This is a genomic window from Mesorhizobium sp. 2RAF45 (assembly GCF_052115225.1).
In the GTDB taxonomy this organism is placed as follows: Bacteria; Pseudomonadota; Alphaproteobacteria; order Rhizobiales; family Rhizobiaceae; genus Mesorhizobium; species Mesorhizobium jarvisii.
Window position 1 is genome coordinate 112,137 of the sequence record NZ_JBFRGG010000011.1, and the last position, 53,049, is coordinate 165,185.

Below are 53,049 nucleotides of genomic sequence, written 5' to 3' on the forward strand. Positions count from 1 at the left end.
GAGCTACAAGGGCAAGCAGCAGCGGATCTGCTATAGTCACCGCGTCAGGGGCGGGACCATTGAGCAGCGCAAGGATCCGGACGGGGACTGGTACAGTTTCAAACGAACCCCCGAGGACCTTTCCGATGAATACCGGAAATTCGAAGTGGGCGACACCAAGGGCGCGCAGTTCGAACAGACCCGCAAGCTGATCGATTCCAAGAATTAGGTCATGTTTCAGCCATACTGAGCCGGTGATGCCTTGCGGCGTGGCCGGAATGAAAGTTTGTCGCGGCCGGCGATTTTCGCGATCCTGCTCCGTCCCATTGTGGCAGGTTGGGCAGACCGTCAAACCGGTCTCTGGTTCGACGGCAGGCTGCCTGGTGGGAGCCTGTCCGGGAACTTACGAATCACTTATCGTGAAGGGTGAGGGTGGGGTCCGACCGGAGTTGCTGGCGCACTCTTCGATGAATTGCATTCAATCCTATAAAACGGCGAGAGGTTGCGCCCAATCGCACGGTTTGTTTAATAAGCATTGTCTAATATTCGGCGTGATTCCTAAGTGGCAGGTGGCTACTCAGCGTCGTGAAGGCAACGAGAGCATAGAGTGCCGCACCTCGCCCTTGGCTTGATAAGAGGGGATACGTGATGAGCAATTCCACAATGGGCGCATTTCGTCCAGGCATATATAGTCTACGCATTGTTGCGGCCGTGGCGATGATCTCGGGTTGCCAGGCCCTGGATGCGACAAAAACCGATGCGGTCGCTTTCAAGCCTGTGGCCCATCCGGTCCGCAGCAAACCCGCGGTCCTGCCGCTCTACGCCATGACCGCGGTTCATTCGCTTAGAGTCGAGCCTGAGCTTCTGATGACGAGCACGACAGGGTCGACCGAAATTGACTACGCTTTCGTATCACCACAGCCGATCAAAATCGGCACGCCGGGACCCGCGAAGATCGCTTACAACCCTGTCATTGGTGGGTCGTTTCCGGGCAATTCGCCCTATATCTGCAGCCCCAGCGGATTTGGTCAGCGCGCCAGTTGCCACCCGCGCTATCTCTGATCTAGCCAGCAGCGAGGGATGCTGCCGCCTTGCTTGGCGGCAGGTCCGCCGGTTTTGTCCGCAATCCGAAGAACGGGGCCGCCGTCCTGACGATCGTGTCGATGTCGGAAAGCTGCGGCACAAAGCCAAGATGCGCGCGCGCCTTGCCCGGATCGGCATAGAGCTCTGCCGGATCTCCCGGGCGCCGGTTTTTGAAGACGGCCGGAACCGGTCTTGAGGTTATCCGGCCGACCGCCTGTATAATCTCCCTGATGGATACGCCGCGCCCTGTGCCAAGGTTGACCGCCAGGCTTTGTCCGCCGCCCTCGAGGTGCTGGAGCGCTTTCAGATGGGCACTGGCCAGGTCGCTGACGTGGATATAGTCGCGCACGCAGGTTCCGTCCGGTGTGTCATAGTCCGTGCCGAAGACCTCGATCTCGTCGATGATGCCGGACGCCGCCATCAGCACCCTGGGAACCAGATGCGTTTCGGGTGAATGCCACTCGCCGAGCTCGCCGTCGGGATCGGCGCCGCAGGCGTTGAAATAGCGCAGGATCGCGAATTTCATCCCATAGGCGGACGCATAGTCGCCGATGATCTGCTCTCCCATCAGCTTGGTGCGCCCGTAAGGGCTGATTGGATTTTGCAAGGAGGTCTCGCGAACGGGCAGCGCCTCCGGCACACCGTAGGTAGCGCAACTGCTGGAGAAGATGATGTTGTCGATGGCGTGCGCGCGTGCCGCGTCGAGCACGGCGATGGTTCCGGTCACGTTGGTCGAATAATAGTCGGCCGGCTCTTGAACGGATTCCCCGACATAGGCCAGCGCCGCGAAGTGGATGACCGATGTCGGCCTGTACGTCCCGATCGCCGCCCGCAACGCATCCCGATCCCGGATATCGCCGACGACAAGCGGACCCCAGGCGACGGATGTCCGGTTGCCGCGGCAAAGGTTGTCGAAAGCCACGGGCAGATAGCCGGCGGCGGCCAGGAGCTTGCAGGTGTGACTGCCGATGAAGCCCGCCCCACCTGTCACCAGGATCGCCCGTCGGCTCATGAAGCCGCGGCCCCGGTGATCATCCGGCTGCCGTAGAGCAGGGTGTCGAAATAGTCGACGGTATGGGCGAGCCCCTGGGCCAGGTTGATCCTCGGCTCCCAACCGAGATTGTCCCTGGCGAAGGAAATATCCGGTTTGCGCTGCCTTGGATCGTCGATCGGCAGCGGTCGGTGCACGATCTTCGATCTGGAGTTGGTGTAGCCGACGACCAGCGTCGCGAGTTCCATGATGGTGAATTCACCGGGGTTGCCGAGATTGACCGGATGGGCGGGCGCATGCGGCGCATTCATCAGCCGGATGAAACCCTCGATGAGATCGTCGGCGTAGCAGAAGGAGCGGGTTTGCAGGCCGCTGCCATAGACCGTCAGGTCTTCGCCGCGCAACGCCTGGACGATGAAGTTCGAGACCACGCGCCCGTCATCGGGCTGCATGCGGCGGCCGTAAGTGTTGAAAATGCGGGCAACGCGGATGTCGAGCCCATATGTCCTCGAATAGTCGAAGAACAGGGTTTCGGCCGAACGCTTGCCTTCATCATAGCAGGACCGTGGTCCATGCGTGTTGACGTTGCCGAAATAGCTCTCGGGCTGTGGGTGCACGAACGGGTCGCCATATACCTCCGAAGTCGAGGCCTGGAATATCTTGGCATTGCTCCGGCGCGCGAGTTCCAGAAGGTTCAGAGAACCGAGCACGCTTGTCTTGAACGTATGGATCGGATCAGCCTGGTAGTGCGGCGGAGAGGCCGGGCAGGCGAGATTGTAGATCTCGTCGACCTCAAGGCCGGCCGGCAGCGGATCGACGATGTCGTGCTCGATGCAGGTGAATCTGGGATCGCGCAGAAGGGTGTTGAGATTGTATCTCTTGCCGGTGTGGAAATTATCCAGCGCGACGACGTCATATTCGTCCCGCAACAGGCGTTCACACAGATGCGACCCCAGGAAGCCCGCGCCCCCGGCAACCAGGGCGCGACGTCGTTTTTGGTGCGGCTCCCTTTGACCGATCCCGGATCCCAGCTTCAGAACCTTGAAGACCTTGCTCATGCTTTTCCCCTACGCAACCCGCACGCTATCGCCGCGCCGGGGCGACAGCCCGGCGACGCCTTCAGAACGTGACAAACCCTCCGCATCAGCGGATTCGCTGTTCATTGATGTGCGCTAATTGTCCTCTGGGCTCGCCAAGTCGGCGCCGCACGCTTTAAGTGCTGCCGCTCACCCGTCTCCACGCCCCAAAATCGCGATCACACGTACAGTGCCATCATCGTCGATTGCTCGCCCAAATTGCACATCCCAACGCATCAAAAATATACCTGCGGAGACCATAGTCAACTAAATTAGTATTTTCTTAACTATAACATTTTGCGGATGGTTAACCCTCAGCTGGGCTCGGCTTCGCAACGTCGGACCGTAAGCGCTCAGGGAGATACTCGTTGCAAGTCAATGGTTTGGATTGGCGGCTGATACAATGCCGGGGCTGAGAATGCCGACGCCGCCACTCCATCGCGCGTATCGGTCTGCGTCCGAGGAAATATACTCATGAAGAACAGACCTGGGCGATCCCCGCAGATGTCAAATTTTCAGTTCACAATGAGACTGCTGGCCAAAGCCGCTTGGGCTACAAACATAAACGTCGGGATGTGAATACTTTGCCAGTATTTCTCTACGAAAATCGGAGGCATCGCAGCCATTTATAGCCAAGAGAAAGCCGAGAGCCAAAAACTGAATGGAAAACCGCTGCATCACGGCGGATTTGGACCGCGATTTTGTTCCATAGAACTGCTCAAAGGCTTTGTGCATAAGGCCTCTCATTCGCATGGCGGGGATCAACGGTCATTTTGGTCGGGAAAGGCGCCAGCGTCCATTCGATGCCGAAACATCGATGATTTCCACAATGGCATTGAGCGCATAGGTAGAGAGCGCCGTCCATTGCGCGATCGCGTATGCAAGCAGCGGCACCTCGGCAAAACCGGTCGTAAAATGCCTGAGCCAGGGGATGGTCCGCATCCGCGGGCCATCCCCTGGCGGGGCACGACAAAACGGTCGCATTGTCCTTTTGTCGGTTGGGCATGGATCGACCTGGAAGCGGTCGACCGCTTCCAGGCCGAATAGCCTACTGCCCGCCCATCTCCTTCTTGAATGTGTCGAAATCGACCTGCATGCCGTTGAAGATGGTGCTCCAATGGCGGGTCAGCGCGGCCATCGCCACGGCTTCCTGAATCTCCTCGTCGGTGGCGCCGGCGCGCTTGGCGTCCTGCGTATCCGACCAGATGCAATAGTTGCACGGAATCTGCGCCGCCACTGCAAGCGAGATCAGCGACTTGACCTTTGGCGGCAGTGCCGTCTTGTCGCTGAGCTCGATGGCCTTGACCTCGGCCCAGGCGCCGGGCAGACCGGCCTTCGGAAACTGCTTCACAAAACTCGGTACGCCGCCCATGGTCGACTGGATATCCTTTAGCGTTGCATCATAGTCGTCGGCATAGGCAGGTGCCGCGACCAGGGCCAGCGCACAGCCGGTGGCGGCGAGCAGGCAACCGTGGTGTATCGACGAAAGCACGGATGAAAGAATGCGATAATTAGACATGACATTCTCCTCTGGTCTTTGTTAGCCTTACGATGTAAGGTGATGTGGAAAATGAACCTTACAGTGTAAGTTGTCAAGCGGCGCAATGGACACATCAATCAAAAAAAAGCGAATGCGCGGGCGCCTGTCGCGCGAAATGATCGAGGACGCGGCCTTCGAGGTGATCGAGAAGGAGGGACTCGCCGGCTTTTCGATGCGCAAGCTGGCGGCGGCGCTCGGCTGCGAGGCGATGAGCATCTACCACCATTTTCCTTCGGTGGCGCATTTGCACGAAGCGCTGGTCGACCGGCTGGTCGGTGCTCTTGAAATGCCCGACGCCGGCCTTCCGTGGCGGCAAAGAATGCGCATCGCCATCGAGGATTTTCGCCGTATCGGCCGCGACCATCCCGCCTATGCCACCTTCTTTGTCACCTACCGGATGAACTCGCCGATCTGCCTTGCCTGGCTGAACGGCATTCTGAGCCTGTTCAGGGATGGCGGTTTCGACACCGAACTCAGCGCGCGGCTGTTTCGCGCCGTCGGCTACTATCTGATGGGTGCCGTGCTGGATGAGAATGCGGGCTATGCCAAAGGTCCGTCGGCGGTAAACACGGTCAGCGACGAGCAACTGGCCCGGGATTTTCCCAACGTCATGGCCGCCGGGCGCTTTTTCGGTACCGCCGAATTCGACAAGACATTCGAGCTTGGCCTCGACATGCTGCTGGACGAGATGGAACGCCTGCGCGACGGTGTCGGCGCCGGCCAGGTGTCCGGCAAGGTGTGAATACGAGGTGAGTGTCTGAATGCGCTTTCTGTTTGTCCTGATCCTGCTTGCCGGCACCGGCATCGGCTTCATCTATCCCTGGGCGATGACCAATTTTTCCGGCCGCGAGATCGGCACCTGGCGGGTCTATGAGCAAGGCCGCTTCAAGCCGTTGACCGTGTCGCTCTCAAGCCGCGACGCCCCGGTCCGCGTCCTGGTCGACCTCACCGCGAGGGCCGAACGCATCGTCTCGCAGCAGCGCACTGTGTTGACGCTGACCGCCGCCACCAATGGCCGCACGGTGCTTGCCTCGACTTTGCAGTTCAACCATGTCGACAATCCGCGCCAGGCCAGCCCGCAGCTGCCCGACAAGATCTTTCGCGACGACGCAGGCGTCATCGCAAGTGTCAATTCCGGTCCCTATGTCTTCACTGTCGGTCCGGGCGACGCCGAGGACATCCCGATGCGAGCGGTCGATCTCATCTTGCGCTCCGGTGTCGGCGAAACCGACGGGCGTGCGCGGCCGATCGGCTTCGCCCTGATGGCGGTCGGCTTGATCGGTTTCCTGCTGTCCCGGCGTTCGGGTGGAGGCCGGCCGGACAATCCGAACTCGCAGCCGCCGCCACCGCGCTGGGGCAGGGGTTGACGCATGTCGCCCAAAAATGTGCAGCGGTTTTGGGGCAACGACATGCGTAACGGCAGCAGATCATGAATTACCGCCACGCGTACCACGCCGGAAATTTCGCCGATGTCGTCAAGCACGTCGTGCTGACGCTTCTGCTTGAATATCTCAAGCAGAAGGACAAGGCATTTCGCGTCGTCGACACCCATGCCGGCATTGGCCGCTACGATCTGTCCTCGGTCGAGGCACAGAAGACCGGCGAGTGGCTGGGCGGCATCGGCAGGCTGATCGATGCGTCGTTCGATACCAGGGCGGGCGCGCTGCTGGCGCCCTATCTGGACGCGGTGCGGTCGCTCAATCCCGGGGACGGCGTGAAGAAATATCCGGGCTCGCCGCTGCTCGCGCGCCATCTCCTGCGCAAGCAGGACCGGTTGTCGGCGATCGAACTGCACCCGAAAGACGCCGCCAAGCTGAAGGCGGAATTCGCCGGCGACTTCCAGGTGCGGGTGATGGAACTCGATGGCTGGCTGGCGCTCGGAGCGCATCTGCCGCCGAAGGAGAAGCGCGGCCTGGTGCTCATCGATCCGCCCTTCGAGGAGGAGGGCGAGTTCGGCCGCCTCGTCGACGGCCTCATAAGGGCACATAAGCGCTGGCCCGGCGGCATCTATGCGCTGTGGTATCCGATCAAGGACCGCAAGGCGGTCATCGCCTTCAGGAAGGCACTGAAGCAATCCGGCATCCCGAAAATCCTCGACATAGAATTCGAGATCAGGCCGGCCTCTTTGGAACCCAGCCTCGATGGCAGCGGCATGGTGGTGGTCAACCCGCCCTTCACGCTGGAAGGCGAATTGCGAACCGTGCTGCCGACCCTGCACAAACTGCTCGCCGTGGAAAAGCCGGCGCACTGGTCGCTGGAATGGCTGGCGGGAGAGTAGGCGGCCTCGGCTTCGGCCTCGTCGGGCGGCGCTGCTATCGTCTCGAAGAGGCGTCTGCGAGCGCAGATGGCGTGACGCCGGACAATCGCCTGCTCTCGCGTATCAGATGAGCCTGATCCGAATAGCCGGCTTCGACCGCCAGCACCGCGGTTGAAGCGTCGCCTGACGTTTGCTTCAAGCGCCGGTAGCGATGAAAGCGCAGGATGCGGTCGAGCGTCTTTGGGCCGTAGCCGAAACTCTCTTCGAAACGGCGACGCAGCGTCCGCTCGCTCATATGCAAGGTGCGCAGCAGGAACGGCACCAGCGGCTTGTCGGCTGGCAGACCCCGGTCGATGACGTCAAAGGCAAAGCCCATGACCGTATCGGGCGCATGCTGGTTTTGCGTGTACGCGCCGATTGCCTTCTCCAATTGTCCCACCATGCTCGCGAGATCGGGCGTGGCGCGGACGTTGCCTGCCAGATGGCGCGCCCGCACACCCCAGAGGTCACCGAGGTCGAGGCGCTCTCCCAAGATCCGGTTGGCCGGCACGCCTAGCCAGCCGGCGGCCGCCCCTGGCCGGAATCTCAATCCGACAATCGTCGCTCCTGACGGCAGTGTCTCGATCTGCGGCTCCCGGTCCGGTCCCGCGATCCGGAACCGGCCGTCGATCCACTGCAGGTCGATCGTGGCGTCCGGCGTTATCAAGACAGGTGGAGCGTCCCGGTCCCGCATGCGGTGAACCCAGACGGACGCGAAAGTGGCAGCCAGCCGCCTGTCTGCGGGGCGTTCCTGGAAAAAGCCGGTGGTCTGCGCCAGTACAGCTTCCATCCCTTAAGCTTTCGTCAGTCTGCTCGGCCCTTGGTCTTCTCGTTCGCTCGCCATTCGGGTCCGGGGCCATTTTGGCCGAAATCTTCAATGCGGGCCGCTCTCGCCATGGCAAACCTGCACGAAGCTTTTCGGTGTCATCGCGGCCACATCGGCGCCGAGGTCACCGATACCATTCAAGCCCAGAATATAGAAAGGAGAAACCAAAATGAAAGCTCGCATCAGTGTCATCACGCTTGGTGTCGATAATCTGGAGGCGTCGCTCGAATTCTACCGAAACGGACTGGGGTTTCCGACCGAAGGCATCATCGGCAAGGAGTTCGAGCACGGCGCTGTCGCCTTCTTCGATCTGCGGAACGGCTTGAAGTTCGCGATCTTCGAACGCCCCAACATCGCCCATGACGCCGGCGTCGCTCAAACCGGCCGCAGCCCGACCGAATTCACCATCGGTCACAATGTCACGAGCAAGGCCGAGGTCGATGCCGTGATGGCGCAGGCCATCAGCGCCGGCGCGCGCGCCGTCAAGCCCGCCCAGGACACGTTCTGGGGTGGCTATGCCGGCTATTTTCAGGATCCGGATGACCATCTCTGGGAAGTCGTCTTCAACCCTGCCTTTCTTCCCGAGGACTGAACCCTGGCAGGCATCTGGCAGGAGGTTGGCATGTTCGCTCAAACGGTTCAGGCGCTGGGCGCGCTTCTGATCGGCGGCGTGTTTGTATGGGCCGGCGTCGAACATTTCGTGAAGTTCAAGGCAATGACCGAGTATCTGGCCGGCCGGCACTTTCCGGCCCCGGCCTTCCTGCTCGCCGCGGGTTCGGCGTTGGAGATCGTCGCCGGCTCCTTGCTTGCCATGGGCATTGCGGTGCCTTTCGCCGCCGGCGCACTGGTCGTGTTTACGCTGGCGGCGAACATGCTCCTGCTGCGGTTCTGGGCCTGTGAGGGCCTGGAACGGCAAACGTCGCGATCCGCCTTTCTGGTCAATTTCGCCGTTATTGGCGGATTGCTGCTTGCGGCAACCGTCTAGTCTTGTTCTGGAAACCATTGTTTCGGCAACCGCTTGACCGCCGCCGAGCGAATCCGCACAGTGCGCGCAATCGACCTTGAGAGGCTGCCATGACTCGCTTCGCCAAATCCGCACTTGCCGCCCTGATTTCGCTCTGCACCCCGCTTGCCGCGCCTCTCGGTATCACCCAGGCGGCGCAGGCGGCCGACCTTGCCGTCTATTCCGATGACGATGGCGGCGTCTGCGGCCAGCCCTGGGTGCTGAGCAAGATCACCAGCCGCTTCTCCCATCAGGTGCATCACGTGCCGCATCTGCCTGATGTGCAGATCACCGATTTCCGGCGCATCCACCAGCATCGCTATCTGCCGGCCAACGACACCTGGCCGATCGGCCGCCGCTATTGCGGCGCCACCGTCAGTCTCTCCGACGGACGCGACCGCACCATCTGGTACCTGATCGAGGAAGGCCAGGGCTTCGCCTCGATCGGCGACAATGTCGAGTTCTGCGTCTCGGGCTTCGACCGCTGGATGGTCTATAACGGCCGCTGCCGCGTCCTGCGCTAGACGCAGCCTTCCATTCCCGACTGCTTTGGCGCCTGCGGCTCGATCAGCCGCAGGCGTTTTTTGTGCCGTGTTGACAGAAAGTGAGATTCGTCACATGAGTATGAGACAGACCTGTCTCATCACATGGTGCGCATCATGACACCGTCGCCTGTCTCCGACAAACGCCAGCAAGTTGTCGAAACCGCCTATGCGCTGTTCAAGCGCGCCGGCTTCCATGCCACCGGCATCGACCGGATCATCGCCGAGGCCGACGTGGCCAAGATGACGATGTACCGGCATTTCCCCAGCAAGGACGAGCTGATCGTCGCCGTGCTCGACTATCGCGCCAGGCGTTTTGACGATCAGCTCAACCAGCTTGCCCAGAAGAGCATCACGCCGGAGCAGAAGATCGCAGAGATATTCGACTGGCATGGGCGCTGGTTCCGCAGCCCGGATTTCCACGGCTGTCTGTTCGCGCATGCGCTGGCCGAGTTCGGCGATCCCGGTCACCCGGTGTTCGAGGCTGTCGCCAGGCAGAAGAATGGCTTGAGGCAGCGCATGCGGTCGATCCTGTCGGAGGTGATGCCGCGCGGCCGGGCCGAGAACGTGGCAGCGACGCTTTTGATGCTGATCGAAGGCGCCACCCTGATGGCGCAGATGGGGCAGGCGGACACCGCCTTGCGTGAAGCCCGCAAGACCGCCCTGGACGTCGTCGCCGCCTCGCGCAAGCCGCAATGAGCCCGCTGGTCATCGGGCTCGCGCTCTTCGCGGCGATCCTGCACGCGAGCTGGAACGCTTTCCTGCGAACCGGCGCCGACAGGTTGTGGACCGTCACCGTCATGAGCTTCTCCAGCACGGCGCTGGCCGTTCCGCTGGCCATCTTCAACGGTTTTCCAGCCACATCGGCCTGGCTCTATGTCGCCCTCTCGGCCTGCCTGCAGGTCGGCTACAGTGTGTTCCTGGTGGCTGCCTACAGATATGGCGAATTGGGACAGGTCTATCCGATTGTTCGCGGCAGCGTGCCTCTGCTCGTCACCCTTGGCGGCTTCCTGCTCGCCGGCCAGCAGCTTACCGTTCTGGAGACCGTCGGCGTTGGCCTGGTCGGTGGCGGCATCGTTGGTTTGTCGCTTTTGGACGCGGAAGGGCCGCCACGACATCGATCCTCTACGCGCTGGCAACAGGAGCAATCATCGCCGCCTATGCGACGGTCGATGCGATCGGCGTCCGTGCGGCGGGCAATGTCGGCGCCTACACGGCTTGGGTGCTGCTGGCCTATGGTGCGTTGCTGCCGGCGACCTTCGTTGCTTGCCGCGGCCGGCTTGCTGTCGACCCGCGGGCGCCGGAAACCTGGAAGGCACTGGGCGGCGGCCTGTTCGCGCTTCTCGCCTATGGCGTCGTGGTGGCGGCCTTCGCGCTCGGGCCGGCCGGCCCGATCACCGCGATTCGCGAGACCAGCGTCGTCTTCGCGGCCTTCATCGGCCGGCTGTTTCTTGGCGAGACGCTGACGCCCCGCCGTGTCGGCGCCTGCGCCGTAGTCGCGCTCGGCGCCATCTGCCTCGCTTATCAATCGTAACGACAATCAAATCGCCTGCCGGCACGCGCGACGATGATTCTCGGCGGTGCCTGCGGCTCAGGTCTCGCAGGACTTGCCTATGCGGTGTGGGGCTGGAGCGGCACCTGCCTGTTCGGCGCGGCATCCGCCGCGGCCGCGCTGCTGGCGTCACGAAGGCCTTGAACTTTCGGGCTGTCGCCGGCAGGCAAATCGGCTAACCTGAACACCCGAGAGCAACACGTCACTTTCGGGAACCGTCATGGACCTTGCCACCATCATTGCCTTTGCTGGAGCCTTCTTCGTGTTCGCCGCCAGCCCTGGCCCCGACAACATGACCATCGTCGCCCGCACGATCTCCAGCGGCGCCGCGTCGGGCATCGCGTATGGCGCCGGCACGGTGGTCGGCATCCTTATCTTCCTGATGCTCGCAGCCTTCGGCCTGTCGATCATTGCCGCCAAGATGGCAATCGTCATGACGGTGCTTCGCTACGGCGGAGCGGCCTATCTGATCTGGATGGGCATCAAGCTGTGGACGGCCGTGCCCGTCGTGCCGGAGTTGCAGCCCGTCTCAGGGCGGCGCGGGCTGCTGACGATCTTCGCCACGGGTGTCGCGCTCAATCTCGGCAATCCGAAAATGCCGCTGTTCTACGTGGCGCTGTTGCCCAACGTCGTCGGGGCCTCGCTCACATCAGCGCATCTCGGCATCCTGATCGCGGTGATCCTGGCTGTCGAGATTGTGGTGATCGGCGGGCATGTCCTCCTCGCCGGCCGTGCCCGCAGTCTGTTGCGCACGCCCAGGATCGTGCGCCGGGTCAACCGCGCGGCAGGCGGCGTCATGATCGGCGCCGGCGTTGCCGTGGTCGCCACGCGCTAAAGCAATTCCTGGAAAAGTGTGAAACGGTTTTCCCCGGGAAAAGCGCATAGCGCTTTCCCCTTGGCAATTGCGTCAACGCATAGAGTTGGAGATCGCTCGGTCGCAGCGCTTATTTGCTGCGTTGCGTCGCTTCGGCCTGATCGATGATCTTGCGAAGAAAAGCAATGTGGCCGCGAAAGGCTCGCCGCCCAATCGTCGTTGCCTTGACCCGGGTCTGCGGCCGTCGCCCGACGAAAAGCTTCTCGACATCGACATAGCCCGCTCTGGCCAGCGTATCGATGTGCGCTCCGAGATTTCCGTCGGTCGTTTCGATCATGGCCTTCAACTGGGTGAACTCCAGCGCCTCGCGCCTTTCCAACGTGTTCAGGATGGCCATGATCCTGAGCCGTATGCTTTGATGGATGATGTCGTCGGCGCTCACCGATAGGCTCTACTGCGGCAAAGCCCAGGACCGTCGCAACGTGGCTCGGCGATTACGGGCTGCGGTCCTGTCTGTTGCCTTTGTGTGATCGAAATCAAATCGCCAGCTCCTGACTTTACGCAGAATACTCTGCCTTGCAGAGTTATCTGTCAATCAGCCGATGGCGATGGAACTACGCTTGACAAGGTGATCTTCAGATCGGTCGTCGCATCGCGCTCGTGATCCGCATGGATCGCTCGCTCGTAGAAGATGATTGCTTCGATGAGGTGGCAGGTCGTGATATTCGCGGCCAAAGATCATGCGTGAAGCTGCTCGCTAATCTTCGCGGCTTCATGGTCGGTTCGCATCGAGAATGCCGGAGTGAAATTGCTGGCGGTATCGGAAGATCAGCAGCGGATTTTTGCGATGACGAGTGCGATCGTGTGTCGATCTCAACCAAAATTTAAGCTGAGAAAATCATACCATTGCTTCGCTGGCTAGCGAGCCGCGAGTCAGATATGCATTGCGCGCCGGGGTCATTCACGGCCAACGGCATAACGTGAAGGGGCATGACATGGCTAAGCAGTCATCTAAAGCGCCGGCATCCAAGGCACCGGCAAAGAAAGCACCCGCAAAAGCAGTCGCGGCGAAGGCCGCAACAGCAGTGAAGAAAGCAGCGCCTGCGAAGGCGGCGGCAAAGCCTGCGGCGAAGGCAGCACCGGCCAAGAAGCCGGCGGCGGCCAAGGCTGTGGCAAAGCCGGCAGTGAAGAAGGCAGCGCCCGCCAAGGCAGTGGCAAAGCCGGCAGCGAAGGCAGCACCGGCGAAGAAGCCGGCGGCCAAGGCAGCGGCGAAGCCCGCGGCCAAGCCCGCAGCCAAGAAGGCAGCGCCCGCCAAGGCAGCGGCAAAGCCCGCCGCGAAGGCGGCGGCAAAGCCGGCCGCGAAAGCAGCGGCGGCCGCGACAAAGCCCGCGGTGAAGAAAGCCGCCGCGCCGAAGGCCAAGGCAGCGCCTGCGAAGGCGAAGGCTCCGGCCAAGAAGTAGACCAGTCGTTGGGGCGTCGCGTATCCCTTCGGGGTTCGCAAGGACGCTCTGACGCTCTGGATCGAAGCTGTCCGGCAGCGGGGTTCAGCCTTGAGGGCTGAACATCGGGATGGGATCGAGGGGCAAGCAAAGCGAGGCGCCGGTTGGCTGCCTCGCTCGCTCTTTGGATCGTCTCCTTGCCGCGGTCGGCGAAGGCCCGGGTGCGATGCTTCGGGTTCGGGGGATGAATGCAGGTTTGAATCCCGTCAACCTGCCGTCATCGTTTGCGCGTGTTTCGGCGTACCAGTCCGTGATGTCTGGAGCGGAAACCGCCATGGGTTTCTGGCTGCTGTTTTTTCGCGCTCTGGCGGTTGATCGCAAGTGCCTGTCCAGTCAACACTGGGCGCCTGCAAACAGGAAACCGATCATGCCGAAGCTGCTCTATGCGTCCACCTCTCCTTACAGCTCCAAGGTAAGGATGGCCGCGGCCTATGCCGGGGTCGCGATCGATCTGGTGCCGGTCAAGACCGAGGACAAACCAGCCGAACTGATCGGCGCCAATCCGCTCGGCAAGATCCCGGCGCTCGTGCTCGACGATGGCCGTTCTGTTCACGACAGCCGCGCCATCATCCAGCACCTCAACCGGATTTCGAAGAACGCTTTGTTTCCGCGCAATCCCGACAAGCGGCTGGAGGCGGAGGTGCTGGAGGCGCTGGCCGACGGCATCTGCGATTGCGCGCTGTCGATGGTCTATGAGCGCCGCACCCGGCCCGAAGAGATGGTCTATCAGCCCTGGCTCGACAGGCAGTGGACGAAGATCACCGCCGCGCTCGATCTGCTCAATGCCAATCCGCCGAAACTGCCGAAGAAGATCACTGCCGGCCAGATGGCGTTGCGTGCCTGCCTCGGCTATCTCGCGCTGCGTTTCGCCGGCAAATGGGAAAAAGGCCGTGGCCGGTTGACCCGCTGGGCAGCGCGTTTCGACGAAAAATTTCCGGAGCTGAAGACGGCGGTTCCGGCCTGAGCACCGGCAATAAAAAAGCCGGGCGCGAGGCCCGGCTTTTTCGTGTCGTGGCTTGAACGACTTAGAACTTCATACCGAGGCCGAAAGTGACGCGGTTGTCGGTCGCCTTGACCTTGCCGATACCATCGAAGCTCTTCGAGCCGAAGTCCGTGTAGCGGTACTCGACACGGCCGAAGACGTTGTCGGTCAGCTTGATGTCGGTGCCGACGCCGGCGGTCCAGCCGATCATCGTGGCGGTATCGCTGGCCGGAATGACCGAGTCTTCCACCTTCAGGCTCCTGCCGGCGAGACCGCCGGTGCCATAGAGCAGGATTTCCGGGGTCACGGCGTAGCCGAGACGGGCACGCAGCGAGCCTTCGAAGCCGCCCTTCGAGTTGATGCCGTTGTCGTCACCCTTGACGCCGTTGTAGCCGAGTTCGGCTTCACCGCCGTACACGAAGTTCTCCTGCTGCCACTGATAGCCGCCGAAGACGCTACCGACGAAACCCTTTGTGCCGGTCGAAACGTCGAAATCCTTCTCCTTGGTACGGCCGCTGAAGCCGTAGCCAACGTTAAGACCAGCATACGGGCCAGCCCAGGATGCGACAGGCAGTTCGGCAACCGGAGCGGGTGCCGGGGGCTCTTCCTGGACGACGTCTGCGGCAAAGGCAGTACCACCGAGGGCGAAGAGCCCGAGCGCGACGGCCAGCGGCCGTGCGAATTTGAGATTGGCTTGCATTGTTCTTTACTCCTTAAGCCACAGGACACAGGCTTGTTTCTCACGATCGCCATCAACCCGTCCGGGGGGTGAAACGGATCTGGCGTTCGTCGGTTCCAAATGTCGTGTCAAAATGCGGCTGAAGCGAACCTGAACTTGGGTCATTACCCGGCGCGAATGAGGCGGAACCTTGACGTTGCATCTTCGCAACAGCGAAATGTCAGCAGCGATTTCATGCTGCGCTGCACACCGCTTGGTGCAAGGAGTCCAGCATCCTATATTGCGTTCCGGCGGTTCCGACTCCAAGACGAGTCGGCATGCCGAACCGGGCGTTTCGCCACAATGCTGCCCCAAGTGCGAATGCCGTTTAACGCATGCCGGGCCATATTTCGTCGGCGTCGTGTTTTCGGCCCGAAATCGAGGATTGACAGCAGATGAGCAAAGCCACTCCCGCGGCCCTGGTGACGGGCGGGGCGAAACGGATCGGCAAGGCAATTGTCGAAGACCTCGCCGGCCATGGCTTTGCCGTCGCCATCCACGCCAATCGCTCGCACGACGAGGCGGATGCCTTGGCCGCGGGGATCAATCAGTCCGGCGGCCGCGCCACCGTGGTTGGGGCGGATCTGACCGACATGAGCGCCGTCGGCGGCCTCGTCGGCAAGGCGGAGGCCGCGCTGGGTCCAATCTCTCTGCTGGTCAACAATGCTTCGCTTTTCGTCGACGATTCCATTGAGGGCTTCGATTGGCAGGCCTGGGACCGCCACTTTGCGATCCACGTGAAAACGCCGGCGTTGTTGGCGCAGAATTTCGCCCGCGCCTTGCCTGAAGGGCGCGAGGGGCTGATCGTCAATATCATCGATCAGCGCGTCTGGAGGCCGACGCCACGCTACTTCTCCTACGCGTTGTCGAAGTCGGCTTTGTGGACCCAGACCCAGATGCTGGCGCAGGCGCTCGGCCCGCGCATTCGCGTCAACGCGATCGGGCCTGGCCCGACACTGAAGAATGTGCGCCAGGACGATACCGATTTTGGCGCACAGCTCGCTGGCCTGATCCTGAAGCGCGGCCCGGAATTGCCGGAATTCGGCGCCACCATCCGCTATCTCTGGGATGCGCGCTCGGTCACCGGTCAGATGATCGCGCTCGATGGCGGCCAGCATCTTGCATGGCAGACGCCCGATGTGACAGGCATGACGGAATGAGTCCTTTGGATCACAAAAACAAGGCGCGTGGCGGCGCCGATGACCTGCCTCCCGAAATCGACCTCGAGGACGAGGCGCTCGAGGAGATCGTCGAACCGACAGGCCCGGATGTCGCCTTCACCGCCATCGACTGGACGCCGCATGCCGGCGATGCCGAAGGCATGGTCGGCGCCGAGGTGATCCAGACCTTGGTCAAACGGCTGCCCAACGCACCCGGCGTCTACCGCATGATGAACGCCGCAGGCGACGTGCTCTATGTCGGCAAGGCGCGCAGCCTGAAGAAGCGCGTCACCAACTACGCGCAAGGCCGGTTCCACACCAACCGCATCGGCCGCATGGTGCGCGAGACGTCGACGATGGAATTCGTCGTCACCCGCACCGAGATCGAGGCGCTGCTGCTCGAAGCCAATCTTATCAAGCGCTTGCGGCCGCGATTCAACGTGCTGATGCGCGACGACAAGTCGTTTCCCTATATCCTTTTGACCGGCGACCATGTCTCGCCCGGCATCTACAAGCATCGTGGCGCGCGGTCGCGGAAAGGCGACTATTTCGGCCCCTTTGCTTCGGCCGGCGCCGTCGGCCGCACCATCAATTCGCTGCAGCGCGCCTTCCTGCTGCGCAGTTGCACCAACTCGTTCTACGAGAACCGCACGCGGCCGTGCCTGCTGTATCAGATCAAGCGCTGCGCCGGCCCCTGCACCGGCGAAATCTCGCATGACGGCTATGCCGAACTGGTCGCCGAGGCGAAGGATTTTCTGTCCGGCCGCAGCCAGAAGGTGAAGACCGAGATTTCGGCCGCCATGCAGCAGGCATCTGAAGACCTCGATTTCGAACGGGCCGCCATCTATCGCGACCGGCTGGCCGCCCTGTCGCATGTGCAGAGCCATCAGGGCATCAACCCGGCGACCGTCGACGAGGCCGATGTCTTCGCCATCCATCAGGAAGGCGGGCAGGTCTGCATCCAGGTGTTCTTCTTCCGCACCGGCCAGAACTGGGGCAACCGCGCCTATTTCCCGAAGGCCGATCCTGCCCTGGAAGCGGCCGAGGTATTGGGCTCGTTCCTGGCGCAGTTCTACGACGACAAGCCGACGCCGCGCGCAATCCTTCTGTCGCACGGCGTCGAGGACCAGGAATTGCTGGCCGAGGCGCTCTCGACCCGCGCCGGCCGCAAGGTTGCGATCTCTGTGCCGCAGCGCGGAGAGAAGAAGGACCTGACCGACAACGCCCTGCAGAATGCGCGGGAGGCGTTGGGCCGCAGGCTGGCCGAAACCTCGACGCAAGGACGGTTGCTTGCCGGTTTCGCCGAGACCTTCGGCCTGGCCAAGCCGCCGGTGCGCATCGAGGTATACGACAACTCGCACATCATGGGCACCAATGCCGTCGGCGCCATGGTTGTCGCGGGACCGGAAGGGTTCGTGAAAAACCAGTACCGGAAATTCAACATCCGCTCGACCGAGATCACTCCGGGCGACGATTTCGGCATGATGCGCGAGGTGATGGAGCGGCGCTTTTCGCGACTGCTCAAGGAGCATGGCGATGTCGCGCCCGACGACGCCGCTTCGGTGGAAGCGGGCGATGATGTCGAAGACGACATCTCCGGCAGCTTCCCGGCCTGGCCCGACGTCATCCTGATCGATGGCGGCCAGGGCCAGATGACGGCCGTGCGCAAGATTCTCGCCGATCTCGGCATCGAGGACCGCGTCGTGGCGATCGGCATCGCCAAGGGGCAGGACCGCGATGCCGGCCGCGAGCGCTTTTTCGTCAAGGGCAGGGATTCTTTTTCGCTGCCGGTGCGCGACCCCGTGCTCTATTTCGTCCAGCGGCTGCGCGACGAGGTCCATCGCTTCGCCATCGGCTCGCACCGGGCGCGGCGCAAGAAGGAGATGGTCAAAAGCCCGCTCGACGAGATCGCCGGCATCGGCCCCGGCCGCAAGCGCGCGCTGCTGCTGGCATTCGGCACCGCCAAGGCCGTCAGCCGTGCCGCGATCGAGGATCTGAGGAAAGTCGACGGTATTTCCGAACAGGTCGCCAAACTGGTCTACAATCATTTTCACGAAAGTTGAAAAATTCGGCACTTTCAGCTGGCCAGTCGAATCTGACCTGTTGACCCCCTACATTCGCTTCTGATTTGAGTACGCAGGCAGAAAGAGTCCACCAGATATGGCCCAGCGCGCGTTCAACCTGCCCAACATGCTGACCTACGCCCGCATCATCGCGGTGCCGCTGGTGGTGCTGTGCTTTTTTCTCGAAGGCCATCTGAAATCGAGCGACTTCGCCCGCTGGTCGGCGCTGGTCATTTTTCTGCTGGCATCCGTCACCGATTATTTCGACGGCTATTTTGCGCGCGCCTGGCAGCAGACCTCCAATATCGGCAAGATGCTCGACCCGATCGCCGACAAGCTGCTGGTCGCGACCTGCCTTTTGCTGCTGGCGGCCGACACCGATCGCCATGCCGGCATCGCCGGCTGGTCGCTGTGGGCGGCCATCATCATCCTGTGCCGCGAAATCCTGGTTTCCGGCCTGCGCGAATATCTGGCGGCACTCAAGGTCTCGGTGCCGGTGACGCAGCTTGCCAAGTGGAAGACCACCATCCAGATGGTCGCCATCGCCTTCCTGCTGGCAGGACCGGCCGGTGACAAGATCTTCCCGCTGACGACGCAGACCGGCCTTGTGCTGCTGTGGATCGCCGCACTCGTCACGCTCTACACCGGCTACGACTATTTCCGCGCCGGCCTCAAGCACATCATGGACGAGTGAGATGACGACCCGCCTTATCTATTTTGCATGGGTGCGCGAACGGATCGGCATGCCTCAAGAGGATGTCGAATTGCCCGCCGGCATCGAGACGGTCGCCGACCTTTTGCGCTGGCTGCAATCGCGCGGCGAGGGCTACGAACACGCGCTGCAATATCCCGACGTGATCCGCGTTGCCATCAACCAGGAACATGTCGACCACCGCGAAAAGATATCGGGCGCGCGCGAGATCGCGCTGTTCCCGCCGATGACCGGAGGTTGACACCCATGTCGGCCGTCCTGGCGCCGACCGTGCGCATCCAGCGCGAGGATTTCGACGTCGCCGCCGAGATCGCCGGACTGACGCAAGGCCGCAGCGACATTGGCGCGGTGGTTTCTTTCTCCGGCCTCTGCCGCGATGAGCAGGGCGCGCTCTCAGCACTGGAGCTCGAACATTATCCCGGCATGGCGGAGGCCGAGATCGGCCTTATCGCCACCGAGGCGGTTGAGCGCTGGCCGCTGCAGGGCCTCACCGTCATCCACCGCCATGGCAAGGTTCGTCCGGGCGAGAATATCGTGCTGGTGGTGGCCGCCTCCGGCCATCGCCACGCCGCGTTCGAAGCGGCGAACTTTCTCATGGATTACCTCAAATCGCGCGCGCCCTTCTGGAAGAAGGAGCATCGCGCCGATGGTTCCGAAGGTGGCTGGGTCGAGGCCAAGGAAACCGACGCCCAGGCGGCAAAGCGCTGGAAGTCACCGTCCGAATAAATCCAGTCGCAGCCATGTATTGACCGCAATCCTTTGGCCAATTGCGTGAGGTTGATCAGCCCCGGGGATTGGCAGTCCGGGCAAGGGAGGTGGTCATGCTGGACAGGCTCGCGGAGTTCTTCGTCTTCGGTTTCGTGCCTCTGGTCGTCGGCATCCTGGCGGTACCGGAACTGTCCGTGGCCGCCGAAAAGGCGGTGAGGGGCGAGGTGATCTATCGCGAACGCATCGCCCTGCCGCCCAGCGCCGTGCTTTCCGTCCAGCTTGCCGATGTTTCACTGGCCGATGCACCGGGCAAGATCATCGGCGAGCAGACGGTCAAGCCGGCCGGCCAGGTGCCGATCAGCTTCGAGATCAAGTTCGATCCTTCGGTGATCCGGTCGCAGATGACCTATGCGCTGCAGGCGCGGATCACCGTTGACGGCAAGTTGATGTTCATTTCCGATGTGCGCCATCAGCTGGACCCGCTGACTGACGCGCCGCAGACCATCATGCTGAAAATGGTGGCGTCAGGCGCCGAGCCGGCGGCTTCCGTCTTTGGCCAGCTCTGGGTGCTCGACTACGTCGATGGCATTGGCGCCATCACCGCGCCGCAGGCGACGCTCAGGGTCAGCGAGGCTGGCAAGGCGGGCGGCAGCGGCCCCTGCAACACCTATTTCGCCACCGCCAAGGTCGATGGCCAGGCGATCGCCATCAGCGACATCGGCTCGACCTACAAGGCCTGCGCGCCGGAGGTGATGGCCGAGGAAAAGGCGTTGTTCGATGCCTTGGCCAAGGCGGCGTCCTACAAGGTCGATGCCGGCAAGCTCGCCATATCGGACAAGGACGGCCGCGAAATCCTGCGCTTCAGCGCCGCGAGCTGATCGCCAAATGAAAAGGCCGGCGAAGCGCCGGCCTTTTGCATGAGATTTTGCAGTATCGGCTCAGCCGACGATCTCGGTGTCCGAGAACCAGTACTTGATCTCCTGCGCGGCGGTTTCCGGCGCGTCGGAGCCGTGCACCGAATTCTCGCCGATCGACAGCGCGTGGACCTTGCGGATGGTGCCTTCGGCGGCGTTGGCCGGGTTGGTGGCGCCCATCACTTCGCGGTTCCTGGCAATGGCATTCTCGCCTTCCAGCACCTGGACGATCGTCGGAGCCGACGACATGAACTCGACCAGTTCGCCGAAGAAGGGACGGTCCTTGTGGACGGCGTAGAAACCTTCCGCCTCGCGGCGGCTCATCCAGACGCGGCGCGATGCGATGACGCGCAGGCCGGCGTCTTCGAGCATCTGGGTGATGGCGCCGGTGAGGTTGCGCCGGGTCGCGTCCGGCTTGATCATGGAAAAGGTGCGTTCGAGCGCCATGGGGTTTCCTTGTCTGAGAAATGGAATTGAGAGTGGCGGGCTCTATACAAGCCGCCCGGCCCATTGCCAAGGGGTGAGGAGCGGTCCGCGAAGCGGACGGAAAGCCGATTGCCTGGCTTTCAGAATGACGAGTGCCCAAAGCGGGGATTGAAGGGCCGCAACGCTACGCACATCTATGTCAGGCCGGCAAGCCGTCAGGCGACATCAGACGGCTGCACAGCAACGCTTTGCTTGCTATAGTCGCGCGTCGGCGCCGCGCTGAAGTCGGCCCGAATGGAGACAACATGACCATGGCAGACGATCGTCAGGAGCGCATTCGCAACCGCGCACATCAGATCTGGCAGGAAGAGGGGCAACCGGCCGGTCACCACGAACGCCATTGGCACCAGGCGGCAGCCGATATCGATCGGGAAGATGCGGGCAAGCCGTCGGCAGCCAAGAAGCCGGCCAAGAAGGCATCTGGCGCCAGCAAGGCCAAAGCCGCTCCAAAGGAAGAGAAAGCTGTCGCGAAAGCCAGCAAGCCGAAGACCAGCAAGCCAAAGAAGGCTGCCAAGTAGGCCCGCTGTCCTGCCGCTGATTCTCGCCACGGATAGACGGCGCGTCCAATCTGCCTTGCGGGCAGGGCAAGCGCTTGCGGCCGTCAGGCCGCTGCCGCAACCTTTCGTCCCAGCCCGCCATGCAGGTCGAGGCAACGCGCGAACCATTGCGCCACGGCATCGCTGTCTTCAAGCAGCTGGTAGGGCGTGGCGATGCGCGCCCATTGCAGCGCGCCGAAGACGATGTAATCCGCAAACAGCGGTGAGGCGCCGCCGATGAAAGGCTGGTAGCCCAGCATCGAGCGCAGCGGTTCGAGCGAAGTCCGAAACGCCGCCAGGCCGGCATCGCGCGCCGCGACGACATCTTCCAGCTGCCTGCCGAAGCGCTGCTCCCGGCTCTGCCGGAAATACACGGCGTTTTCTTCGTCCTGCATGGCATGGAGGTCGACGAGCGCCGCAGTGGTGACGTAGGGATGGATGGTCAATTGCGACCAGCGCTCGATGAAGCGCGCCATCGCCTTGCCACCGTCGCCGCCAACAGCGTCGGCCGGTCCGGATAGGCTTCCTCGAGATAGAGCGCGATGTCGAAGGAATCGATGACGACCTTGTCGCCGTCGCGGATCACCGGAACGGTTTTCGAGGCGCCGCCCTCGATGGCGGGCACCTCGAGAAAACGCGTCGGCGCGGTCGAGATATCGAGCCCCTTGTGGGCCAGCGCCATTGTCGCCTTCCAGCAATGCGGACTGAACGGACGGCTCTCGTCACGCCCGACGAGCTCATAAAGCAGAATGGTCATTGGCGCGGGTCTCTTTGCGGTCTAGGTATCGCTCGCGACACCCCGAAACGGGGCGGCGGGAGAAAAGATGAAACAGCACTTCATGATGTTTGCGGCGTATAATCAATGGGCCAATGGCCGCATCTATGATGCCGCCGCGGACCTTGATGAAGAGGAATTCAATCGCGACGTCGGCGCCTTCTTCGGCTCGCTGATGGGCACCCTCAACCATCTGCTCGCCGCCGATCGCATCTGGATGAAGCGCTTCACCGGCGAGGGCGACGCGCCGACGGCGCTGGATGCCATACTGCATCGGGCCTTGCCCAAGCTGAGGACGGCGCGCGAGGCCGAGGACCGGCGGATCATCGACTGGCTCTCCGGCTTGAGCGACAAGGCGCTGTCGGGCCGCTTCACCTATATGACCCTGTCGGACATGCGCACCGTGTCGCAGCGTCTTGCGCCCGCGCTGGCGCATGTCTTCAACCACCAGACCCATCATCGCGGCCAGGCGCATATGATCCTGACTGTCCTCGGCCGTCCTTCCGTGCCGCTCGATCTGGCGCATTTCCAGCGTACCGAAGAGGGCAGGGCTTTCGCCTGATCCGGGCGAACGGCCTGCGCCGACTACCGCCGCATCTTCTGCAGAAGCATGGCCTTCACGTCAGGCCATTCGGAATCGATGATGCTGAACCGCACGGAATTGCGTTTCCTGCCGTCTGGCATGATCCGCTCGTTGCGAACGATCCCTTCCTGCTTTGCCCCTATCCGCAGAATGGCCGCTCTCGATGCGTCATTGAGTTCATCGGTGGTGAACTGCACTCGCACACACGCCATGACCTCGAAGGCATGGGCCAGGAGAAGGTACTTTGCCTCGGTATTGACCCCTGATCGCTTAACCGAAGCGCTGAGCCACGTGTGCCCAATCTCCAATTTTCTGTTCATGCGATCGATCTTCCAGAACCGCGTACTCCCGCAGATCGCTCCCGTGCCGCGCAGCACGATTGTATAAGGCATGACGGTCCCGGCCCGTCGTCCAGCCAGGGCGCAGGCTACATAGTCATCGATCGTGGCTGGCCCGGGAACCACGGTGGCCGCGAGGTTCCACAGCTCACCGTCCGCGGCCGCACACAGAAGGCCCTGCGAATGCCCCGGCTGAAGCGGCTTAAGTTCCACAATCTTGCCGGCCAGGACAGGTTGCATGGATTGGACGTCCATTAACCGATAGTCCTCAATTTTCTGACCGGCGGTCATCGGGGGACAATTGGGCGCTGATACGAATTTCAGACAGCTTCGGTAGCCAGGTCGCGGATTTCACTGTCCAATTGGCGTTGCGTCGAAGCCGCTTCCGCCATGACCCATTGTTTGAACAGCAGCACCTTACGTGCGGCAAAGCACTTCTGGGGGGAGACGAAATACCAGCCGGCGGAATTCGGATGGTGGACGGCAAAGGGAGCGACCAGCCTTTCGGCGCGGATGTCGCTGGCCATATAGGCACGGTTGGCCACGGCAAAGCCCATTCCGGCATTGGCGGCCTCATAGGACATCATGCACGAGTCGAAATAGATGCTTTTGGTCTCGCTGAGCACGAAGCTGGCACCGGCAAAGCCAAGCCAGGACTGCCAGTTCTGGGTGCAGGTGTCGGAATGCAGAAGTGTGAAGTGCCTGAGATCGTCCGGCTCCACCTTGGACACCGGCTTGTCGCCGAGAACCTCATGGAACAGTTTGCGGCTGCACACCGGTGTCAGGTCCTCCCGAAACAGCAGATCGGATGGCAGCCCGTTGAAATGGCCGTCGCCATAGCGGATTTCGAGATCGAAATCCGAGGTCGAGAACTCATGCGTCGCGTAGGAGGTCGAAACCCGCATCACGATATCGGGATGTCGCCGCTGGAACTCCGGCAGGCGCGGAAACAGCCAGCGTGCTGCGAAGGTCGGCAGCACGGATATCTTCAGCACATGTTCCTGCGATTGCCCGGTCGCTTCCATGCTGGCGGCGACGATCCGCTCCAGCGCCTCGCGAACGCGCGAGACATAGGTCTCGCCTTCCGGCGTCAGCGACACCGCATTGCCACCGCGCTGGAAAATCTTGAAGCGCAGCTGATCCTCCAAGCTCTTGACGCGCTGGCTGACCGCTGACGCAGTGATGAACTGCTCCTCTCCGGCTCGCGTGAAATTCCCGTGGCGCGCAGCACTCTCCACGATTTTCAGCGAATTGAGGTTGACCTGACTGAGCAAACGCACCGGCTTCGACCTTAAGCTGGGCTTACACTAGCACCAGCATTCCTAATTTTACAGGGGGTGCTAATTTAATCGACTGTTAACCAAGTGTTTGCCCCTCACTTGGAGAAGTACAATGAACGCACATACCATACCCGATCTGCGCTATGCGATGAGCCGCGAGGCCATTATCGGCCACGAAACCGCCTGGAAAGTGTCGAGTTTCGGCGTTGCACAGTATCTGCATGGCTATGACCCGGCGCTGCTCGCGGCAATCGAGGAGGCCGCCTTGAAGCTCAAGGACAGCCACGCCGTGCACAAGCACCTCGACCTGACCTTCATCACCGGCGCCGACCGTTTCATTCCCGAAATCAAGGAGTTGCTGCACGACAAGCTGCGCCTCGAGCGGCTGTCCGACATGATGGGCACGAAACTTGAGCCCTATCCGCTGTCGATCGTCGGTTCGACCGTCACCTTCATGAATCCCAGGGATGGCGCCGTCGAATGGCATTGCGACGGCGTTCCGGTTACCGAACTCATTCCGCTGTCGATCAGCGATCCGCTCGTCGGCGGCCATCTCGAAATCTATTGCGACGATTCCGAGACCGGCCGCGCCATCCTCGAATCCGGCCGCGAGATCCCGCGCAACCGCATCATGCGCATCGATCACAAGATGAACTACGCGACGCTCGGGCAGTTCCTTGGCGTCCTGCATCGCACCGCCCCGATCCAGTATGGCGAGCGCGTCACCCTTGTGCTCAACCAGCGTTCTGTGGCCAAGCCCTATGTCGACGACAACCGCATGTTCTATCTCGCCGCCGACAATGATCACGACCGTGAATGGGTCAACGAACTGGCTGAAGACGTCTGGACCAACCAGTTGCCGGCCTATCGCCGGTTCGAGGCGGAACATCCGACGCCCACCCCGGCCGCCGAAGCACAGGTTTCGGGCGGAGCCAGGGAATCATGGTAATCAACCATAATCCCGAAAAGTGGGAGCCGGTCTTCGGACGAGATCATGGTCCAACACAGGGATAGAGCCCCAGGCCGATTGTTTTGGCATGGATCAGGCTCGATATCGGCGCTGGTCTTTGCTGCCGGCGCGGTGGCTTTGTGGTCGACCAATGCTTTGGTCGGCAAATCCCTGCTGGCAACCCATCCGGTATCGCAAGTGCAGTTCCTGCAATTTGCGGGAGCTGCATTGGTCTTCGCCTTGATCCGGTTCATGAGCCGCGAGGAAGCGCCGCCAATGGCGCCAAGGGCGGCACTCGCACCTCTCGCGGTCGGATTCATCGGTCTGGTCGGCACCATGGTGCTGCAATACATCGCCTTCGCCTCGATGCCGGTGATCGAAGCCAATCTCGTGGCCTACACCTGGCCCTTGATGGTCGCCGCGGCAGTGATCGCCTTCGACAATCCCCGGCGCCCGGTCTTGCTGGGTCTTGCCGCGGCCCTTGGCTTCGTGGGTGTTGCGTTAGTGATTTCGGGAGGGCGTGAGAGCAGCTGGTTCCAGGGCGATATCGTCGGCTATTTCGCCGCATTTGGATCTGCGCTGTGCATGGCTTTCTATTCGGTGATGGTGGGACGGCTCGCCACTTCGCCCGATCGCCTGCTGCTGCCTTCGTCGCTGGTCGGTGTCGCCTTGACGCTTTTTTGGTCCGCTGGCGAAGGCGTCGCCTGGCCCTCCGGCGTCGATCTCGCCCTGGGACTCTATCTCGGCGCCGGTCCGATGGGGCTGGGTTATTACTTTTGGTCGCGGGCCTTGAAGCTCGAAGGCAGCGGCAAGGTCGCGGTCGTCGCTTATCTCACGCCGATTGCCTCGACGTTGCTGCTGACCCTGTCCGGCGAACGGTTGACGACAACCGCCATTGCCGGGGCCGTCCTCGTCATCGGCAGTTGTATCGCGGTCGGACTGGAGCGCTCGGAGGCGCAAGACTATGTTTGACGACAATGAACGTCTCGCCAGGCAGGAAGCGCATTGGCTGATCAAGGAATTTGGTGCCGAAGCACCGCTCTACGCGGCGATGAAGGCCGAAAAGGCAATTGAGCAGAAGGATTTCGGGCGCTGTGCCCGTTGGCGGCGTATTCTTGAGATATTGGCCGATACCCGGACGACCAAGTCTGCTGCTTCCAAGTATTAGATTTTCTAAATTGCGCAGCGTGCATTTCCCATAAAGATAGTTGACGCCAAGTCTTGATTCGTTTTGGTACTTGGCGGGCCGTTGGGGGGACGCGGTTAAAGAGATACGTCGACGAAGTCTTCGCTGGGGTGGATGACTTTCTCGCAAATAGGATGAAAGAATTGTCAAATATCGAGGATAAGACCGTTATAGAGCTAACGGCCGATATTGTCTCGGCCTATGTAGGCAACAATCCGCTACCAGCTTCCGGCCTGCCTGACCTGATTGCCAGCGTCAGCGCCTCGGTTCGAAAGTTGGCTGGCGCGGTCGTCGTAGAAAGCCCGAGCCTGGTTCCGGCCGTAAACCCGAAAAAGTCGGTGTTTCCCGACTACATCATCTGCCTGGAAGACGGAAAGAAGTTCAAGTCGCTCAAGCGACATCTCAGGACAGACTATGGTCTGAGCCCGGACGACTATCGGGCCAAATGGAGCTTGCCGCCGGACTATCCGATGGTCGCTCCCAATTACTCGGCGACCCGGTCGGCGCTGGCAAAGTCGACGGGACTTGGCCGCAAACCGGCAGCCGCACCGGCCGCCGTGGCAAAGGGAGCCAAGCGCAAGGCGGCTGGCTAAGCGGGAAGCGCCCCGGCCAGTTGGCCTAGACGCGACAGCCAATAGAACCCGGAAGGCGGCTTTGCCCTTCCGGGTTCACCGTCTGATTTGTGGTTGATCGTGCAGAACCACGTTCAGCAGCGAACTGTGCACCACGAGTTTCCCATTGTACTCGATGAATCCGAGGTCGCGGAACTTGTTCATGAAGTAGCTCACTCTCGGTCGCGTTGTGCCGATCATTTCGGCAAGCGTCTCCTGGTTGACCTTGCCGAGAATGGGTTCTGGCTTTCCTTCCTTGCCGAAATTTGCAAGCAGCAGAAGTGCCCGTGCCAGGCGCTTTTCGCTCGAATTGAAAAGCTGATCGACCAGATCCTCTTCGACACGGATGGTTCGTGTCAGAAGATGCGCGATGAACATTTCCGAAAAGGCCGGCTCATCATGAATGACGCGCATGATCGCCTTCTTGTCCAACTGCATGATCTCGCAATCGGTCATCGCAACCGCCGTTGCCATGCGCCGGGTCTGGCCGGCCAAGCAACCTTCGCCGAAGAAATCGTCGGTCCCCATTATGGCGACGACAGCTTCCTTTCCCTGTTCGGACAGGACACTGATTTTGACCTGGCCCTCATTGATGTAGAAGACCGAAGCCGCGACATCGCCTTGCGAGAATATCTTCTGGTTGGGTCCATAGCGTGTGATGGTGCGCCCGAGATCTGCTTTCGCCAGAAAAACCTTCGGGTCGAACGGCTGATCTGATCTTCCTTCCATCAATGACCCCATCCACTGACCAGATTGGATTTTATCACGATGCTGACGAGGCTTCAGCCTTGATGAAACAGAATCCGATATCTCGCGGAACCGGTCAATATTGACCAGACGCGGCCCGCTGCGAAGACTATCCAAATGCGGTCGGCGTCATTCGGGTCTTCCTCACCCGATCTCCTGGCGTCTTGAAGAGTCCCTGGCCGGGGCTTCGTCACGTAAGGCACGCCCGCCGCAGTGTTCGGAATGGTTGGGAAGTCGGCCTGCGATGTCGATGCTAACAAGACGTCGCTGCAGTTCCCTGTGCCAAGGTTCCTTGGGATGCAACTTCATCCCGCAATGTGTCGGCAATTTCCATCAAACTATGCCCAGCCTCGGGATGGGCGTCGAGCAACAGACTGGCAACGGCTGCTATGTCCAGCCTGCGCCGACGCCGCTGGGCATCGGAAACGGCGTCTGCGATCTTGAGCGCCAACGGAAGCGTGGGCATCCTCGAATCTCCATGCCGCCTTGGTTCATTCGGGCCCTGATGGGAGTTTCATCGGACCCGGTTTTCCGATTGATGGCGAGCCGTTTCCTTTGCCATGCTGAACAATCCCCGGCCGGGGTTCCTGCTGTCGTAACCAAACGTGGTTGGGGGGCAGTCCGGTTTCGTCAGCTCGTGAAGCGTAGGACGCGCGTCGGGCGCCCGTCTGTTCAATATTGACCACCACGGCGCGGACAGTGTGGCGATAGACTTTGCCTTTAGCCTTCGAGGATTTTCCGGTGATGAGCGCAGGCGCGTTTCGCGATCAGGCCTTCGGCGGTCGTCGAGGACAGGCACGAATTTCACGGACAAGGCCACCAATTCGCCTCGCGCTCCCGCCTGTGTTTCAGGCCTTGTGCGGCCAACTGGCCCGGAAGGTCTTGCGAAGCGTTGATGTCCAGTGCAAAAGCGCGGCCATGCTGATCATCAACGACCTTTCGCTCCGCATGGCCGGGCGCCTGCTTCTCGACCATGCCTCGCTGACCTTGCCGGCCGGCACCAAGGCCGGCCTTGTCGGCCGCAACGGTACCGGCAAGACGACGCTGTTCAAGGCCATCACCGGCGATTTTCCCTCCGAGACCGGCTCGATCAGCCTGCCGAAGAACACGCGCATCGGCCAGGTGGCGCAGGAAGCGCCGGGAACCGAGGAGCCGCTGATCGAGATCGTGCTCAAGGCCGACCTCGAACGCACGGCGCTGCTCGAAGAGGAAAAGACCGCCACCGATCCGCACCGCATCGCCGACATCCACATGCGGCTGGCCGACATCGACGCGCATTCGGCCGAGTCGCGCGCGGCCACCATCCTCGCCGGCCTCGGCTTCGACGACGCGGCGCAGCGCCGGCCGGCCTCGTCCTTCTCCGGCGGCTGGCGCATGCGCGTGGCATTGGCCGCCGTGCTGTTTTCAGAGCCTGATCTGCTCCTGCTCGACGAGCCGACCAACTATCTCGACCTCGAAGGCACGCTGTGGCTGGAAAACTACGTGTCGAAATACCCGCACACCGTGCTTCTGATTTCGCACGATCGCGACCTGCTCAACCGTGCCGTCAACTCGATCGTTCATCTCGACCAGAAGAAGCTGACCTTCTGGCGCGGCGGCTACGATCAGTTCGAGCGCCAATACACCGAGCAGAAGGAATTGCAGGAAAAGGGTCGCGTCAAACAGGAGGCCGCCCGCAAGCACATGGAATCCTTCGTCGAGCGGTTCCGCGCCAAGGCGTCCAAGGCCAGACAGGCGCAGTCACGCATCAAGGCCCTGGAAAAGATGAAGCCGATCGCGGCGATCGTGAACGATTCGGTGCGGCCGTTCTCTTTTCCCGAACCGGTGAAGACCGTGGCCTCGCCGATCGTGGCGCTGAATAACGTCAATGTCGGCTACACCGAAGGCCAGCCGATCCTGAAGAAAATGACGTTGCGCATAGACGCCGACGACCGCATCGCGCTGCTTGGCGCCAACGGCAACGGCAAGTCGACCTTCGCCAAGCTGCTGTCGGGCCGGCTCAAGCAGGAGAGCGGCACGATGACGGTGGCGCCCGGGCTGAAGGTGGCGATCTTCGCCCAGCATCAGCTCGACGATCTGCGTCCGGAGGAAAACGCCTATGAGCATGTCCGCCGGCTGATGCCGGAGGCGCCGGAGTCCAAGGTGCGCGGTCGTGTTGCCCAGTTCGGTCTGACGACCGAGAAGATGAATACGCCAGCCAAGGACTTGTCCGGCGGCGAGAAGGCGCGGCTTTTGATGGGCTTGTCGGCCTTCGAGGGGCCGAACCTGTTCATCCTCGACGAGCCGACCAACCATCTCGACATCGACAGCCGTGAATCGCTGATCCATGCGCTCAACGAATTTCCCGGGGCTGTCATCCTGATCTCGCACGACCGCCATTTGCTTGAGGCGACCGCCGACCGGCTCTGGCTGGTCAAGGACGGGGCGGTCAATCCGTATGAGGGCGACCTGGAGGACTACAAGACGCTGGTCACCGGCGTGTCCGGCGACCGCCGCGGCAGGCGCGAGGCCGACAAGGCGTCAAAAGCCGACCGCCGCCGCGATGCGGCGGCGCGCCGCGCCGCCTTCGAACCGCTGGCCAAGGAAATCCGCGCCACAGAAGCGCTGATGGACCGCATCCGCAAACGCATCGACGGCATCGAGGACGAACTGGCCAATCCGGCGATCTACGAAAAGGATCCCTCGACGGCAACGCGCCTGGCCAAGGAGCGCTCGCAGCTCGCCCAGACGCTGGCCGGCCACGAGGAAAAATGGCTGACCATGTCGGCCGAGTATGAGGAAGGCACGGCGGAGTAGGGCGGCCGACCTCGTCGCAAACCGCGATTGGGACCGATCACAGCGCCAGCCCCATGCCGCGATTTCATGCAGCGGCATTCCAATCGGGTGCGAAGGGTGGCCGGACGAAGCGCTGGTCCTTCGGCAGAGCAGCAATCGTCGCGCGATCCTCATCGTCGAGCCGAATGCCGAGCGCATCGAGATTGGACTTCTGGCTTTCGGGGCGCGCGGCTTTCGGGATCACGATGACGCCCTCCTGGTCCAGAAGCCAGGCGATGGCCATCTGCGCTGCGCTGCAGCCATGCTTGCGCCCGAGGCCGGCGAGCGTTGCGTCACTGGCGGCCCGGCCCTGGGCGAGCGGCGCGTAGGCCGTCAAGGGGATGCCGTTGCCCCGCAGGTAGGACAGCATCCGGTCCTGCGACAGGAATGGGTGGTATTCGAGCTGGACGCTCGCGATCGGCGCACCGATCTCCTCCACGGCGCGGCGGATCATCGGCAGGTTGAAGTTGCACACGCCGATCGCACGCGTGAGGCCTTGCTCCCGCAGCGACATCAACGCTTCCAGCGTCGCCTTGATGTCGAAGTCTTTGGACGGCCAGTGGATCATGTAAAGATCGACATGGTCGAGCCTCAGCTTGCCCAGGCTGATGTCAAAGGCCCGGCGCAACGCATCCGGCGCAAGTTGGCCGTGCCATACCTTCGTCGTGACGAAGAGCTCGTTCCGGTTCACGCCGGACGCTGCTATGGCGGCGCCGACGGCGGCTTCGTTCTCGTACATCGCCGCGGTGTCGATATGTCGGTAGCCGAGCGCAATGGCGCTCTCGACGACCGGCTGGGCGTCGTCCCCTGGCATGCGGAACGTACCGAAACCGAGGCGCGGGATCGCAACGCCCTGCGTGATGATCGATTCCATGATGATTTCCTTTCGAAACTGTGGCGATGGCAGGGCACGGGCGACCGCCACCGCTTCGCGCCAGCGACTGGTTCGCAAGTCCATGCGCCAAATCGTGACCGTGTCAGGTGGCTGACCGGCTCGCCGCGACGAGGTTGGTGATAACGCTATCGAGCGTCGTTGTCCCTTTGATCGCCGACCGGCCTTGGTCGCTGAACTCGATCCAGCCCTCGTTGAAGCCGTCAAGCATCCGGATCCGCGGCAACGGATTTTGCGTACCCTGGGAACGAAAGATTTGCTCCCAGCTCTCGCGCGGCACCGTCTCGACCTTGACCGGGCGCTCCAGCACCGTGGCGAAGGCGCGGGCGAGATCGTTGGGCGAGACGCGGACAGGCCCCTCCAGTTCGATGACCCGCGTCCCGATCCAATTCTCCTGAAGCAGCACGGCGGCCAGGCGCCCGACATCTTGCGTCGCGACCATCGGCAACGGCCTGTCGGCCGGCTGCAGGAAGCTGCGCAGCACGCCTTCGTCGCGCGCCGAGGGAATGTCCCAGAGCGCATTCTCCAAGAACCAGCCGGGCCTTAGGAAGGTGACCGGAAGCCCGATCCCGTCCAGCGCCTGTTCCATCAGCGTGCGCTGGGTCAGCAGGTTCTCGTGCGGCGCGTCCGCGCCGATGGTCGACAGGCAGACCACCTTGCCGGGACGCGCCTCGGCCAAGGCAGCGGTCACGGCCGAGATGACGCGCATAGCCTCGGGAAAGCCGGGTTCCGGATCGAACTCGGAGGGCGGCAGGATGAAGACGCCCGCAGCCTCCCTGAAGGCCGAGGCCAGGCTTGCCGCATCGTCCATCTCGGCCAAGGCGACATCACAGCCGCGACGTCTCCACTCCGCTGCCTTGGCCGCGTCACGCAGGACGGCGCGGACAGGCAATCCCTCGGCGAGAAGGCTGCGCGCAAGCGCGCCGCCGACCTTGCCGGTTACTCCGGTGATTGCATACATGGTGGTTCTCCAAAAGGTTGGTGTCGATCGCCAGGGGTTCAGGCGAGCCCGGCATAGAGACCGCGCTCGAACGCGCCGTAGAGCGCGACGACCCGCTCGTCGTAGAAGGGCAGGACCTGGGTGAAAAGCGCTCCGGTGACGTGCTTCACCGGGTCGAGCCAGAAGTAGCAGTTGAGCAGACCTGCCCAGGAGATGCTGCCGGCGGAGCGCCCATTCGGTCCTGGCTGCGTGTTGATGTCGAAGGACAGGCCCCATTTATGCGGCTGTTGCGGGAACTGGTCGAAGCTGCGGGAATAGGACGGCTGCGCCGAGCGCATCTCCTGGACGCTCAGCTCGCCGATCTGGTTCTGCATCATCATGGCGACCGTCTCCGGACGCAGGATTCGCGCGCCATGCAGCGCGCCGCCATTCAGCAGTGCCTGCAGGAAGGCCATATAGTCCCGCGGTGTCGAGAAGGCACCGCCGCCGCCCATGAAGAACTCCGGCCGTTGCGGCATCTCGAAGGGCGCCGGCTCCAGCCCGCCATCGGCCCCGCGGTTGTGGAAGGTGGCGACGCGCCGCTTCTGCTTGGTGCCGATCAGGAAGCCTGAATCCCTCATGCCGAGCGGCGCGAAGATGTTCTCGCGGAAGTAGATTTCGAGCGACTGATCGGACACCGCTTCGACGAGCTTGCCGATCCAGTCCATGCTGATGCCGTATTCCCACCGTTCGCCGGGTTCGAATTCAAGCGGGGCGGTGAAAGCTGCGTTCTTGCAGGTCGCGATGTCGGACATGCCCGTCACCTTCTCGTAGCGGGTCAGAGCCTCGCTCCAGATCGAGTAGGTGTAGCCGGAAGTATGCGTCAGCAGATGGCGCACCTTGATCGCGCGCTTGGCCGGCCGCAGTCGCGGCGTTCCATCCTCGGCAAAGCCGTCAAGAACCTGCGGCGAGGCCAGCTCAGGCAGGTATTTCGCCGCGTCGTCGTCCAGATTGAGGCGGCCCTGCTCGATCAGCTGCATGCAGGCCGTAGCCGTGAAAGCCTTGGTCATCGACAGCAGCCAGAACACCGTGTCTAGCGTCATCGGCGCCCCCGTTGCAGTGTTCGCCTTGCCGAAGGCACCCTCATAGACCATGCCTTTCGGCGTCGCCGCGACGGCGATGACGCCGGCCACGTCGTTCTTCGAAACGCCTTCGCGCAGGGCGGCGTCGATCGCCTTGAACCGCATCGACGAACCGGCTGGCGTTGTCTTGGCCAGAGCGGGGCTGACCGCATCGAGAGCCAGGATGGCCCCCAGCATTCCGCCGCGCTGAAGCATCGTTCTGCGTGTGAGGTGATTCATGGCTAACTCCTTTCCGGATCGAAGGAAATCCGACCTGCTCAGCCTCTCTCGGCCGGCACAGCGGTGACGCCATGCTTGTACGTCTCGCCATCCAGTGATTCACGCGCATTAAGATCAGTGTTATGATGACTAGAAATCACCGATCCTCGTCATCGGGGTGTAGGCGAAGGGAGATCGAATGGTTTTCGACACGCGGCTTCTCACCGGCGTCGGGGTCCTGGCAGCGGTCACGGAGGCCGGGAACTTCGCCCGTGCCGCGGAGATGCTCGGCCTGACGCCATCGGGGGTAAGTCGGGCCGTCGCGCGTCTGGAGGCCAGGGTCGGCGTGCGGCTCTTCGATCGCAATCCACGCGAGGTCAGCCTGACCGAGGAAGGCCGGCGCTTCCATGCGCAGGTGATGCCGCTGCTCGCAGGCTTGGATGAGGCTGCGGCCGAGGCCGCGGGCGCGGCGGCGGTGGTGCGCGGCCGGCTGCGCGTATCGGTGGACCCGTGGTTCGCACGCACGGTGCTCGCAGGCGGGCTGCAGCGGTTCCTCGCTCGCTATCCACTGCTCGTGCTGGATTTATTGACCAGCAACTATCGCGAGGAGATGATGAGCGGCGTGGACGTGGCGATACGCTTCGGGCCGCCCGATGCATCGTCCCTTATCGTGCGCAAGCTCCTGGAAGCCCAGATTCTGACGGTTGCGGCGCCGGCCTATCTCGAACGGCACGGCGAGCCGCGATCGCCGCACGACCTCGTCCACCACGAGGCGCTTCTCTTCCGCGATCCCCAGACCGGCCTTCCTTTTCCATGGGAGTTTCACCGAGGCGGAGAGATCGTCGAGGTCAAGATCCCAAGCCGTCTGGTGCTGGATGATCCTTCCGTCGCGGTCACGGCCTGCGTCGCGGGCCAAGGCATTTTCCAAAGCCTCGCCATCGGCCTGGCGCCGTTCCTGGCACGGGGAGACCTCGTGCCGATCCTGCCGGAGTGGTCGGAAGAACTTTACCCACTCTACGCCTACCACCCATCACGCCATCTGCCGCCGGCCAAGGTCAGGGCATTCCTGGATTTTATCCAGGAGATTGCCGTTGGGTTGTAATCGATACCGGAGGCCATCGATGTCGATGGAACTATGGATCGAAGCAGGCAGCGCATGTCCGGCTACATACGCTGTGCGGGATGCGGTGCTTGCAATGCGTCGCCACACATCGGGTGGAAGTCGCCACATATCGGGTAGAAAAGGCATCCCCGAAAGGCAGTCTATGGGCAAATCTGGCCCTACACGCCACGTTCGGAACCAGCTAAACATCCCCCATGAACCAGCACGCCAAGCTTCGCATCGGCCATTCGGCCTGTCCGCATGATTGCCCGTCCACCTGCGCGCTCGAGGTCGAGTTGCTCGACGCCAACCGCATCGGCCGTGTCCATGGCGCCAAGGCCAACACCTACACATCCGGCGTCGTCTGCGCCAAGGTCGCGCGCTATGCCGACCGCGTCCACCACCCCGACCGCTTGCTGAAGCCGCTGATCCGCGCCGGCGCAAAAGGCGACGGCGTCTGGCAGGAAGCGAGCTGGGAGGCCGCGCTCGACCTCGTCGCCGAAAGGTTCATCGCGGCCGAAGACAAATACGGCTCGGAGACGGTCTGGCCTTATTTCTATGCCGGCACGATGGGGCTGGTGCAGCGCGACGGCATCGACAGGCTGCGTCATGCCAAGAAGTATTCGGGCTTCTTCGGGTCGATCTGCACCAATCTCGCCTGGACCGGCTGGATGATGGGGGCGGGCGCCTTGCGTGGGCCCGACCCGCGCGAAATGGCGAAATCCGAGTGTGTGGTGATCTGGGGCACCAATGCCGTGGTCACGCAGGTCAATGTGATGACCCATGCCATCAAGGCGCGCAAGGAACGCGGCGCTAAAATCGTCGTCATCGACGTCTATGAAAACGCGACGATGAAGCAGGCCGACATGGGCCTGGTGCTGAAACCCGGCACCGACGGCGCGCTGGCCTGCGCGGTCATGCATGTGCTGTTCAGGGAAGGCCTGGCCGACCGTGCCTATCTCGAAAAATACACCGACGATCCGAAGGGTTTGGAAGAGCATCTTAGGACGCGAACCCCTGAATGGGCGGCCCAGATCACGGGCTTGTCGGTCGCCGAGATCGAAGCCTTTGCCCGCCTCGTTGGCACGACCAGGAAAACCTATTTCCGTCTCGGCTACGGCTTTGCCCGCCAGCGTAACGGCGCCGTCAACATGCATGCCGCCTCCTGCATCGCCGCGGTCACAGGAAGCTGGCAGTATGAGGGCGGCGGCGCCTTCCATTCGAATTCCGGCATCTTCAAGCTCAACCAGGAGGTGCTGGAAGGCACCAGGATGCGCGATCCGTCCATCCGCTATCTCGACCATTCGCGCATCGGTCCGGTGCTGACTGGCGCTGGCGACGCGCTCTACGGCGGACCGCCAGTGACGGCGATGCTGATCCAGAACACCAACCCGGTGAATGTCGCGCCTGAGCAGCGGCTGGTGAAGCAGGGCTTTCTGCGCGACGACCTGTTCACTTGCGTGCACGAGCAGTTCATGACCGACACCGCCAGGCTGGCCGATGTGGTGCTGCCGGCGACGATGTTTCTGGAGCATGACGACGTCTACAAGGGCGGCGGCAACCAGCACATCACGCTCGGGCCAAAGCTGATCGAGCCACCGGAAGGGCCGCGCACCAACCATTTCGTCATCGAGCAACTGGCCGAGCGCCTCGGCGTCGCCGACCGCCCGGGCTTCGGCCTGACAGAACAGCAGCACATCGACATCATTCTCGGCAAGCGTGGGCTGGGCAGTTTCGACAGCTTGAAAGAGCAGAAATGGGTCGATCTGCAGCCGGATTTCGAGGCCGCACATTTTATCAACGGGTTTGGCCATGCGGATGGTAAATTTCGCTTCCGCGCCGACTGGACCGGCCAGGCGGCTCCCAACCGGCCGCCGAAGAGCATGGGCCTGTTCGGACCGGTGGAGCGCCTGCCAGAGTTTCCCGACCATGTCGACCTGATCGAAGTGGCCGACGAGGCGCATCCGTTCCGGCTGACGACCTCGCCGGCGCGCAACTTCCTCAACTCGACCTTTGCCGAAACGCCGGTGTCGAAGGAAAAGGAAGGCAGGCCGGCATTGCTCCTCCATCCCGACGACGCGGCGGATCTTGGGCTTGCCGACGGCGACCGTGTCGAGGTCGGCAACCCGCGCGGCGAGTTGGTGCTGCACGCGAAATTCTTCGACGGCATCAAGCGCGGAGTGGTGATCGCCGAAGGCATCTGGCCGAACAGCGCGCATGAGCGCGGCGAGGGCATCAACGTGCTGACCGGAGCCGATGCGCCGGCGCCCTATGGCGGCGCCGCCTTCCACGACAACAAGGTCTGGCTGCGCAAGGCCTAGCCGATCTCAATCCCTGGCACGGACCTGGCCCAACCAGCTCTCGTCGCAACGGCCAACTCGTACCGGTATAGAGGCTCTCTCTGCATCGGGGAGGACGTCGATGACAGGCGCGATTTCGCTTCTGGGAATACCGCATGACGAGAACTCGTCCCATCTGCGCGGCTCGGCCGACGCCCCAGCGCTGATCAGGCGGGAGCTGCATAGCGACGCCCACAGTTCGTGGAGCGAAACCGGCTTCGATCTGACGGATCGCTTCCTCGACCATGGCGACATCGACTTTGCCGGCGCCGGCGACCCCTGGGAACGCATCGAAAGTGAGGTCGGACGCGCGCTGAATGCCGGCCATCCGCTGATCAGCCTGGGTGGCGATCACGCCATTGCCTGGCCGGTTCTGCGTGCCGTGCGGCGGCGCCACCCTAGCCTGACGATCGTCCAAATCGATGCACACCCCGATATCTATCCTGCCTATCAGGGCAATTTGCGCTCCCACACCTCGTCCTTCGCCCGCATCATGGAGGAGCGGTTGGCCGACCGGCTGATTCAGATCGGCCTGCGCACCCTCAACGACGACCTTCGCGGCCAGATCGGGCGCTTCGGCATCGAGGTGGTCGAGGCGCGCCATGTCAGCGAGGGCCTGCGGCTCGACCTCACAACACCAGTCTATGTCTCGATGGATCTCGACGGGCTCGACCCCGCCTTTGCACCCGGCGTCTCGCACCGCGAGCCCGGCGGGCTGTCGACCCGCCAGGTCATCAACCTCATTCAAGGCATCGACCAGCCGATCGTGGCCGCCGATATTGTCGAATACAATCCAAGCCAGGATCTCTCCAACATGACGGCGCTTGTCGCCTCCAAGCTGACGAAGGAGATCGCCGGCATGATGCTGAAGACTGCACTGGGATAGGGCAGGCCGCAGATCACACTGGCAGGATTTCGGAAGCCTTTTTCCTGTTCAGCCGGTGCCTTATATCGTCGGCGATGGCCTGCGCCTCGATCCCGATCTCGCGCAGCAATCCGGTGACTGCATTGTGGAAACCAATGAGGTAGAGACCGAGATCCGAGGCTTTGGGGGTAACGCCACTGCGGTCCGGCTGGATGCCGGGCTCGAGAAATCTGGCATAGCCCGGCCGGTAGCCGGTGGCGAAGATGATCGCGTCGAATTTGCTGTGTTTGCCGTCGGCAAAACGGGCGCCGCGTTGCGAAATCTCGGCGATATCGGGCGCGACCTTGATCGCGCCTTCGCGGATCTTGCCGATGGTGCCTACATCGATCACCGGAATGCGCGATGCAATCGCAATCTGTTCCAGCAGTCCTTGTCCCGGCCGTTTGAGCCCGTATTTTTCCAGCCTGCCCAGCACCACGTCGAGAATGACCGGGAAAAGAACATCGTTGAAGCGTTGCGGCCCCAGGCGCGCAGCCATTCCGACCATCTGGATGGGCACGCCGAACAGTTCGCGCGGCACGATATGAACGCCGCCGCGTACGGAAATGGTCGGCTGTGCACCGTTTTCCGCCAGATCGAGCGCAATCTCCGCGCCGGTGTTGCCCATGCCGATGACCAGCACCGACTGACCGGCGAACGGTTTGGCATTGCGATAGTCCGCGCTGTGCAATGTCTTGCCCGTGAAAGTGTCGATACCGGCAAACCCGGGCCGCAAGGGCTCGGCATTGTAGCCTGACGCGATCACCACATGTTTGGCGCGCAACGGTCCGGATGGCGCGTCCACACGCCAGCCGCGACCGTCCCGGGTGACCGCTTTCACCGTTTCTCCGAACTGGGGCCTGAGGTCGAAGCGTTGCGCGTAGGCATCGAGATAGTCGACGAAGAGAGCGCGCGGCACATAACGCGGATAGTGTTTAGGAAAGGGCACGAAGGGCAGCGACGAATAGCGCTTGGTCGTATGCAGATGGACGCGCTCGTAATGGCGCCGCCAGGCAGGGGCGGCCTGCTGCTCTTTTTCGATGATGATGAAGTCGACGCCGGCCTGCCGCAGGCATGCGGCAACCGCCAGGCCCGCCGGCCCGGCCCCGATGATCGCTACTGTCGTGGTGTGGTCCAAGCACGCCTCCCAGCTCAATTCGCGTCCTGAGAATGTCAAAAGCATGGCGGTGGAGCCTGCCTGCCGGCAAGGCTCAATCCGGCAACGGCACCGTCAGCCCGACCTTGACGCGGTCCATGGCCACGAAGGTGCGGAATTTCCGGACATTGTTGTTGCCGAAGAACAGCTTTCGAGTCAGCGCCTCATAGGCGCCCATGTCGGCCACGGTGATGACGAGGATGAAGTCGGCCTCGCCGGTGACGTAATAGCACTGCTGCACTTCGGGCGTTTGCGAGAATTGCCGCTTGGCCGCGTCGATCAGCTCGGTTCGCTCGCTCTCCAGCTCCACCTCGACGAAGATGGTGATGGGCTGGCCGACCGCCGCGGGTTCGATGATTGCGACATTGCTTGCAATGACGCCGGCCTGCTCCATGCGCTTGATGCGGCGCTGCACCGCCGGTGCCGACAGGTTCACCGCTTCGCCGATCAGCCGCTGCGGCGTCGTGTTGTCGCGCTGCAGGATGGCAAGGATGGCGAGATCGAAACTGTCGAGTGGGGGCGATGATGGAGGCAATGGCGGTATCCCGGTGAAACAAACTTGCATTTCGCAGGCTCAATTACAGCGCTCTTTGCGCCTGTCCTGCAATATGTTGTCGCTGACTGCCAAGGAGGCGCCAGTGTTCCTGCCCAATCGCAATGCCTTGCACGGTGAGCCGCTTGATGCGACCGATGCCGAAACCCTCGGGATCGCGGGCGCGGACACGGTCGAGCGCTTTCTTGCCCATCGCGACAATCACGCGATGACGCCGCTGCACGCGCTGCCGGCGCTGGCGGGCGAACTTGGCCTCGCTGCGCTGCATGTCAAGGATGAGGGCTTTCGTCTCGGCCTGGGCAGCTTCAAGGCGCTGGGCGGCGCCTATGCTGTCTTCCGCTTGGTGTTGGAAGAGGCAGGCAAGCGCCTTGGCCGCCCCGTCGATATCGAGGATCTCGATCGTGCCGATGTTCGCTCGGTCGCCGCGAAGATGACATTTGCCTGCGCCACCGACGGCAATCACGGCCGCTCGGTCGCGCAAGGCGCCGAGCTTGCCGGCGCCAGGGCCGTGATCTTTGTCCATGCCGGCGTCAGCGACGGACGCATTGCTGCCATAGCCCGCTACGGCGCTGAGATGGTTCGCGTCGATGGCAACTATGACGATTCTGTCAGGCAAGCGGCACAGGTCGCGGCCGAGAAGGGCTGGAGCGTGGTGTCGGATACGTCGTGGCCGGGTTATGAGCGGATTCCCGGCCTGGTGATGCAAGGCTATACGGCGATCGTGCGCGAAGCGCTGCGCCAGCTCGGCGAACCGCCAACCCATGTCTTCGTCCAGGCCGGCGTTGGCGGCATTGCCGCGGCGGTGGCCGGCCATCTCGCCATCGTGCTCGGCGACGCCAGGCCGACCTTCATCGTTGTCGAGCCAGCGCGCGCGGCCTGCGTTGTCGCGGCTGCCCGGGCAGGGCATGTGGTCAAGGTGGCGCACGACCAGCCGACGGTCATGGCCATGCTTGAATGCTATGAGGCCTCTCAGGTCGCCTGGCGCGTGCTGGCGCGCGCCGCCGATGCCTTCATGGCCGTGGACGAGGACGACGCGGTCGGCGCGATGCGGCGGCTGGCCCTGCCTGCCGGCAGCGATCCGGCCATCGTTGCCGGCGAGAGCGGCGGGGTCGGTCTTGCCGGACTGATCCGGGCGATGGCCGAAAACAGGGCCGATCTTGGCCTCGACGGCAAATCCCGCGTGCTGGTGATCAACACCGAAGGCGCCACCGACCCGCATCGCTATGCCGAACTGGTTGGCATGAGCCCTGCTGATGTGTTGGCCGGCAAGCTCGTTGCCGAGGCAACGCCATGATCGCGGTCGACGCGCAGCGCCTGCTTGGCCGCATCCGCGAACTTGGCGCTGTTGGCCGCGACGGCGAGGGCAGGCTGACCCGGCTGGCCGCCTCCGACACCGACAGGCAGGGCCGTGACCTCTTTGTCGGCTGGCTGCGCCAGGCCGGGCTCGATGTCGCCATCGACCGCATCGGCAACATTTTCGGCATCTGGCAAAGTGCCGACAATGTAGGCGAGGCGCCGCTGCTCATCGGCTCCCACATCGATACCGTCATCGACGCCGGCATCTATGATGGCTGCTACGGCGTGCTTGCCGGGCTGGAGGTGATCGAGACGCTGAAGGCATCGGGTCTCTCGCCGTTGCGCCCTCTCGCCGTCGCGGCCTTCACCAATGAGGAGGGCGTGCGCTTCTCCCCCGACATGATGGGGTCGCTGGTCCATGCCGGCGGCGTCGATGTCGAGGCGGCACTCGCCGCTGTCGGCACCGACGGCAGCACGCTCGGGCAGGAACTCGTCCGCATCGGCTACGCCGGCGAGCGCGAACCTGGCTTTCTCAAGCCGCACCTCTATGTCGAACTGCACATCGAACAGGGGCCGGTCCTGGAGCGCGAAGGCATTCCGATCGGCGCGGTGGAAACCCTGCAGGGCATCTCCTGGCAGCGCATCACCCTCGATGGCGTCGCCAACCATGCCGGCACCACGCCGATGTCGATGCGCTGCGACGCCGGATATGCCGCGGCACGCGTGGTCACCTTCCTGCATGACCTTGCCGCGGCCTCCAACGCGCCGACCGTTGCCACCGTCGGCACGATGCGCTTCGAGCCGAACGCCATCAATGTCATCCCATCGCGCGCCGTCTTGACGGTCGACCTGCGCGATCCCGACGAGCAGAGCCTGCAAGCACAGGAGGCGTCGCTGGCCGCCTTTCTCGAGCAGCTCGCCGCCGAGGGCATCACCGTGTCGGTCGAACGGCTGGCCTGCTTCGAGCCGGTTGTTTTCGATGGGCAGGTCGTCGAGTTGATTGAGGCTGCTGCCAGGAAGCGCGGGCTTGCCTCGCGGCGCATGACCTCGGGCGCCGGCCATGACGCGCAGATGATCGCGCGCATCGCGCCGGCGGCGATGATCTTCGTGCCGAGCGCCGGAGGCATCAGCCACAGCCCGCATGAACACACCGAGGATGCCGAGCTTCTTGCCGGCGCCAACATCCTGCTTGATGTGGTCGCTGAACTTGCCGAACTCGAGGGCTGAAGACATGGCTAAACTCGATCCAGAAACGCTGAAGCGCGAGATGACCGCTTGGCGGCGCGACCTGCACGCGCACCCCGAATTCGGCTTCGAGGAGAAACGCACCGCGGCCTTCGTCGCGGCCAAGCTGCGGGAATTCGGCCTGGACGATGTCGCCGAGGGCGTCGGCGGCACCGGCGTCGTCGGCACGCTGAAGCGCGGCAGCGGCAACCGCGCCATTGCGTTGCGGGCCGACATGGATGCGCTGCGCATCGCGGAGCAATCAAGCGCGCCCTACCGCTCCGGCAATCCCGGTATCATGCACGCCTGCGGCCATGATGGCCACACCGCCATGCTGCTTGGCGCGGCAAAGCTGCTGGCGGGTGAGGGTGGTTTCGACGGCACCGTGCGCTTCATCTTCCAGCCGGCCGAGGAGTGGGGCAGGGGCGCGCTGGCCATGCTCGACGACGGCCTGATGCAGCGCTTCCCCTTCGACGAGATCTTTGGCCTGCACAACATGCCCGGCCTTCCCGTTGGGCACTTCGAGACCCGTGTCGGCCCGGTCATGTCGGCCGAGGATAATTTCGAGATCGTGCTCAAGGGGCTCGGCGGCCACGCGGCACGGCCGCAATCGGGCAACGAAACGCTGGTCGCCGCCTGCGCGCTGGTCACCAATCTGCAGACCATCGTTTCGCGCCGCCTGAGCCCGACCGACATAGCCGTGGTTTCTGTGACCGAACTGATCACCGACGGCACCCGCAATGCGCTGCCTGGTCTTGCCCGCATCCTCGGCGATGCGCGCAGTTTTCGCCCCGAAGTCAGCGCGGAGATCGAACGCCAGATGCGCATCATCGCCGAGGGCACCGCGGCCGCCTACAACGTTGCCGCCGAGGTCAATTACACCAGGGAATTCGTGCCCTTGCACAACGACACCGAACTGGTCGAGGCGGCCTTCGCCGCCGCCAAAAATGTCTTCGAGCCCGGCAATATCGCGATTGCCCGCGAGCCCATGACGGCGTCGGAGGATTTTGCCCGTTTCCTCGATCACGTGCCGGGCTGCTTCGTCTTCCTCGGCAATGGCGAGGCTTCGGCGCCGCTGCACAATTCCAGCTATGACTTCAATGATGAAGGGCTGGTGTTCGGAGCCAGTTTCCATGCCGCCATCGCCAGGCAACGGCTCGGATTTTGATCGGCTGCGGACCCTCGTCGGCACGCCTTTGCCGGTGGAAAACGCCTGGAAAAGGCCGAAATCCGCGATCCCGCATGACGCAGGGGCAAGACTCAGCTACCTTGTATGGTGCGGCGGACCTGATTTATCCGCTTGGCCGGCGCCTTCTCCTCCCAAGCGGCGCCGGCCTTCTTCCCGCGCGCCGATCTCCTTCTAAATTAGCATCCATTAAATTTAGAATATTCGCACTTGCAGGGCGTTAGCGTCTTTATGGCATGGAAGGTGCCGGTATTTGGGCTGTTGCGGGAAGACGGATGCGCGGGCGGAGCTGGATAAAGGCGTTGCGTCAGGACGAGGCGCGGCAGGTGCGTGCGCGCATCGCCGAACTGGAAAGAAACCTCACAGTGGCATCGCCGGCCCGAGGCCGTCAGTTGCAGCAGGACGCCGGCCACGAACTGCGCAATGCCAAGTTCCGCCTTGAGCTGCTTGAAGAATGCATCGCTGCAATGCATTGAGGTTTTGCGGTCCTCATTGCACCGGAACTATCTCAGTTGCTGACAGTCTCCGTGTCCATGACAGGATCGCTGGCGTGAGAGCTTTGTTCGGCACCAGGGGCCTTGGTCGGTGGCAATTTGTTGTCGCAGGCCGAGACAGCCAAAACCACCAGAATGAGGGCTAATCCTAGCTTCTTCATCGCTGTCGCCTCCACCCTTTCAACGACGCGCCATCGGTTTGGTTGCGAACTTCGCGTGATGGAACAAACCGTCATGTTTCCGGTTGACTCTCATCAGAGGAGAACCGCGGCATGATCCGTTTGCTTCTAGCAGGTACATTCGCCTTTCTCGCCTATCGCCTCGCGCGAAAGATGATCGATGACGTGCCCGGCGACATCGATCCCCTGTTGCTGCCCGCGTCGAGAAGTGACCGCGACGTTCTGCGCCGCCAATCGGCGGCCATGGGTGTCGATCCCCGGCGGTAGGGCAATTCCAGGAAAAGCGCACAGCGCTTTGCGTTGGGAATTGCATCAAAATCAAGGGTCCGTCGCGCCGCTTGCATGTTGCGAACAAAGCGGAAACGATGCTTGATGGGCGATGAACCTCGCCGCCCATGATTCGACATTTGTGGAACCGACTCCCCAGCCCGCCTATCTCGCGCGGCTGAACGACGCCCAGCGCCAGGCCGTCGAGCATGGCGACGGCAAGATCGCCGGGCCCTTGCTGGTCATTGCCGGCGCCGGCTCGGGCAAGACCAACACGCTAGCGCATCGCGTCGCCCATCTGATCGTCAGGGGTGCCGACCCGCGCCGTATCCTGCTGATGACCTTTTCGCGGCGCGCCGCGTCCGAAATGGCCAAGCGCGTCGAGCGCATCGCTGGCGAGGTGCTCGGCCGCGACGCCGCGGTCATCACCGATGCGCTGACCTGGGCAGGCACTTTTCACGGCATCGGCGCCCGGCTGTTGCGCGACTATGCGCTGGAGATCGGCCTCGACCCGGCCTTCACCATCCATGATCGCGAGGATTCCGCCGACCTGATGAACCTCGTGCGCCACGAACTTGGCTTCTCGAAAACGGAGGCGCGTTTCCCAACCAAGGGCACCTGCCTTGCCATCTATTCGCGCGCCGTCAACGCGCAGGCGCCGCTCGGCGAAGTGCTGGGTTCTGCTTTCCCCTGGTGCGCCGGTTGGGCCGATCAGCTCAAGCAACTGTTCGCCGGCTATGTCGAGGCCAAGCAGGCGCAGAACGTGCTCGATTACGACGATCTGCTGCTCTACTGGGCGCAGATGGCGGCCGAGCCGGAAATAGCGGCGCATCTGGGCGGGCGTTTCGACCACGTTCTGGTCGACGAATACCAGGACACCAACCGGCTGCAGGCCTCGATCCTGATGGCGCTGAAACCCGACGGCGCCGGGCTGACGGTGGTCGGCGACGATGCGCAGTCGATCTATTCGTTCCGCGCCGCCGAGGTGCGCAACATCCTCGATTTTCCAAAACAGTTCGCGCAGGCCGCCGATGTGGTGATGCTGGAGCGCAATTACCGCTCGACAGAAACCATTCTGGCCGCCGCCAATGCGGTGATCGGCGAGGCCTCGGAGCGCTTCACCAAGAACCTTTGGTCGGAGCGCAAATCCACCGACAAGCCAAGGCTGGTGAGCGTCCGCGACGAGGTCGAGCAGGCCAACTTCGTCTGCGATACCATTCTGGCCGAACGAGAAGCTGGCACGGCGCTGAAATCGCAGGCAGTGCTGTTTCGCGCCTCGCATCACAGCGGGCCGCTGGAGATCGAGCTGACGCGGCGCAACATTCCCTTCGTCAAGTTCGGCGGCCTGAAATTCCTCGATGCCGCCCATGTCAAGGATGTGCTGGCGGTGCTGCGTTTTGCCGAAAACCCGCGCGACCGCGTCGCCGGCTTTCGCGTCCTGCAACTGATGCCGGGCATTGGCCCTTCGGCTGCTGCGCAGATTGTCGAGACGATGACATCGGCTCTGGACGAGGCGATGGGGCTGGCCGGCTGGCGGCCGCCGCAACGCGCTGCAGATGACTGGCCGGGTTTCGTCTCGCTCTATTCCGGCCTGCGGGCCGGCGCCAAATGGCCGGCCGATCTCGAACAGGTCAGGCTCTGGTACGAGCCACATCTGGAACGCATCCATGAGGATGCCGTCACACGCCGCGCCGACCTGTTGCAGCTCGAGCAGATCGGCTCTGGCTACGCCTCGCGCGAACGCTTCCTGACCGAACTCACGCTCGATCCGCCGGACGCGACCAGCGACCAGGCGGGGCCGCCGCATCGCGACGAGGACTATCTGATCCTTTCGACCATCCACTCGGCCAAGGGCCAGGAGTGGAAGAACGTCTTCGTGCTCAACACCGTGGATGGCTGCATTCCGGCCGATCTCGGCGTCGGCACCAAGGAGGATATCGAGGAGGAGCGCCGGCTGCTCTATGTGGCGATGACGCGGGCCAAGGACAGCCTCAACCTGGTCATGCCGCAGCGCTTCTTTCCCCATGGCCAGGCCGCGCGCGGCGACCGTCACCTCTACGCCTCACGCACCCGCTTCATCCCCGCCTCGATCCTTGGAGCGTTCCAGCAGATGTCGTGGCCGAGCGCACAGGCGGCACAGGGCAGGGCGCCCCGGCCGGAGGTGCGCGTCGACATCGGCGCGCGCATGCGCGGCATGTGGAAATAGTCGAGATCATGGTGCAACCGCCGATCCGGATCGCCATCGCCGGCGCGCTGGGCCGCATGGGGCGGCAGATGGCGGAGGCCGTGCAGGCCGATCCGCGGCTCGCGCTTGCTGCCCGCTTCCATCGCCCAAGCAGTGTCGGCGATGGGCTGGCGAGCCGCGACGAGGCGCTTGCCATGACCGATGTGGTGATCGATTTCACCACGCCCGCCGCCTCCGCCGATCTGGCGAGGGTTTGCGCAAATTGGGGCGGACCGGCCCTGGTGATCGGTTCGACCGGTTTCGATGCGGGCGAACTGGCTGATATAGCCGATGCCGCGAAAACGATTCCCATCGTCCGCTCCGGCAGTTTTTCGCTTGGACTGAACATGCTGGTCGGACTGGTCGAGCGGGCGGCGAGGGCACTTGCCCCCGAAAATTGGGATGCCGAAATTTTCGAGGCGCATCATCGCCACAAGATCGATGCGCCGTCGGGCACCGCACTGATGCTGGGACAGGCCGTCGCCGGTGGACGCCGCGTCGACCTGGACGCGGTCGCAAGGCGCGTCCGCGACGGCGTCACCGGCGCGCGGCCGGCCGGCGAGATCGGTTTTGCGGTGGTTCGCGGCGGCAGCATCATCGGCGAACACAGCGTCAGCTTCTGTGCCGAAGGCGAGCTTGTTACCTTGTCGCACGCTGCCGGCGACCGCACCATGTTCGCCCGTGGCGCCATCGCCGCGGCACTTTGGGTGTCGGGACGCTCGCCCGGCGAATATGATATGCGCGACGTGCTTGGGTTTGACCGCTGAACTTGGCACGGCGGGCATTTTCACGACGCCGCGACGGCCTGCTGGCCACGGCTTACTGATCCGTAAGCTTTGCCGTCATTTTCGGCTTTACCCTGAAAGCTGGATGAAAGGTTGGTGCCATAACTCTTGTCCGGCGCCCCCATATTGTCGTGCAAACGCGATGGGAGAGAGAGGGGCGCGGGAAACGAACAAAGGGAAGAGGCCATGTCGCTCGCGCGAATTCTGCTTGATTCAGCCGCCACAACCGCACTCGTCGCCACCATGGCCTTGTCAGCGCCGTCCGTACACGCCGCCGACAAAGTTTCCATCATGGTCGGCGGCTACGAGAAGCAGATTTACCTGCCAGCCAAACTGACCGAAGCACTGGGCTACTTCAAGGACGAGGGTCTCGACGTCGAGTTGCTGAATGAGCCGGCCGGGGTCGACGCCGAAAACGAGATGCTTGCCGGTGCCGTGCAAGGAGTTGTCGGCTTTTATGATCACTGCATCGATCTGCAGGCCAAGGGCAAATTCGTCGAATCCATCGTCCAGTTCAGCCAGGCGCCGGGCGAGGTCGAGCTCGTTTCGACCAAGCATCCCGAGATCAAGTCGCCCGCCGACTTCAAGGGCATGAGCCTGGGCGTGACCGGTCTAGGCTCATCGACGAATTTTCTTACCGAATATCTTGCCGTCAAGAACGGCTTGAAGCTCGGCGAATTCACTTCGGTTCCGGTCGGCGCCGGCAACACCTTCATTGCCGCCATGCAGCAGGACAAGATCCAGGCGGGCATGACGACCGAACCGACGATCACGCGGCTGCTGAAGACTGGTGAGGCCAAAGTCCTTATCGACATGCGCACGATGGAAGGCACCAAGGCCGCGCTCGGCGGCACCTACCCGGCCGCCTCCCTCTATATGCAGACAGATTGGGTCGAAGCGCACAAGGACATCGTGCAGAAGCTGGCCAACGCTTTCGTCAAGACGCAGAAGTTCATCAATTCGCATAGCGGCGCCGAGATCGCCGACAAGATGCCGAAGGACTATTATGTCGGCGACAAGGAAGGCTATGTGAAGGCCCTCGATGCCGGCAAGGCGATGTTCACCCCCGACGGGATCATGCCCGAGGGTGGACCTGAGACAGTGCTGACGGTTCTTTCAGCCTTCAAGAAGGAACTGCAGGGCAAGCAGATCGACCTTGCCAAGACCTACACCTCGGAATTCGTCAAGAACGCCAAGTAGCAGGCCGTGCCGGCGCGATGAAGCCATCACGCCGGCACCCGTCAGTTCTTCACGTCCGGCGGCCTTGGGGCCGACGGCGGGCGTCTGCTCTTATCCAGGAGTTCCACCATGGCTATTGAAAAAAATGCACCGGCGATCGAGCTGATCAACGTCAGCCGGCGTTTCCTTTCACCCACCGGCAAATCGCTGACGGCACTGCGCGACTTCACCATGACCGTACAGCGCGGCGAATTCGTCGCCGTTGTCGGCCCGACCGGCTGCGGAAAATCTACCACCCTCAACTTGGTGACCGGACTGGCAAGCCCAAGTGCTGGCGAGGTTCGTGTCATGGGCGCGCCGGTCAAAGGGATAGACCCGCGCATCGGCTTTGTTTTCCAAAGCGATGCCCTGTTTCCGTGGCGAACCGTGATCGACAACGTGATGGCTGGTCCGCTCTTTCGCGGCAAGGCCAAGTCCGAAGCCATGGCTGCGGCGCGAGACTGGCTGGCGCGCGTCGGCCTGTCACGATTCGAACAGCATTATCCGCACCAGCTTTCGGGCGGTATGCGCAAGCGTGTGGCGCTGGCGCAGACTTTCATCAACGGTCCGGAGATCCTGCTCATGGACGAGCCGTTTTCGGCGCTTGACGTGCAGACCCGCGTGCTGATGCATGAGGAGTTGCTGCGCCTTTGGTCCGAAGCAAAGGCTTCCGTGGTCTTCGTAACCCATGACCTGGAAGAGGCGATTGCCTTGGCCGACAAGGTCTATGTCCTGACCGCCGGGCCGGCCACCGTGAAGTCGGTCTACACGATCGACCTGCCGCGCCCGCGCGTCGTCGCCGACATCCGCTACGAACAAAGCTTCATCGATTACTCGCGCACCATCTGGGCCGACCTCAAGGAAGAGGTCGAGACCAGCTATGCACGCGCGGCGGCCTGAGGAGGAACGCCATGACAGATGCCGCCATCGACATCAGGGCAGGGGCATTCAAGCCTGGCACTTCCGACGCGGAAATCGAAGCGGCCGCGGCAAAAGCATCGCAGCGCCGTCGCCGCACCGTCATATTCTGGCGGGTCGCCATCCTGGTCGCCTTTCTCGGCCTGTGGGAGATTGCCGCACGCCTGGCGTGGATCGATCCGTTCTTCTACGCGATGCCGAGCGCGATCGCGCAGCGGCTCTATGAATGGACGACGGAAGGAACGTCCGAGGGGCCGCTCTGGTATCATCTCTATGTTACCATGGAGGAGTCGGTCATTGGCTTCGTGACCGGCTCGGTAGCCGGCATCATCATCGGCGTCGCGCTCGGTCGCAACCGCATGGCCGCCGACATTTTCTCCATCTACATCAAGGTGATCAATTCCATCCCACGCGTGGTTCTGGCGCCGATCTTCATCATGATCCTCGGCCTTGGCCTCGCTTCGAAAGTGGCGCTTGCCTTCGTCATGGTTTTCTTCGTTGTCTTCCACAATGCATTCCAGGGCGTGCGGGAGGCCGACAGGGCAATGATTGCCAATGCCCGTATCCTCGGGGCCTCCAACTGGCAGTTGACGCGCTCGGTCATCGTCCCTTCGGCGATGAGCTGGATCTTCGCCAGCCTGCATGTCAGCTTCGGCTTTGCCATCATCGGTGCGATCGTCGGCGAATTCGTCGGCTCGCGCTATGGCATCGGCCTGCTGATCAATATCGCCAAGGGATCCTTCGACGCCGCCGGCATGTATGCGGCCATCGTCATTGTCATGGTGGTGGCGCTTGGCGCCGAATATCTGATGACGATGGTCGAGGATCGCCTGGCGAAATGGCGTCCCCAGCCGTTGCATGAGACGCAGTGAGCGGCGACATGGGCTAGCTGCTTGCCAGTGGCAACCTCACGTCAACAACCAGACCGCCGGCCGCGCCATCCCGCAGGGTGACGCGGCCGCCGGCGTTTTCGATAACCTCGCGCACGATGGCGAGCCCCAGCCCGCTGCCTTCCTCGGTCGAGCCGGCGATGCGGTAGAAGCGCTCGAACACGTGATCCCGCTCTTCCACCGGGATGCCAGGCCCGTCGTCGGTGACCGTCAGTACGGCTTCGCCATCGAGGGCCGCCAGCCTCACAGTGACGCTGCCACCTGACGAGGAGTAGCGTAGCGCATTGTCGACGAGGTTGACGATCATCTCGCGCAGCATGGTGCCGTCGCCGATGACCGGCACGGGACCGGCCTCCTCAAGGCCGAGATCGACGTTGCGGCTGACGGCGATCGGCGCATGGGTTTCCAGAACCTGGCGAGCCGCTTCGGTCAGGTCGACACGGTCGGCGCGCGGCCGTCGGCTGCCCGGCTCGGCTCTCGACAAGGTCAGCAGTTGTTCGGCAAGCCGTGCCAGGCGGCCGGAGCTTGCCTGCAAGGCCACCAGTGCCTCGTGGCGGGCATCGGGGACTGTCTCTCGCAGCGCGTAGCTCGCCTGCGTCGACAGCAGCGCCAGCGGCGTGCGCAACTGGTGCGCGGCATTGGCGACGAAGCGGCGTTGCGACGCCATCTGTGCCCGCACGCGTGCCATATAGGCGTTTAGCGCATCGATCAGCGGGCGGATTTCACTCTGCGCGCCCCGCACTTCAATCGGATCGAGGTCGCTGCGGTTCGGCGAACGCACCGCGTCGCGCAGCCTGATAAGCGGCGCCAGGCCGCGATGCAGGCCAAGCAGCACGAACAGGCCGGCGATAGCCACCAGCGCCAACTGCTGGGCAAAGGCGCCAAACCAGAGTCGCCGCACCATCGCGTCATGTCCGGCAAGGGTGACGCCGACGGTAACCGATATCGGCGAATCCTCGCCGGCACCGACCACACCCTGGCTGAAGCTAAGCAGCCGCAGCCGGTGATCGCGATAGGTTGCCTCGGTGCTGGACGGCGTCAATGCCTCCGGCAGATTGGGATAGCCGGTCAGCAGCCGCCCTCTGGCGGTCTTGACATGGTAGTAGACGCTGTCGCGGTCGCCCGTATCGAACATCTCGATCGCTGCCGGCGGTATCGTGGCATCGAGCACGCCGTCGGTCATGGCGACCTGCTCGGCGATGGTCCGAGCCGAGCCGAGCAGCATTCGGTCGGTGACCAGGTTGGCGGTGGCCAGCGCGCTGCCATGGCTGGTCCACAGATTGATGGTGGCGAGTCCGGCCAGCGGCAGCACCACCCATGCCAACAATTGCAGGCGGAGGCTATTGATCTTCATGTCGCAAGAGATAGCCGAGGCCACGCAAGGTGGCGATCTGGACCCGCGACCCTTCGAGCTTCTTGCGCACGCGATGCACATAGATCTCGATGGCGCTGGGGTCGGCATCGGTCTCGAAGTCATAGATCGCCGCCGAAAGTGCTGCCTTGCTCACCGTGCGCCCGGCCTTCACCATCAATTGCTCCAGCACCGCATGCTCGCGGGGTGTGAGCGCCAGTGCTTCGCCGGCGAGCGAAAACAGCCTTGTGTTGGTGTCGAAGACGAGATCGCCGCAGGCAACGACAGGCGCGGTGCGGTCATTGGCGCGGCGCAACTGCGCCCGGATACGGGCCTCGAGCTCCTCGATCTGGAATGGCTTGGCCAGATAGTCGTCGGCGCCTTCATTGAGGCCCTTGACCCTGCCGTCGAGGCTGGCATTGGCGGTCAGCACGATCACCGGCACCCGGTTGCCGCGCGCCCGCAGCAAGCGCAGCACCTCCAGGCCGCTCATGCGCGGCAGCGCCAGGTCGAGGATGACGAGCGCATGGTCGCCCGCCGCCAGCGCGTGCTCGACATCCTCGCCGTCATGGACGATGTCGACTACATAATTCGCCTGGCGCAAGGTCTTGCCCAGCCAGTCGGCCAGTTCGCGATTGTCCTCAACGAGCAGCAGTCGCATATCTATGACAGTCCCAATCCCATTTGCGGCCTTCCAGCGGGTCGCCTTGGCTTGATGACCGCGGCACCCTGATCTCTCCTGAATGAGCGACAGTATCGATCTCAACGCAAGACAAATGCGGTCTTGGCGAGGGATAACTGCAGACCCTTGCAGCTTCAAATCAGTCAGTCCATACCCATAAATCGAACCGAACGGTTCGGTTCTGATTGACAGATTGTACCGCAAACGGTGAACAATGGCCTCCGAAAACACTCCGGTTTGGTCGGGGGCGCTGAGCCTAATGAGCTGAAATCATTGCGTAAATCGCGCAGAAATTGCTGCAATGCAATATGCATTGTCTATAATATAAGCAAATCCTGCAAAGTCGACGCGACTGGTAATCCCAAAA

Annotated in this window: 58 protein-coding genes and 2 pseudogenes (1 of these 60 cut by a window edge); 38 read left to right on the forward strand and 22 right to left on the reverse strand. The window is 62.6% G+C overall.

Annotated elements, in window-relative coordinates:
* On the forward strand, window positions 1-208 hold the 3' portion of the coding sequence (locus AB4Z43_RS24480; protein WP_441939175.1) for a DUF995 domain-containing protein. Its footprint begins 437 nt before the window's first position; the window shows 208 of its 645 coding nt (coding positions 438-645); its start codon lies beyond the left edge, outside the window; it ends in the stop codon at window positions 206-208.
* 419 nt (window positions 209-627) lie between these two features.
* On the forward strand, window positions 628-1,041 hold the full coding sequence (locus AB4Z43_RS24485) for a hypothetical protein (RefSeq protein ID WP_441939177.1): 414 nt from the start codon (window positions 628-630) through the stop codon (window positions 1,039-1,041).
* Between the two features lies 1 nt (window position 1,042).
* On the opposite strand, the gene galE is transcribed toward AB4Z43_RS24485, so the two are convergent.
* The 5 genes from galE to AB4Z43_RS24510 form a co-directional block, all read right to left on the reverse strand.
* Window positions 1,043-2,074 carry a UDP-glucose 4-epimerase GalE gene (gene galE / locus AB4Z43_RS24490; RefSeq protein ID WP_441939178.1) on the reverse strand — a complete coding sequence of 344 codons (1,032 nt, stop codon included), beginning with the start codon at window positions 2,072-2,074 and terminating at the stop codon, window positions 1,043-1,045.
* Entirely contained in the window at window positions 2,071-3,111 is a 1,041-nt protein-coding gene (locus AB4Z43_RS24495) for a UDP-glucuronic acid decarboxylase family protein (RefSeq protein WP_441939180.1), read from the reverse strand. Before AB4Z43_RS24495 ends, galE begins: the two co-directional genes overlap by 4 nt.
* 525 nt (window positions 3,112-3,636) lie before the next feature.
* Window positions 3,637-3,864 (reverse strand): hypothetical protein, encoded by a 228-nt coding sequence (locus AB4Z43_RS24500; protein WP_147377469.1) that lies wholly within the window; start codon window positions 3,862-3,864, stop codon window positions 3,637-3,639.
* A 33-nt stretch (window positions 3,865-3,897) separates the two neighbouring features.
* Window positions 3,898-4,071, reverse strand: coding sequence for a hypothetical protein (locus tag AB4Z43_RS24505; protein ID WP_019857289.1), 174 nt, complete (start codon window positions 4,069-4,071; stop codon window positions 3,898-3,900).
* 106 nt (window positions 4,072-4,177) lie between these two features.
* Window positions 4,178-4,648, reverse strand: coding sequence for a carboxymuconolactone decarboxylase family protein (locus tag AB4Z43_RS24510; protein WP_064984947.1), 471 nt, complete (start codon window positions 4,646-4,648; stop codon window positions 4,178-4,180).
* A gap of 112 nt (window positions 4,649-4,760) precedes the next feature.
* On the opposite strand from AB4Z43_RS24510, the gene AB4Z43_RS24515 reads away from it, so the two are divergent.
* The 3 genes from AB4Z43_RS24515 (at window position 4,761) to AB4Z43_RS24525 (ending at window position 6,947) form a co-directional block, all read left to right on the forward strand.
* Window positions 4,761-5,411 carry a TetR/AcrR family transcriptional regulator gene (locus tag AB4Z43_RS24515; RefSeq protein ID WP_240564698.1) on the forward strand — a complete coding sequence of 217 codons (651 nt, stop codon included), beginning with the start codon at window positions 4,761-4,763 and terminating at the stop codon, window positions 5,409-5,411.
* 19 nt (window positions 5,412-5,430) lie between these two features.
* The gene (locus AB4Z43_RS24520) at window positions 5,431-6,036 is read left to right on the forward strand and encodes a hypothetical protein (protein WP_038645766.1); all 606 of its coding nucleotides are present in this window, start codon (window positions 5,431-5,433) and stop codon (window positions 6,034-6,036) included.
* A 62-nt stretch (window positions 6,037-6,098) separates the two neighbouring features.
* Window positions 6,099-6,947, forward strand: a complete 849-nt coding sequence (locus tag AB4Z43_RS24525) for a 23S rRNA (adenine(2030)-N(6))-methyltransferase RlmJ (RefSeq protein WP_019857293.1) — start codon at window positions 6,099-6,101, stop codon at window positions 6,945-6,947.
* A 34-nt stretch (window positions 6,948-6,981) separates the two neighbouring features.
* On the opposite strand, the gene AB4Z43_RS24530 is transcribed toward AB4Z43_RS24525, so the two are convergent.
* Window positions 6,982-7,755, reverse strand: coding sequence for a helix-turn-helix domain-containing protein (locus AB4Z43_RS24530; protein ID WP_441939184.1), 774 nt, complete (start codon window positions 7,753-7,755; stop codon window positions 6,982-6,984).
* Window positions 7,756-7,960: 205 nt separating this feature from the next.
* On the opposite strand from AB4Z43_RS24530, the gene AB4Z43_RS24535 reads away from it, so the two are divergent.
* The 6 genes and pseudogenes from AB4Z43_RS24535 to AB4Z43_RS24560 all read left to right on the forward strand — a co-directional run bounded on the left by AB4Z43_RS24535 (window position 7,961) and on the right by AB4Z43_RS24560 (window position 11,723).
* On the forward strand, window positions 7,961-8,383 hold the full coding sequence (locus AB4Z43_RS24535) for a VOC family protein (RefSeq protein WP_019857298.1): 423 nt from the start codon (window positions 7,961-7,963) through the stop codon (window positions 8,381-8,383).
* A 30-nt stretch (window positions 8,384-8,413) separates the two neighbouring features.
* Entirely contained in the window at window positions 8,414-8,776 is a 363-nt protein-coding gene (locus AB4Z43_RS24540) for a DoxX family protein (RefSeq protein ID WP_019857299.1), read from the forward strand.
* An 89-nt stretch (window positions 8,777-8,865) separates the two neighbouring features.
* Window positions 8,866-9,318: a hypothetical protein gene (locus AB4Z43_RS24545; protein ID WP_019857300.1), complete on the forward strand. Its 453-nt coding sequence runs from the start codon at window positions 8,866-8,868 to the stop codon at window positions 9,316-9,318.
* 135 nt (window positions 9,319-9,453) lie between these two features.
* A complete protein-coding gene (locus tag AB4Z43_RS24550; protein WP_027046684.1) occupies window positions 9,454-10,035 on the forward strand; it encodes a TetR/AcrR family transcriptional regulator in 582 nt (193 codons plus the stop codon).
* A pseudogene (locus AB4Z43_RS24555) lies at window positions 10,032-10,870 on the forward strand (EamA family transporter). Before AB4Z43_RS24550 ends, AB4Z43_RS24555 begins: the two are co-directional and overlap by 4 nt.
* Window positions 10,871-11,108: 238 nt before the next feature.
* Entirely contained in the window at window positions 11,109-11,723 is a 615-nt protein-coding gene (locus AB4Z43_RS24560) for a LysE family translocator (protein WP_019857303.1), read from the forward strand.
* A 109-nt stretch (window positions 11,724-11,832) separates the two neighbouring features.
* Here AB4Z43_RS24560 and AB4Z43_RS24565 read toward each other — a convergent pair whose 3' ends face one another.
* Together AB4Z43_RS24565 and AB4Z43_RS24570 are read right to left on the reverse strand one after the other, a co-directional pair.
* Entirely contained in the window at window positions 11,833-12,144 is a 312-nt protein-coding gene (locus tag AB4Z43_RS24565) for a transcriptional regulator (RefSeq protein WP_019857304.1), read from the reverse strand.
* Between the two features lie 519 nt (window positions 12,145-12,663).
* Window positions 12,664-13,122 (reverse strand): hypothetical protein, encoded by a 459-nt coding sequence (locus tag AB4Z43_RS24570; protein ID WP_441939188.1) that lies wholly within the window; start codon window positions 13,120-13,122, stop codon window positions 12,664-12,666.
* A gap of 446 nt (window positions 13,123-13,568) precedes the next feature.
* Between AB4Z43_RS24570 and AB4Z43_RS24575 the strand changes: the two genes are divergently transcribed.
* Window positions 13,569-14,165, forward strand: coding sequence for a glutathione S-transferase family protein (locus tag AB4Z43_RS24575; protein ID WP_441939190.1), 597 nt, complete (start codon window positions 13,569-13,571; stop codon window positions 14,163-14,165).
* A 61-nt stretch (window positions 14,166-14,226) separates the two neighbouring features.
* On the opposite strand, the gene AB4Z43_RS24580 is transcribed toward AB4Z43_RS24575, so the two are convergent.
* Complete coding sequence (locus AB4Z43_RS24580; RefSeq protein WP_441939192.1) at window positions 14,227-14,883, reverse strand: outer membrane protein; 657 nt, start codon at window positions 14,881-14,883, stop codon at window positions 14,227-14,229.
* Between the two features lie 413 nt (window positions 14,884-15,296).
* Between AB4Z43_RS24580 and AB4Z43_RS24585 the strand changes: the two genes are divergently transcribed.
* The 6 genes from AB4Z43_RS24585 to AB4Z43_RS24610 all read left to right on the forward strand — a co-directional run bounded on the left by AB4Z43_RS24585 (window position 15,297) and on the right by AB4Z43_RS24610 (window position 20,422).
* Complete coding sequence (locus tag AB4Z43_RS24585) at window positions 15,297-16,061, forward strand: SDR family oxidoreductase (protein WP_441939194.1); 765 nt, start codon at window positions 15,297-15,299, stop codon at window positions 16,059-16,061.
* On the forward strand, window positions 16,058-18,124 hold the full coding sequence (gene uvrC / locus AB4Z43_RS24590; RefSeq protein WP_019857310.1) for an excinuclease ABC subunit UvrC: 2,067 nt from the start codon (window positions 16,058-16,060) through the stop codon (window positions 18,122-18,124). The genes AB4Z43_RS24585 and uvrC overlap by 4 nt, the downstream gene beginning before the upstream one ends.
* Window positions 18,125-18,221: 97 nt before the next feature.
* Window positions 18,222-18,818 carry a CDP-diacylglycerol--glycerol-3-phosphate 3-phosphatidyltransferase gene (gene pgsA, locus AB4Z43_RS24595; protein WP_010915213.1) on the forward strand — a complete coding sequence of 199 codons (597 nt, stop codon included), beginning with the start codon at window positions 18,222-18,224 and terminating at the stop codon, window positions 18,816-18,818.
* A gap of 1 nt (window position 18,819) precedes the next feature.
* Window positions 18,820-19,077, forward strand: coding sequence for a molybdopterin converting factor subunit 1 (gene moaD / locus AB4Z43_RS24600; protein WP_019857311.1), 258 nt, complete (start codon window positions 18,820-18,822; stop codon window positions 19,075-19,077).
* 5 nt (window positions 19,078-19,082) lie between these two features.
* On the forward strand, window positions 19,083-19,562 hold the full coding sequence (locus tag AB4Z43_RS24605) for a molybdenum cofactor biosynthesis protein MoaE (RefSeq protein WP_441939197.1): 480 nt from the start codon (window positions 19,083-19,085) through the stop codon (window positions 19,560-19,562).
* 95 nt (window positions 19,563-19,657) lie between these two features.
* Entirely contained in the window at window positions 19,658-20,422 is a 765-nt protein-coding gene (locus AB4Z43_RS24610) for a YbaY family lipoprotein (protein WP_441939199.1), read from the forward strand.
* 60 nt (window positions 20,423-20,482) lie between these two features.
* Here AB4Z43_RS24610 and ndk read toward each other — a convergent pair whose 3' ends face one another.
* Window positions 20,483-20,905 (reverse strand): nucleoside-diphosphate kinase, encoded by a 423-nt coding sequence (gene ndk, locus AB4Z43_RS24615; RefSeq protein WP_019857314.1) that lies wholly within the window; start codon window positions 20,903-20,905, stop codon window positions 20,483-20,485.
* Between the two features lie 131 nt (window positions 20,906-21,036).
* Here ndk and AB4Z43_RS24620 point away from each other — a divergent pair, with 131 nt between their 5' ends.
* A complete protein-coding gene (locus tag AB4Z43_RS24620) occupies window positions 21,037-21,462 on the forward strand; it encodes a DUF2934 domain-containing protein (RefSeq protein ID WP_441939201.1) in 426 nt (141 codons plus the stop codon).
* 83 nt (window positions 21,463-21,545) lie between these two features.
* On the opposite strand, the pseudogene AB4Z43_RS24625 reads toward AB4Z43_RS24620, so the two are convergent.
* Window positions 21,546-22,237 (reverse strand): annotated as a pseudogene (locus AB4Z43_RS24625) (glutathione S-transferase family protein).
* Between the two features lie 67 nt (window positions 22,238-22,304).
* Here AB4Z43_RS24625 and AB4Z43_RS24630 point away from each other — a divergent pair.
* Window positions 22,305-22,817 (forward strand): DinB family protein, encoded by a 513-nt coding sequence (locus tag AB4Z43_RS24630; RefSeq protein WP_019857317.1) that lies wholly within the window; start codon window positions 22,305-22,307, stop codon window positions 22,815-22,817.
* A 23-nt stretch (window positions 22,818-22,840) separates the two neighbouring features.
* On the opposite strand, the gene AB4Z43_RS24635 is transcribed toward AB4Z43_RS24630, so the two are convergent.
* Entirely contained in the window at window positions 22,841-23,416 is a 576-nt protein-coding gene (locus AB4Z43_RS24635; protein ID WP_441939203.1) for a GNAT family N-acetyltransferase, read from the reverse strand.
* Window positions 23,417-23,496: 80 nt separating this feature from the next.
* A complete protein-coding gene (locus AB4Z43_RS24640; protein WP_441939205.1) occupies window positions 23,497-24,456 on the reverse strand; it encodes a LysR substrate-binding domain-containing protein in 960 nt (319 codons plus the stop codon).
* Between the two features lie 112 nt (window positions 24,457-24,568).
* Between AB4Z43_RS24640 and AB4Z43_RS24645 the strand changes: the two genes are divergently transcribed.
* From AB4Z43_RS24645 to AB4Z43_RS24660, 4 genes are all read left to right on the forward strand, one after another.
* A complete protein-coding gene (locus AB4Z43_RS24645) occupies window positions 24,569-25,405 on the forward strand; it encodes a hypothetical protein (protein WP_019857320.1) in 837 nt (278 codons plus the stop codon).
* A gap of 45 nt (window positions 25,406-25,450) precedes the next feature.
* The gene (locus AB4Z43_RS24650; protein ID WP_064984925.1) at window positions 25,451-26,377 is read left to right on the forward strand and encodes a DMT family transporter; all 927 of its coding nucleotides are present in this window, start codon (window positions 25,451-25,453) and stop codon (window positions 26,375-26,377) included.
* A complete protein-coding gene (locus AB4Z43_RS24655) occupies window positions 26,370-26,573 on the forward strand; it encodes a hypothetical protein (protein ID WP_019857323.1) in 204 nt (67 codons plus the stop codon). Before AB4Z43_RS24650 ends, AB4Z43_RS24655 begins: the two co-directional genes overlap by 8 nt.
* A 152-nt stretch (window positions 26,574-26,725) precedes the next feature.
* Window positions 26,726-27,184 carry a MucR family transcriptional regulator gene (locus tag AB4Z43_RS24660; RefSeq protein ID WP_019857325.1) on the forward strand — a complete coding sequence of 153 codons (459 nt, stop codon included), beginning with the start codon at window positions 26,726-26,728 and terminating at the stop codon, window positions 27,182-27,184.
* Window positions 27,185-27,259: 75 nt separating this feature from the next.
* Here AB4Z43_RS24660 and AB4Z43_RS24665 read toward each other — a convergent pair whose 3' ends face one another.
* The gene (locus tag AB4Z43_RS24665; protein ID WP_202362353.1) at window positions 27,260-27,931 is read right to left on the reverse strand and encodes a Crp/Fnr family transcriptional regulator; all 672 of its coding nucleotides are present in this window, start codon (window positions 27,929-27,931) and stop codon (window positions 27,260-27,262) included.
* 936 nt (window positions 27,932-28,867) lie between these two features.
* Between AB4Z43_RS24665 and AB4Z43_RS24670 the strand changes: the two genes are divergently transcribed.
* Window positions 28,868-30,745, forward strand: coding sequence for an ABC-F family ATP-binding cassette domain-containing protein (locus AB4Z43_RS24670; protein ID WP_020628819.1), 1,878 nt, complete (start codon window positions 28,868-28,870; stop codon window positions 30,743-30,745).
* 64 nt (window positions 30,746-30,809) lie between these two features.
* Here the strand turns inward: AB4Z43_RS24670 and AB4Z43_RS24675 are convergent, their stop codons facing one another.
* From AB4Z43_RS24675 to AB4Z43_RS24685, 3 genes are all read right to left on the reverse strand, one after another.
* Window positions 30,810-31,637, reverse strand: a complete 828-nt coding sequence (locus tag AB4Z43_RS24675; protein ID WP_441939208.1) for an aldo/keto reductase — start codon at window positions 31,635-31,637, stop codon at window positions 30,810-30,812.
* Between the two features lie 103 nt (window positions 31,638-31,740).
* Entirely contained in the window at window positions 31,741-32,616 is an 876-nt protein-coding gene (locus AB4Z43_RS24680) for an NmrA family NAD(P)-binding protein (protein ID WP_069091826.1), read from the reverse strand.
* A gap of 38 nt (window positions 32,617-32,654) precedes the next feature.
* Window positions 32,655-33,935, reverse strand: coding sequence for a serine hydrolase domain-containing protein (locus AB4Z43_RS24685; protein ID WP_441939211.1), 1,281 nt, complete (start codon window positions 33,933-33,935; stop codon window positions 32,655-32,657).
* A gap of 178 nt (window positions 33,936-34,113) precedes the next feature.
* On the opposite strand from AB4Z43_RS24685, the gene AB4Z43_RS24690 reads away from it, so the two are divergent.
* The 3 genes from AB4Z43_RS24690 (at window position 34,114) to AB4Z43_RS24700 (ending at window position 38,241) form a co-directional block, all read left to right on the forward strand.
* Complete coding sequence (locus tag AB4Z43_RS24690; RefSeq protein ID WP_441939213.1) at window positions 34,114-35,016, forward strand: LysR family transcriptional regulator; 903 nt, start codon at window positions 34,114-34,116, stop codon at window positions 35,014-35,016.
* Between the two features lie 215 nt (window positions 35,017-35,231).
* Window positions 35,232-37,337, forward strand: coding sequence for a molybdopterin-containing oxidoreductase family protein (locus tag AB4Z43_RS24695; protein WP_441939215.1), 2,106 nt, complete (start codon window positions 35,232-35,234; stop codon window positions 37,335-37,337).
* A 100-nt stretch (window positions 37,338-37,437) separates the two neighbouring features.
* Window positions 37,438-38,241 (forward strand): arginase family protein, encoded by an 804-nt coding sequence (locus tag AB4Z43_RS24700; RefSeq protein WP_019857348.1) that lies wholly within the window; start codon window positions 37,438-37,440, stop codon window positions 38,239-38,241.
* A 13-nt stretch (window positions 38,242-38,254) separates the two neighbouring features.
* On the opposite strand, the gene AB4Z43_RS24705 is transcribed toward AB4Z43_RS24700, so the two are convergent.
* Window positions 38,255-39,442, reverse strand: coding sequence for a flavin-containing monooxygenase (locus AB4Z43_RS24705; protein ID WP_441939216.1), 1,188 nt, complete (start codon window positions 39,440-39,442; stop codon window positions 38,255-38,257).
* A 28-nt stretch (window positions 39,443-39,470) separates the two neighbouring features.
* A complete protein-coding gene (locus AB4Z43_RS24710; protein ID WP_064984912.1) occupies window positions 39,471-39,950 on the reverse strand; it encodes an Lrp/AsnC family transcriptional regulator in 480 nt (159 codons plus the stop codon).
* A gap of 103 nt (window positions 39,951-40,053) precedes the next feature.
* Here AB4Z43_RS24710 and AB4Z43_RS24715 point away from each other — a divergent pair, with 103 nt between their 5' ends.
* From AB4Z43_RS24715 to AB4Z43_RS24730, 4 genes are all read left to right on the forward strand, one after another.
* Window positions 40,054-41,262: a diaminopropionate ammonia-lyase gene (locus AB4Z43_RS24715; protein ID WP_441939218.1), complete on the forward strand. Its 1,209-nt coding sequence runs from the start codon at window positions 40,054-40,056 to the stop codon at window positions 41,260-41,262.
* On the forward strand, window positions 41,259-42,491 hold the full coding sequence (locus AB4Z43_RS24720; protein ID WP_441939220.1) for a Zn-dependent hydrolase: 1,233 nt from the start codon (window positions 41,259-41,261) through the stop codon (window positions 42,489-42,491). Before AB4Z43_RS24715 ends, AB4Z43_RS24720 begins: the two co-directional genes overlap by 4 nt.
* A gap of 4 nt (window positions 42,492-42,495) precedes the next feature.
* Window positions 42,496-43,656: a M20 aminoacylase family protein gene (locus AB4Z43_RS24725; RefSeq protein ID WP_441939221.1), complete on the forward strand. Its 1,161-nt coding sequence runs from the start codon at window positions 42,496-42,498 to the stop codon at window positions 43,654-43,656.
* A 320-nt stretch (window positions 43,657-43,976) separates the two neighbouring features.
* Window positions 43,977-44,150, forward strand: a complete 174-nt coding sequence (locus AB4Z43_RS24730) for a hypothetical protein (RefSeq protein WP_236952089.1) — start codon at window positions 43,977-43,979, stop codon at window positions 44,148-44,150.
* Window positions 44,151-44,182: 32 nt separating this feature from the next.
* On the opposite strand, the gene AB4Z43_RS24735 is transcribed toward AB4Z43_RS24730, so the two are convergent.
* Entirely contained in the window at window positions 44,183-44,329 is a 147-nt protein-coding gene (locus AB4Z43_RS24735) for a hypothetical protein (protein ID WP_167470438.1), read from the reverse strand.
* Window positions 44,330-44,440: 111 nt separating this feature from the next.
* Here AB4Z43_RS24735 and AB4Z43_RS24740 point away from each other — a divergent pair, with 111 nt between their 5' ends.
* From AB4Z43_RS24740 to AB4Z43_RS24765, 6 genes are all read left to right on the forward strand, one after another.
* A complete protein-coding gene (locus tag AB4Z43_RS24740; protein WP_081296140.1) occupies window positions 44,441-44,614 on the forward strand; it encodes a hypothetical protein in 174 nt (57 codons plus the stop codon).
* Window positions 44,615-44,726: 112 nt separating this feature from the next.
* Entirely contained in the window at window positions 44,727-46,820 is a 2,094-nt protein-coding gene (locus AB4Z43_RS24745; protein WP_038645806.1) for an ATP-dependent helicase, read from the forward strand.
* 8 nt (window positions 46,821-46,828) lie between these two features.
* Entirely contained in the window at window positions 46,829-47,605 is a 777-nt protein-coding gene (dapB, locus tag AB4Z43_RS24750) for a 4-hydroxy-tetrahydrodipicolinate reductase (RefSeq protein ID WP_064985084.1), read from the forward strand.
* Between the two features lie 261 nt (window positions 47,606-47,866).
* A complete protein-coding gene (locus AB4Z43_RS24755; protein WP_441939346.1) occupies window positions 47,867-48,823 on the forward strand; it encodes an ABC transporter substrate-binding protein in 957 nt (318 codons plus the stop codon).
* Between the two features lie 108 nt (window positions 48,824-48,931).
* Window positions 48,932-49,741, forward strand: coding sequence for an ABC transporter ATP-binding protein (locus AB4Z43_RS24760; RefSeq protein ID WP_038645810.1), 810 nt, complete (start codon window positions 48,932-48,934; stop codon window positions 49,739-49,741).
* 11 nt (window positions 49,742-49,752) lie between these two features.
* A complete protein-coding gene (locus AB4Z43_RS24765; RefSeq protein ID WP_019857360.1) occupies window positions 49,753-50,631 on the forward strand; it encodes an ABC transporter permease in 879 nt (292 codons plus the stop codon).
* A 13-nt stretch (window positions 50,632-50,644) separates the two neighbouring features.
* Here the strand turns inward: AB4Z43_RS24765 and AB4Z43_RS24770 are convergent, their stop codons facing one another.
* A complete protein-coding gene (locus AB4Z43_RS24770; protein ID WP_038645812.1) occupies window positions 50,645-52,003 on the reverse strand; it encodes a sensor histidine kinase in 1,359 nt (452 codons plus the stop codon).
* Window positions 51,990-52,661 (reverse strand): response regulator, encoded by a 672-nt coding sequence (locus AB4Z43_RS24775; protein ID WP_019857362.1) that lies wholly within the window; start codon window positions 52,659-52,661, stop codon window positions 51,990-51,992. The genes AB4Z43_RS24770 and AB4Z43_RS24775 overlap by 14 nt, the downstream gene beginning before the upstream one ends.
* Window positions 52,662-53,049 lie beyond the last annotated feature (388 nt).

What these genes read in the sequence shown, in the direction of transcription:
- AB4Z43_RS24485 (WP_441939177.1), top strand. Translation starts at nt 628, where the DNA reads ATGAGCAATTCCACAATGGGCGCATTTCGTCCAGGCATATATAGTCTA.
- galE (WP_441939178.1), bottom strand. Translation starts at nt 2,074, where the DNA reads ATGAGCCGACGGGCGATCCTGGTGACAGGTGGGGCGGGCTTCATCGGC.
- AB4Z43_RS24495 (WP_441939180.1), bottom strand. Translation starts at nt 3,111, where the DNA reads ATGAGCAAGGTCTTCAAGGTTCTGAAGCTGGGATCCGGGATCGGTCAA.
- AB4Z43_RS24500 (WP_147377469.1), bottom strand. Translation starts at nt 3,864, where the DNA reads ATGCACAAAGCCTTTGAGCAGTTCTATGGAACAAAATCGCGGTCCAAA.
- AB4Z43_RS24505 (WP_019857289.1), bottom strand. Translation starts at nt 4,071, where the DNA reads ATGCGGACCATCCCCTGGCTCAGGCATTTTACGACCGGTTTTGCCGAG.
- AB4Z43_RS24510 (WP_064984947.1), bottom strand. Translation starts at nt 4,648, where the DNA reads ATGTCTAATTATCGCATTCTTTCATCCGTGCTTTCGTCGATACACCAC.
- AB4Z43_RS24515 (WP_240564698.1), top strand. Translation starts at nt 4,761, where the DNA reads ATGCGCGGGCGCCTGTCGCGCGAAATGATCGAGGACGCGGCCTTCGAG.
- AB4Z43_RS24520 (WP_038645766.1), top strand. Translation starts at nt 5,431, where the DNA reads ATGCGCTTTCTGTTTGTCCTGATCCTGCTTGCCGGCACCGGCATCGGC.
- AB4Z43_RS24525 (WP_019857293.1), top strand. Translation starts at nt 6,099, where the DNA reads ATGAATTACCGCCACGCGTACCACGCCGGAAATTTCGCCGATGTCGTC.
- AB4Z43_RS24530 (WP_441939184.1), bottom strand. Translation starts at nt 7,755, where the DNA reads ATGGAAGCTGTACTGGCGCAGACCACCGGCTTTTTCCAGGAACGCCCC.
- AB4Z43_RS24535 (WP_019857298.1), top strand. Translation starts at nt 7,961, where the DNA reads ATGAAAGCTCGCATCAGTGTCATCACGCTTGGTGTCGATAATCTGGAG.
- AB4Z43_RS24540 (WP_019857299.1), top strand. Translation starts at nt 8,414, where the DNA reads ATGTTCGCTCAAACGGTTCAGGCGCTGGGCGCGCTTCTGATCGGCGGC.
- AB4Z43_RS24545 (WP_019857300.1), top strand. Translation starts at nt 8,866, where the DNA reads ATGACTCGCTTCGCCAAATCCGCACTTGCCGCCCTGATTTCGCTCTGC.
- AB4Z43_RS24550 (WP_027046684.1), top strand. Translation starts at nt 9,454, where the DNA reads ATGACACCGTCGCCTGTCTCCGACAAACGCCAGCAAGTTGTCGAAACC.
- AB4Z43_RS24560 (WP_019857303.1), top strand. Translation starts at nt 11,109, where the DNA reads ATGGACCTTGCCACCATCATTGCCTTTGCTGGAGCCTTCTTCGTGTTC.
- AB4Z43_RS24575 (WP_441939190.1), top strand. Translation starts at nt 13,569, where the DNA reads ATGCCGAAGCTGCTCTATGCGTCCACCTCTCCTTACAGCTCCAAGGTA.
- AB4Z43_RS24580 (WP_441939192.1), bottom strand. Translation starts at nt 14,883, where the DNA reads ATGCAAGCCAATCTCAAATTCGCACGGCCGCTGGCCGTCGCGCTCGGG.
- AB4Z43_RS24585 (WP_441939194.1), top strand. Translation starts at nt 15,297, where the DNA reads ATGAGCAAAGCCACTCCCGCGGCCCTGGTGACGGGCGGGGCGAAACGG.
- uvrC (WP_019857310.1), top strand. Translation starts at nt 16,058, where the DNA reads ATGAGTCCTTTGGATCACAAAAACAAGGCGCGTGGCGGCGCCGATGAC.
- pgsA (WP_010915213.1), top strand. Translation starts at nt 18,222, where the DNA reads ATGGCCCAGCGCGCGTTCAACCTGCCCAACATGCTGACCTACGCCCGC.
- moaD (WP_019857311.1), top strand. Translation starts at nt 18,820, where the DNA reads ATGACGACCCGCCTTATCTATTTTGCATGGGTGCGCGAACGGATCGGC.
- AB4Z43_RS24605 (WP_441939197.1), top strand. Translation starts at nt 19,083, where the DNA reads ATGTCGGCCGTCCTGGCGCCGACCGTGCGCATCCAGCGCGAGGATTTC.
- AB4Z43_RS24610 (WP_441939199.1), top strand. Translation starts at nt 19,658, where the DNA reads ATGCTGGACAGGCTCGCGGAGTTCTTCGTCTTCGGTTTCGTGCCTCTG.
- ndk (WP_019857314.1), bottom strand. Translation starts at nt 20,905, where the DNA reads ATGGCGCTCGAACGCACCTTTTCCATGATCAAGCCGGACGCGACCCGG.
- AB4Z43_RS24630 (WP_019857317.1), top strand. Translation starts at nt 22,305, where the DNA reads ATGAAACAGCACTTCATGATGTTTGCGGCGTATAATCAATGGGCCAAT.
- AB4Z43_RS24635 (WP_441939203.1), bottom strand. Translation starts at nt 23,416, where the DNA reads ATGCAACCTGTCCTGGCCGGCAAGATTGTGGAACTTAAGCCGCTTCAG.
- AB4Z43_RS24645 (WP_019857320.1), top strand. Translation starts at nt 24,569, where the DNA reads ATGAACGCACATACCATACCCGATCTGCGCTATGCGATGAGCCGCGAG.
- AB4Z43_RS24650 (WP_064984925.1), top strand. Translation starts at nt 25,451, where the DNA reads ATGGTCCAACACAGGGATAGAGCCCCAGGCCGATTGTTTTGGCATGGA.
- AB4Z43_RS24655 (WP_019857323.1), top strand. Translation starts at nt 26,370, where the DNA reads ATGTTTGACGACAATGAACGTCTCGCCAGGCAGGAAGCGCATTGGCTG.
- AB4Z43_RS24660 (WP_019857325.1), top strand. Translation starts at nt 26,726, where the DNA reads ATGAAAGAATTGTCAAATATCGAGGATAAGACCGTTATAGAGCTAACG.
- AB4Z43_RS24665 (WP_202362353.1), bottom strand. Translation starts at nt 27,931, where the DNA reads ATGGAAGGAAGATCAGATCAGCCGTTCGACCCGAAGGTTTTTCTGGCG.
- AB4Z43_RS24670 (WP_020628819.1), top strand. Translation starts at nt 28,868, where the DNA reads ATGCTGATCATCAACGACCTTTCGCTCCGCATGGCCGGGCGCCTGCTT.
- AB4Z43_RS24675 (WP_441939208.1), bottom strand. Translation starts at nt 31,637, where the DNA reads ATGGAATCGATCATCACGCAGGGCGTTGCGATCCCGCGCCTCGGTTTC.
- AB4Z43_RS24680 (WP_069091826.1), bottom strand. Translation starts at nt 32,616, where the DNA reads ATGTATGCAATCACCGGAGTAACCGGCAAGGTCGGCGGCGCGCTTGCG.
- AB4Z43_RS24685 (WP_441939211.1), bottom strand. Translation starts at nt 33,935, where the DNA reads ATGAATCACCTCACACGCAGAACGATGCTTCAGCGCGGCGGAATGCTG.
- AB4Z43_RS24690 (WP_441939213.1), top strand. Translation starts at nt 34,114, where the DNA reads ATGGTTTTCGACACGCGGCTTCTCACCGGCGTCGGGGTCCTGGCAGCG.
- AB4Z43_RS24695 (WP_441939215.1), top strand. Translation starts at nt 35,232, where the DNA reads ATGAACCAGCACGCCAAGCTTCGCATCGGCCATTCGGCCTGTCCGCAT.
- AB4Z43_RS24700 (WP_019857348.1), top strand. Translation starts at nt 37,438, where the DNA reads ATGACAGGCGCGATTTCGCTTCTGGGAATACCGCATGACGAGAACTCG.
- AB4Z43_RS24705 (WP_441939216.1), bottom strand. Translation starts at nt 39,442, where the DNA reads ATGCTTTTGACATTCTCAGGACGCGAATTGAGCTGGGAGGCGTGCTTG.
- AB4Z43_RS24720 (WP_441939220.1), top strand. Translation starts at nt 41,259, where the DNA reads ATGATCGCGGTCGACGCGCAGCGCCTGCTTGGCCGCATCCGCGAACTT.
- AB4Z43_RS24725 (WP_441939221.1), top strand. Translation starts at nt 42,496, where the DNA reads ATGGCTAAACTCGATCCAGAAACGCTGAAGCGCGAGATGACCGCTTGG.
- AB4Z43_RS24735 (WP_167470438.1), bottom strand. Translation starts at nt 44,329, where the DNA reads ATGAAGAAGCTAGGATTAGCCCTCATTCTGGTGGTTTTGGCTGTCTCG.
- AB4Z43_RS24740 (WP_081296140.1), top strand. Translation starts at nt 44,441, where the DNA reads ATGATCCGTTTGCTTCTAGCAGGTACATTCGCCTTTCTCGCCTATCGC.
- AB4Z43_RS24745 (WP_038645806.1), top strand. Translation starts at nt 44,727, where the DNA reads ATGAACCTCGCCGCCCATGATTCGACATTTGTGGAACCGACTCCCCAG.
- dapB (WP_064985084.1), top strand. Translation starts at nt 46,829, where the DNA reads ATGGTGCAACCGCCGATCCGGATCGCCATCGCCGGCGCGCTGGGCCGC.
- AB4Z43_RS24755 (WP_441939346.1), top strand. Translation starts at nt 47,867, where the DNA reads ATGGCCTTGTCAGCGCCGTCCGTACACGCCGCCGACAAAGTTTCCATC.
- AB4Z43_RS24760 (WP_038645810.1), top strand. Translation starts at nt 48,932, where the DNA reads ATGGCTATTGAAAAAAATGCACCGGCGATCGAGCTGATCAACGTCAGC.
- AB4Z43_RS24765 (WP_019857360.1), top strand. Translation starts at nt 49,753, where the DNA reads ATGACAGATGCCGCCATCGACATCAGGGCAGGGGCATTCAAGCCTGGC.
- AB4Z43_RS24770 (WP_038645812.1), bottom strand. Translation starts at nt 52,003, where the DNA reads ATGAAGATCAATAGCCTCCGCCTGCAATTGTTGGCATGGGTGGTGCTG.
- AB4Z43_RS24775 (WP_019857362.1), bottom strand. Translation starts at nt 52,661, where the DNA reads ATGCGACTGCTGCTCGTTGAGGACAATCGCGAACTGGCCGACTGGCTG.